The organism is Chthonomonas sp. (assembly GCA_016788115.1).
Classification (GTDB): Bacteria; Armatimonadota; Fimbriimonadia; order Fimbriimonadales; family Fimbriimonadaceae; genus UBA2391.
Genome location: JAEURR010000008.1, coordinates 230,686 through 280,655 on the forward strand (window position 1 = coordinate 230,686; position 49,970 = coordinate 280,655).

At 58.9% G+C, this 49,970-nt stretch carries 45 protein-coding genes and 1 tRNA gene (1 of these 46 running past the window's edge); 23 read left to right on the forward strand and 23 right to left on the reverse strand.

From position 1 onward, the window contains the following. Positions 1 to 1,094 carry the 3' portion of a hypothetical protein gene (locus JNM85_10505; protein MBL8088484.1) on the forward strand. 574 nt of this gene lie to the left of the window's left edge, so 1,094 of the gene's 1,668 nt are visible here — the last part of the coding sequence; its start codon lies beyond the left edge, outside the window; it ends in the stop codon at positions 1,092 to 1,094. On the opposite strand, the gene JNM85_10510 is transcribed toward JNM85_10505, so the two are convergent. From JNM85_10510 to JNM85_10530, 5 genes are all read right to left on the reverse strand, one after another. Further along, positions 1,091 to 2,203 carry a hypothetical protein gene (locus tag JNM85_10510; GenBank protein MBL8088485.1) on the reverse strand — a complete coding sequence of 371 codons (1,113 nt, stop codon included), beginning with the start codon at positions 2,201 to 2,203 and terminating at the stop codon, positions 1,091 to 1,093. The two genes, JNM85_10505 and JNM85_10510, sit on opposite strands and share 4 nt — an antisense overlap. Positions 2,204 to 2,243: 40 nt before the next feature. Then, complete coding sequence (locus tag JNM85_10515; protein ID MBL8088486.1) at positions 2,244 to 3,923, reverse strand: B12-binding domain-containing protein; 1,680 nt, start codon at positions 3,921 to 3,923, stop codon at positions 2,244 to 2,246. 135 nt (positions 3,924 to 4,058) lie between these two features. Continuing rightward, on the reverse strand, positions 4,059 to 4,952 hold the full coding sequence (locus JNM85_10520) for an FAD-binding protein (protein MBL8088487.1): 894 nt from the start codon (positions 4,950 to 4,952) through the stop codon (positions 4,059 to 4,061). Next, positions 4,952 to 5,692 carry an electron transfer flavoprotein subunit beta/FixA family protein gene (locus tag JNM85_10525; protein MBL8088488.1) on the reverse strand — a complete coding sequence of 247 codons (741 nt, stop codon included), beginning with the start codon at positions 5,690 to 5,692 and terminating at the stop codon, positions 4,952 to 4,954. The genes JNM85_10520 and JNM85_10525 overlap by 1 nt, the downstream gene beginning before the upstream one ends. Before the next feature lie 77 nt (positions 5,693 to 5,769). Beyond that, a complete protein-coding gene (locus JNM85_10530) occupies positions 5,770 to 8,283 on the reverse strand; it encodes a hypothetical protein (protein ID MBL8088489.1) in 2,514 nt (837 codons plus the stop codon). A 57-nt stretch (positions 8,284 to 8,340) separates the two neighbouring features. On the opposite strand from JNM85_10530, the gene JNM85_10535 reads away from it, so the two are divergent. After that, positions 8,341 to 9,645 carry an N-acetylmuramoyl-L-alanine amidase gene (locus tag JNM85_10535; protein ID MBL8088490.1) on the forward strand — a complete coding sequence of 435 codons (1,305 nt, stop codon included), beginning with the start codon at positions 8,341 to 8,343 and terminating at the stop codon, positions 9,643 to 9,645. A gap of 88 nt (positions 9,646 to 9,733) precedes the next feature. Continuing rightward, positions 9,734 to 11,245, forward strand: a complete 1,512-nt coding sequence (locus tag JNM85_10540) for a hypothetical protein (protein ID MBL8088491.1) — start codon at positions 9,734 to 9,736, stop codon at positions 11,243 to 11,245. Here JNM85_10540 and mqnC read toward each other — a convergent pair. Further along, on the reverse strand, positions 11,232 to 12,320 hold the full coding sequence (gene mqnC / locus JNM85_10545) for a dehypoxanthine futalosine cyclase (GenBank protein MBL8088492.1): 1,089 nt from the start codon (positions 12,318 to 12,320) through the stop codon (positions 11,232 to 11,234). The genes JNM85_10540 and mqnC overlap by 14 nt on opposite strands. An 89-nt stretch (positions 12,321 to 12,409) precedes the next feature. Here mqnC and JNM85_10550 point away from each other — a divergent pair, with 89 nt between their 5' ends. Next, the gene (locus tag JNM85_10550; GenBank protein ID MBL8088493.1) at positions 12,410 to 12,904 is read left to right on the forward strand and encodes a hypothetical protein; all 495 of its coding nucleotides are present in this window, start codon (positions 12,410 to 12,412) and stop codon (positions 12,902 to 12,904) included. Positions 12,905 to 12,960: 56 nt separating this feature from the next. Here the strand turns inward: JNM85_10550 and rpsD are convergent, their stop codons facing one another. Together rpsD and JNM85_10560 are read right to left on the reverse strand one after the other, a co-directional pair. Next, entirely contained in the window at positions 12,961 to 13,569 is a 609-nt protein-coding gene (rpsD, locus tag JNM85_10555; protein MBL8088494.1) for a 30S ribosomal protein S4, read from the reverse strand. A gap of 124 nt (positions 13,570 to 13,693) precedes the next feature. Continuing rightward, a complete protein-coding gene (locus tag JNM85_10560) occupies positions 13,694 to 14,173 on the reverse strand; it encodes a hypothetical protein (GenBank protein ID MBL8088495.1) in 480 nt (159 codons plus the stop codon). A gap of 234 nt (positions 14,174 to 14,407) precedes the next feature. On the opposite strand from JNM85_10560, the gene JNM85_10565 reads away from it, so the two are divergent. Beyond that, on the forward strand, positions 14,408 to 15,163 hold the full coding sequence (locus JNM85_10565) for a proline dehydrogenase family protein (GenBank protein ID MBL8088496.1): 756 nt from the start codon (positions 14,408 to 14,410) through the stop codon (positions 15,161 to 15,163). 93 nt (positions 15,164 to 15,256) lie between these two features. Then, positions 15,257 to 15,892: a PEP-CTERM sorting domain-containing protein gene (locus JNM85_10570; GenBank protein MBL8088497.1), complete on the forward strand. Its 636-nt coding sequence runs from the start codon at positions 15,257 to 15,259 to the stop codon at positions 15,890 to 15,892. Positions 15,893 to 15,949: 57 nt separating this feature from the next. On the opposite strand, the gene JNM85_10575 is transcribed toward JNM85_10570, so the two are convergent. Genes JNM85_10575 through JNM85_10585 form a run of 3 tightly spaced genes read right to left on the reverse strand, consistent with a single transcriptional unit; the run spans position 15,950 to position 18,778 of the window. Next, positions 15,950 to 17,455, reverse strand: coding sequence for an ATP-grasp domain-containing protein (locus tag JNM85_10575; GenBank protein ID MBL8088498.1), 1,506 nt, complete (start codon positions 17,453 to 17,455; stop codon positions 15,950 to 15,952). After that, positions 17,452 to 18,213 carry an enoyl-CoA hydratase/isomerase family protein gene (locus JNM85_10580; protein ID MBL8088499.1) on the reverse strand — a complete coding sequence of 254 codons (762 nt, stop codon included), beginning with the start codon at positions 18,211 to 18,213 and terminating at the stop codon, positions 17,452 to 17,454. The genes JNM85_10575 and JNM85_10580 overlap by 4 nt, the downstream gene beginning before the upstream one ends. 25 nt (positions 18,214 to 18,238) lie before the next feature. Continuing rightward, on the reverse strand, positions 18,239 to 18,778 hold the full coding sequence (locus JNM85_10585) for an HNH endonuclease (protein MBL8088500.1): 540 nt from the start codon (positions 18,776 to 18,778) through the stop codon (positions 18,239 to 18,241). 416 nt (positions 18,779 to 19,194) lie between these two features. On the opposite strand from JNM85_10585, the gene JNM85_10590 reads away from it, so the two are divergent. The 4 genes from JNM85_10590 to JNM85_10605 all read left to right on the forward strand — a co-directional run bounded on the left by JNM85_10590 (position 19,195) and on the right by JNM85_10605 (position 23,985). Next, positions 19,195 to 21,027 carry a M48 family metallopeptidase gene (locus JNM85_10590; GenBank protein MBL8088501.1) on the forward strand — a complete coding sequence of 611 codons (1,833 nt, stop codon included), beginning with the start codon at positions 19,195 to 19,197 and terminating at the stop codon, positions 21,025 to 21,027. A 150-nt stretch (positions 21,028 to 21,177) separates the two neighbouring features. After that, the gene (gene murA / locus JNM85_10595) at positions 21,178 to 22,449 is read left to right on the forward strand and encodes a UDP-N-acetylglucosamine 1-carboxyvinyltransferase (GenBank protein MBL8088502.1); all 1,272 of its coding nucleotides are present in this window, start codon (positions 21,178 to 21,180) and stop codon (positions 22,447 to 22,449) included. Positions 22,450 to 22,468: 19 nt separating this feature from the next. Continuing rightward, on the forward strand, positions 22,469 to 23,482 hold the full coding sequence (locus JNM85_10600) for a rod shape-determining protein (protein MBL8088503.1): 1,014 nt from the start codon (positions 22,469 to 22,471) through the stop codon (positions 23,480 to 23,482). Between the two features lie 8 nt (positions 23,483 to 23,490). Continuing rightward, complete coding sequence (locus JNM85_10605) at positions 23,491 to 23,985, forward strand: hypothetical protein (GenBank protein MBL8088504.1); 495 nt, start codon at positions 23,491 to 23,493, stop codon at positions 23,983 to 23,985. Here JNM85_10605 and JNM85_10610 read toward each other — a convergent pair. Both JNM85_10610 and JNM85_10615 read right to left on the reverse strand, forming a co-directional pair. Then, positions 23,982 to 25,313, reverse strand: a complete 1,332-nt coding sequence (locus JNM85_10610) for an FAD-dependent oxidoreductase (GenBank protein MBL8088505.1) — start codon at positions 25,311 to 25,313, stop codon at positions 23,982 to 23,984. The two genes, JNM85_10605 and JNM85_10610, sit on opposite strands and share 4 nt — an antisense overlap. Next, positions 25,313 to 25,588, reverse strand: a complete 276-nt coding sequence (locus tag JNM85_10615; protein MBL8088506.1) for a NifU family protein — start codon at positions 25,586 to 25,588, stop codon at positions 25,313 to 25,315. Before JNM85_10615 ends, JNM85_10610 begins: the two co-directional genes overlap by 1 nt. Before the next feature lie 119 nt (positions 25,589 to 25,707). Between JNM85_10615 and secE the strand changes: the two genes are divergently transcribed. Genes secE through recJ form a run of 3 tightly spaced genes read left to right on the forward strand, consistent with a single transcriptional unit; the run spans position 25,708 to position 28,248 of the window. Continuing rightward, positions 25,708 to 25,968 carry a preprotein translocase subunit SecE gene (gene secE, locus JNM85_10620; protein ID MBL8088507.1) on the forward strand — a complete coding sequence of 87 codons (261 nt, stop codon included), beginning with the start codon at positions 25,708 to 25,710 and terminating at the stop codon, positions 25,966 to 25,968. Between the two features lie 9 nt (positions 25,969 to 25,977). Next, positions 25,978 to 26,505, forward strand: a complete 528-nt coding sequence (nusG, locus tag JNM85_10625) for a transcription termination/antitermination factor NusG (protein ID MBL8088508.1) — start codon at positions 25,978 to 25,980, stop codon at positions 26,503 to 26,505. Between the two features lie 24 nt (positions 26,506 to 26,529). After that, entirely contained in the window at positions 26,530 to 28,248 is a 1,719-nt protein-coding gene (gene recJ / locus JNM85_10630; protein MBL8088509.1) for a single-stranded-DNA-specific exonuclease RecJ, read from the forward strand. On the opposite strand, the gene JNM85_10635 is transcribed toward recJ, so the two are convergent. From JNM85_10635 to JNM85_10665, 7 genes are all read right to left on the reverse strand, one after another. Further along, the gene (locus JNM85_10635) at positions 28,129 to 29,196 is read right to left on the reverse strand and encodes a PDZ domain-containing protein (protein ID MBL8088510.1); all 1,068 of its coding nucleotides are present in this window, start codon (positions 29,194 to 29,196) and stop codon (positions 28,129 to 28,131) included. The two genes, recJ and JNM85_10635, sit on opposite strands and share 120 nt — an antisense overlap. Then, complete coding sequence (locus tag JNM85_10640) at positions 29,177 to 29,851, reverse strand: hypothetical protein (GenBank protein ID MBL8088511.1); 675 nt, start codon at positions 29,849 to 29,851, stop codon at positions 29,177 to 29,179. Before JNM85_10640 ends, JNM85_10635 begins: the two co-directional genes overlap by 20 nt. Beyond that, positions 29,848 to 30,468, reverse strand: a complete 621-nt coding sequence (locus JNM85_10645) for a sigma-70 family RNA polymerase sigma factor (protein MBL8088512.1) — start codon at positions 30,466 to 30,468, stop codon at positions 29,848 to 29,850. Before JNM85_10645 ends, JNM85_10640 begins: the two co-directional genes overlap by 4 nt. A gap of 100 nt (positions 30,469 to 30,568) precedes the next feature. After that, positions 30,569 to 32,944, reverse strand: coding sequence for an alpha-L-arabinofuranosidase (locus JNM85_10650; protein ID MBL8088513.1), 2,376 nt, complete (start codon positions 32,942 to 32,944; stop codon positions 30,569 to 30,571). Between the two features lie 331 nt (positions 32,945 to 33,275). Further along, positions 33,276 to 35,147, reverse strand: a complete 1,872-nt coding sequence (locus tag JNM85_10655) for a phosphoenolpyruvate carboxykinase (GTP) (GenBank protein MBL8088514.1) — start codon at positions 35,145 to 35,147, stop codon at positions 33,276 to 33,278. 45 nt (positions 35,148 to 35,192) lie between these two features. After that, positions 35,193 to 36,032, reverse strand: coding sequence for a hypothetical protein (locus JNM85_10660; GenBank protein MBL8088515.1), 840 nt, complete (start codon positions 36,030 to 36,032; stop codon positions 35,193 to 35,195). After that, the gene (locus JNM85_10665) at positions 36,029 to 37,003 is read right to left on the reverse strand and encodes an LCP family protein (protein ID MBL8088516.1); all 975 of its coding nucleotides are present in this window, start codon (positions 37,001 to 37,003) and stop codon (positions 36,029 to 36,031) included. Before JNM85_10665 ends, JNM85_10660 begins: the two co-directional genes overlap by 4 nt. 115 nt (positions 37,004 to 37,118) lie before the next feature. On the opposite strand from JNM85_10665, the gene JNM85_10670 reads away from it, so the two are divergent. From JNM85_10670 to JNM85_10695, 6 genes are read left to right on the forward strand one after another with little or no spacing between them, the layout of a single operon-like run. Continuing rightward, positions 37,119 to 37,832 (forward strand): prepilin-type N-terminal cleavage/methylation domain-containing protein, encoded by a 714-nt coding sequence (locus JNM85_10670; protein MBL8088517.1) that lies wholly within the window; start codon positions 37,119 to 37,121, stop codon positions 37,830 to 37,832. Next, complete coding sequence (locus JNM85_10675; protein ID MBL8088518.1) at positions 37,829 to 38,965, forward strand: amidohydrolase family protein; 1,137 nt, start codon at positions 37,829 to 37,831, stop codon at positions 38,963 to 38,965. The genes JNM85_10670 and JNM85_10675 overlap by 4 nt, the downstream gene beginning before the upstream one ends. Next, positions 38,962 to 39,282: an MGMT family protein gene (locus JNM85_10680; GenBank protein ID MBL8088519.1), complete on the forward strand. Its 321-nt coding sequence runs from the start codon at positions 38,962 to 38,964 to the stop codon at positions 39,280 to 39,282. Before JNM85_10675 ends, JNM85_10680 begins: the two co-directional genes overlap by 4 nt. 11 nt (positions 39,283 to 39,293) lie before the next feature. Beyond that, on the forward strand, positions 39,294 to 40,388 hold the full coding sequence (gene aroC, locus JNM85_10685; GenBank protein MBL8088520.1) for a chorismate synthase: 1,095 nt from the start codon (positions 39,294 to 39,296) through the stop codon (positions 40,386 to 40,388). Between the two features lie 45 nt (positions 40,389 to 40,433). Beyond that, positions 40,434 to 41,219 carry a phosphate ABC transporter ATP-binding protein gene (locus tag JNM85_10690; protein MBL8088521.1) on the forward strand — a complete coding sequence of 262 codons (786 nt, stop codon included), beginning with the start codon at positions 40,434 to 40,436 and terminating at the stop codon, positions 41,217 to 41,219. Between the two features lie 31 nt (positions 41,220 to 41,250). Continuing rightward, positions 41,251 to 42,531, forward strand: a complete 1,281-nt coding sequence (locus JNM85_10695; protein MBL8088522.1) for a GAF domain-containing sensor histidine kinase — start codon at positions 41,251 to 41,253, stop codon at positions 42,529 to 42,531. On the opposite strand, the gene JNM85_10700 is transcribed toward JNM85_10695, so the two are convergent. Continuing rightward, positions 42,528 to 43,004 (reverse strand): nuclear transport factor 2 family protein, encoded by a 477-nt coding sequence (locus tag JNM85_10700; protein MBL8088523.1) that lies wholly within the window; start codon positions 43,002 to 43,004, stop codon positions 42,528 to 42,530. The genes JNM85_10695 and JNM85_10700 overlap by 4 nt on opposite strands. Between JNM85_10700 and JNM85_10705 the strand changes: the two genes are divergently transcribed. After that, complete coding sequence (locus tag JNM85_10705; GenBank protein MBL8088524.1) at positions 43,003 to 43,476, forward strand: EamA family transporter; 474 nt, start codon at positions 43,003 to 43,005, stop codon at positions 43,474 to 43,476. The two genes, JNM85_10700 and JNM85_10705, sit on opposite strands and share 2 nt — an antisense overlap. Here the strand turns inward: JNM85_10705 and carB are convergent. Both carB and JNM85_10715 read right to left on the reverse strand, forming a co-directional pair. Further along, on the reverse strand, positions 43,473 to 45,125 hold the full coding sequence (gene carB / locus JNM85_10710) for a carbamoyl-phosphate synthase large subunit (GenBank protein ID MBL8088525.1): 1,653 nt from the start codon (positions 45,123 to 45,125) through the stop codon (positions 43,473 to 43,475). The two genes, JNM85_10705 and carB, sit on opposite strands and share 4 nt — an antisense overlap. A gap of 89 nt (positions 45,126 to 45,214) precedes the next feature. Beyond that, positions 45,215 to 46,603 carry a hypothetical protein gene (locus tag JNM85_10715; GenBank protein MBL8088526.1) on the reverse strand — a complete coding sequence of 463 codons (1,389 nt, stop codon included), beginning with the start codon at positions 46,601 to 46,603 and terminating at the stop codon, positions 45,215 to 45,217. Positions 46,604 to 46,752: 149 nt separating this feature from the next. On the opposite strand from JNM85_10715, the gene JNM85_10720 reads away from it, so the two are divergent. From JNM85_10720 to JNM85_10730, 3 genes are all read left to right on the forward strand, one after another. Further along, complete coding sequence (locus JNM85_10720) at positions 46,753 to 49,338, forward strand: hypothetical protein (protein ID MBL8088527.1); 2,586 nt, start codon at positions 46,753 to 46,755, stop codon at positions 49,336 to 49,338. Then, positions 49,335 to 49,673, forward strand: coding sequence for a hypothetical protein (locus JNM85_10725; protein MBL8088528.1), 339 nt, complete (start codon positions 49,335 to 49,337; stop codon positions 49,671 to 49,673). The genes JNM85_10720 and JNM85_10725 overlap by 4 nt, the downstream gene beginning before the upstream one ends. Positions 49,674 to 49,835: 162 nt before the next feature. Continuing rightward, a tRNA-Met gene (locus tag JNM85_10730) sits at positions 49,836 to 49,912 on the forward strand. Positions 49,913 to 49,970 lie beyond the last annotated feature (58 nt).

Consider the following 49,970-nt stretch of genomic DNA (forward strand, 5'->3'; position numbering starts at 1 on the left):
CAATCGCGTACTTCGTCGGGTACCTGATCAACCTCCGGCAGATCCCTGTAGTCCCCTCGGACGCTCCCAAAGAGCAGCTGGAGCCGGACCAAAACAAACGAAACATCAAGCGAGTCCTGCTCATCGTCCTCTCTGGCATCGGGAGCTACTTTGCCGCGAACGCCCTGGTACGACTGATCGCCCACGGCATCTTCCAATTGAAGGGAGGCGACCCCCAAGGGCCGTGGAAAGGTTGGATGCTTCAGAATCCGGTCGTCGACGGAAATGTCATGCCGGTCCGCTGGGGACCAGTTTTCTCGCCGTTCAGCCCGGTGATGTCCGAGGTCGTACAGCTCGGCGTCTGTGCTGTCATCGCGGTGGTCGCGATCACGTGGGTGCGCAAGCTCCTTGTGAAGACCGAGATGGGCTTCGCGCTCAGTTCATTCTTCCAGCAGCCTGGCATCGCAGCGATCCTTGTGTTTGTCCTCTTCTACCGGTTCCCCGAGGCGATGGTCGGAAAGATGACGCCGCTCTTCTACAAGGACCCGATCACGGCTGGCGGACTCGCCCTGACCACCGAGAATGTCGGCGATATCAAAGGACTCTTCTCCGTGCTCGGCATCATTCTCGGTGGCATTATTGGGGGTTGGGTGGTGCACAAACTCGGATTGCGTAAAGCGTTCTGGATCGTTGCCCTCGCGATGCACACTCCGAACCTGCTGTACATGTACTTGAGCTACAACGTCGGCACCTACCAATCGCTTGGCAGTATGACCCTACCGCTCATCGGTGTCCAAGTCTCCGAGAAGCTCGCTTGGCTCGTGGGGATCGAGCTCATTGACCAAGCAGGGTACGGCATCGGCTACGCTGCATACTTCGTGTACCTGATGCAAGTGGCGCAACGAGGCAAGCACATCACTACCCACTATGCGATCGCCAGCGGCCTGGGTGCGCTGTGTATCGCGCTCGCAGGCATCCTGGGTGGCATCTTCCAGTCGAACTTCGGCTGGCACGGCTTCTTCTTCTCGGTGATTGTCTTGGGAGTACCTGCGCTCTGCACCCTCCTGATCATCCCGATGGACAAGACGACGGGCGCAGCTACAGCGAGCAGTTAGCGCTTCGGTGCAGGGCGTGTCACTTTCGGTTTGGAAGTGGTCGCGCTCCTCACCGGCTGAGCCACTGGCGGCAAGATCGGTGCCCTCAGCTCGCCTATGGCGGCGATCTCAGACGCATCCTTCACGAGACGAGCGGTCGTCAGCTTGCCCACGAGTTCATCCCACTTCTCGGCACCCGTCGGCTTTACACCCTCGCCCACGGTGAGTTCGACGCTCGTCTTGGGCCCCAACGACTTTGGCACGAAGCTCGGCTCTAGAGTCACGGTCCGTGGCTCGGTACTGGTTGAGACGACCTTGCCACCAATCCATCCACCTTCGGGCGATCCAACCGCCACGACTCCTGCACGCTGGGTCGCCCGATCAAAGAGCAGGGCCACACGTGCATCCGCGTTCTTGTCGGGCAGTTCTTTGGCAAGCAGGCAGACATCCTTCGAGAGCATGGTCGGGTCTGTGATTTTCATCGTCACCGGGAAGCTCTCTTGCCGGTCAGCTTCGAGCGCATCGCGCACCGATCCTAGACCCATCGTTGGAGTCAGGCCGCCGCTCGGATCCGCAGCCGGCGCGAAGTTCAGCTCCAGCACCAGGGCGTCTTTGAAATCGCCGTTAGGGTCGAGGTTCGTCTTGAGCAAAACGTGGCCGCTCGAACCGTCCTTGGTCACATCTGAGAACGACTTCTTGACCGGATCCTCACCCACCGAATTGACCCAATAGTCGCCGCTCAGCTCGAACTGAGCCCGCACATAGCGAACTCCGCGGTCGGCCATCCCCAAGAAGACGAAGCGTCGCCCCTCAACGTCACGTAGCGAGGCCAGTCGCATCAAACTATCCGGATCGAACCGCAGCAGCTGTTTCTGGGAATCAGACGACTGTAGCTCCGCTCCCCGCAAACTGCACCAGATGTCCTGGGTCAGCGTTTCCGGGCGTATGGTCAGAAGTACGGGCAATGTCCCCTTTTCTTGGTTGGCTGGGATCGTGCGGCTCGTTGCGGCAACCGGCTCCTTCCCCTGCAACGACCCACCCTGAAGTGGGCTCGAACTATTGGAGTTCCCTCCACAACCGGCAAGGACGGCGATGACGCTGGTGGCCAAAACGATAACGCGGTTTCGCATGGTGTCTATTCTCTAGGACGCACGGCAGCGGCGCCGGTCGTCATCGGATGTTGAAATACTTGGCTTCAGGGTGGTGCACCACAATGGCGCTGGTCGATTGTTCCGGAATGATCATGAACTCTTCTGAGAGCTCGAGCCCGATATCCGCCGGTTCGAGTAACTCAAACAACTTCGTCTGATCTTCCAGGTTTGGACATGCCGGGTAGCCAAATGAGTACCGCGCCCCGCGATACTTCGCACTGAAAAGGAGTCTGAGCTGATCCGGCTCCTGGTCATCGATGCCCATCTCTCGCCGGACCTGCCGGTGCCAATACTCTGCGAGGGCCTCGGCGGTCTCCACACCCATCCCGTGGGTGAACAGGTACTCCTGGTAATCGCCGCCGTGGAACAGCGAACGCTCGTACTCCGAGATTTCACTCCCGACGGTCACGATCTGGAATCCAACGACATCGGGTTCGCCTCCCAACGGCTTAAAGAAGTCGCTCAGACAGCTCCGTCGCCCTTCGAGCTGCCGCGGGAACCGGAAGCGCAAGCGCTCCGTCCTCGCGTCTTCGTGAAGAATGACAAGGTCATTCCCCTCCGAGCCGCACCAGAAGTAGCCCCATTTCACCTTGGGGTGCATACGCCGCGCCAGGCTGCGCTGCAAACGCTCGAAGATGGGCTGAGCGTTCTCTTCAAGCCAAGCGGTGAACGCAGGGTTGTCCATCGACTCCTGCCGTTTGAACTGCCACTGCCCGCGGAAGAGCGCGATGGTGTTGATGTACCGGTACAACTCGAAGATGTCGAACTTCTCGTGCTTCCGCCAACCGTAGAACGGCAACTTCGGCGGGGCAATGTCCTTCGTCACGTCCGAGATCACTCCGTCAAAGACGTAGTGCGCAGTGTCCGCACCGTCCACTCGATGGGAGCGCACTCTGCGCTCCAGCGGTTCATCGAGGTCCTGGACCTCGGGGGCCGGAGCCGTCTCGGTGCAAAGCTCACCCATGAGCCGAAGCCCCTCAAACGCGTCCTGCGCATAGTAGACTCTGCCTCGGTACAACTCCCGCAGATCCTGCTCGACGTAGGCCCGTGTGAGCGCCGCACCGCCAAGGATCACCGGAATCCGCTCAAGCTTGCGATCGTTCATCTCCAGCAGGTTGTCCCGCATGATCAGCGTGCTCTTGACCAGCAGCCCGCTCAGTCCGATCACCTGACACTTGTTCTGCTGGAACTGCTCAAGGATCGTATTGATCGGCTGTTTGATGCCAATGTTCACGACGCGATAGCCGTTGTTGCTGAGGATGATGTCGACGAGGTTCTTGCCGATGTCGTGCACATCGCCCGAGACCGTCGCCAACAGAATTGAGCCCTTCTCACTCCCTTCGACTCGCTCCATCATCGGCTCAAGGTAGCGAACCGCGCTCTTCATCACCTCGGCGCTCTGGAGGACGAATGGAAGCTGCATTTTCCCCACCCCAAACAGCTCACCGACCGTCTTCATCCCTTCTAGCAGGATGTCGTTGATGATCTGCAGCGGCGTGTACTGAGTGAGCGCATCGTCGATGTGCGACTCCAGCTGACGCTTGATCCCATCGACGATGTGCTTCTGGAGGACTTCTTCCTCCGAGAGCCCCTCGAACGGGTTCGCCGAGTTGTCCTGCGCCTTGACGTTTTCGAACCGCGCCATCAATTCGATGAGCGGATCATAGGAAACGGTGCGATCTTTGGGTGTCTCGGTCATAAAGTCATTACGCGCTACAAATAAATATCTAGTTGTCTTGAGGAAAAATCGCGTTTGAAGGTCTGCCGGTCACTCTTGCTCTCCCCTTGACAACTGGCTCAGACCTTCAGTTGGTTCATCCAACCTGCGAGAGCCTTATCTCAGTTTCGACTGTATTTCTGGCAGCGCCGTGTACAAGTCCTGCACAAGGCCGAAATCGGCCACCTCGAAAATCGGCGCATTCGCATCGGTGTTGATCGCAACGATGATTTTGCTGTCCTTGATTCCCGCCATGTGCTGCGTGCTTCCGGAGACTCCTGCGGCGATGTACAGATCCGGTGCGACAATCTTGCCCGTCTGGCCCACCTGCAGCTCATTCGCGGCAATGCCGCTGTCAACCGCGGCTCGGGTTGCCCCCGCTGCCCCGTGCAGCGCGTCAGCAAGCCCACCGATGACTTGTTCAAACGTCGCTGCGTCCCTCAGCGGACGACCACCGCTCACGATGATCTTGGCCTGCGAAAGGTCCGGACGACCACCTCGGCGCTGAGCTGCCTGAGTAATGACCGTCTTCCCCGATCCGCTGAACGCTACGGCTTCCGCCGGGGTCGTGCCCGATGGCTCATCAAGCTTGGAGAACCCGCTCGGTCGGAAAGTCATGAGCGTGAGCGGCGAATTGACTTCGACGGTCTCGATCAAGCTTCCCGCGACAATCGGGCGACGAAAACGGTGCGGGCCTTCGATTCCGATCACGTCCGTGACCATCGGTGCATCCACCAGACCAGCGAGTCGCGCAAAAGTGTCCTTTGCGGCCATGGACGAAACTGCCGCGACATGCGTGTAACCCGCCGTGTACCCGGCGATCGATGCGGCTGCCGCGTCGGGTGGCACTGAGCCCCCCTGTGCAAACGTCATAACCCGGCCCGCCGAAGTCACTGGGGCGCTCGAGCCGGACAGGAGCAGTGCGTCAAACTCGCACCCCATGGCCTGGATGAAACCGCCCGCGAGCGAGAGTTCATCCGCCGAAAATCCGATCAGCAGTAGCTTGGACATTAGTTCAGCACTCCTTTGTCGCGCAAAGCGGTTACCAGTGAATCGACTGAATCCACTCGCTGGCCGGCACCCCGCGGCGCAACCGCTGAGACAGCGACGGTCTTCACCCGGGCACTGTCAGAGTTACTGCTCGCCACCTTTGCCAACGGTTTGGAGCGGGCCTTGACGATGCCCGGCAAGGCGATGTACCTCGGCTCGTTCAATCGCAGGTCCGCGGTGATCAGGCAAGGCAGCGGCATTTGGACGGTCTCTTCGCCGAGGTCGGTCTCGCGCGTGACCGTTGCTGTCCCACCCTCGATCGAAATCTTGCTGGCAAACGAGGCGTGCGGCCAATCGAGCATCGCGGCGAGGGTCGGGCCAACTTGGCTGTTGTCCCCGTCCGTACTCTGCTTCCCCATCAGAATCAAGTTTGGCGACTCGGTCGCCACCACTGCCTTGAGCTCCCGCGCGATGATGCCGGGGTCGGTGTCTCCGGTCTTCTCGACGAGGATCGCTCGGTCCGCGCCGATCGCGAGCGCCTTGCGCAGCTGTTCTTCGACCTCACCGCCTCCGACACTCACCACGACGACTTCGGCCGAAGGGTCCTTCTCTTTCATTCGCACGGCCTCTTCGACCGCGATCTCATCGAAAGGGTTGATGTCGAACTTCACCCCGGTTGTCTCGATGGACTGTCCGTCACCCGATGGGCGGACTTTGGCGTAAGGGTCAATGACTCGCTTGATGGGTACAAGAATCTTCATAGGGCTTGGCGCTCTGGTGTCCCGAGGGGCACGCAATAATGCCCCTAAGGATACTTGAGCGCACCTCTGATTCGCTCTTAAGGGAGCGCCGAGATCCCACCAACACGGATGCCGTTGACCGTGTTCAAACCGCGCACCTTGACCGAGACGATCTTCTTGTCGCTCTGCAACGTGACCGCGCTGTAGCCCTGTTGCCTTGGCAAGCGCGCAGTCCCGGCAGGGTCTGAGCCCGCACGTACATCAAGCAAGTACTTCAGTCGCGTTGTCCTCGTTGAGCCGTCCGCGCAAGTGAAGATGATCTCGGCAGCGTCCTCCAGGCGGTTCAGGCGGTTTTCTGTCTGGATGGCGAGTCCTACTCGGCTGACGCCTTTGGCGGGCAGCTCAAAGACCAGCTCGCGTGGTCGCTTTGCACCTTGCTCGGTGAGTTCGTTCGTAGTCGAGACAGGCTCGATCAAGTCGAACATCCACGGGCCGATCTGCACGGGCTTGCCGCCCAGCGAATCGCCGAACTGCATCCCGGAGACCGATTTCGTTGGAGACGCCGGAGCGAAGTACCGCTCGTACAGCGCGGTCAGCGGATCGTATCCAAGCTGCTTCGGCCCTTCCGTCCTGCCCGTCCACGCGTAGTCTCCCGCGACGATGAACGCAGCGTACTGTTCGGGGTTCTCGACCAACGCGCGCTCCTCGCTGAAGTACCCACTCCATGTGGTCTGCAAGTACCCTCCACCGACCTTTGCCGCGGCCTGAGCGAACCCAATGATGTTGCCAAGACGGTTCCAGCCCGAGGCAATCGGAAACTGCCCATTCTTCTTGAAGATCTCCAGCGAAGTGTAAATGCGCGGGTCCGGGTTGTCGATGTAATGCCAGTCGGTCACCATCGCACCCTTGGGAATCACCTGACGCCGCGCCATGGCCTCTTCCTTGTTGTAACCCAGGGCTGCATCGGGCGCCTCACCCGGTGCTAAGCACTTGTCACCCCACAGCATCATCGGAACGTTATGTCGCTTGGCGATATCGCCCAGCATGGGGATTTGAATACGCCACAGCTCGGTTACCAACTTTTGGTCGCCAGGAAATCCGCGCATATCCACCTCATCGAGCCCAAAGTGCAGGGCACTCGGCTTCAGCAGCTCGACGACCTCGTCCCATAGCTTGTTCAGGATCGGTGCAACACCTGGTTTGCGCGGGTCCACCGAATAGGGGATTGAGCGGTTGAATGCGAGGTCCAGGTTCTGTCCATTGGCGAAGAACCACTCCATGTGGCCAAAACTCTGGATAAGCGGGATCGGATCGATCCCCTGGCTGCGGTACATGGCGAACAGCTTCTGGAGGTCTTCCAGATTCATCGAGTTGGCGTGGTAGATGCCCGGCAGCGATTTCCACCGCGCTTGCTCGGCCTGCAGCACCATCTTGTTGTAGCCCAGCGGTCCCAAGACCCGCTGGTGAAACTTCGTCTGAAAATCGAGAGCGTTTGGGCCGACGAAGAGGTGCGCCCCGCGCCACGAAAGTGTCGGCCAATCGGTGATGGTGGCTTGCACAAGCGTCACCGCCCCGTCGTTCACCCGGATGAGCTGGCCCAGCTGAGTCAACCCCATACGCAAGCCGATCGCATCTTTGCCCGTGACCTTGATGGGCCTACCTACCGCCACCGTATAACCATTCTCCGGCACGTTGAGTTTCGGATCGACCTTCGCAACAATTGCGCTCTCAGGGAACGTGGCGTCCGCGAACCGCTGCATCACCAGCTTCACCGCCTCGCTTGCATCCTTGCGCGGCTTCGGGTCAAGGGAAATCCGGAACATCGCTGGCGACATGATCGACTCCCGTGGAGCCGGGATGACTGCCGTGAGCCGGGTCGGCGATAGCACCGTGCCAGTGCGAGGCTTCAGCTTGATCGTCTCGGAGGCCGGGGCGCTCGCGGCCATTTTGCTGATCGTCATGGAGACCTTGATCGTCACAGAGCCCTGCGGAGGGATGGTCAATCGGTTGTGCCCGAGCCACAAGAGCTCCCGATCGCGCGCGAAATCTTGCTGGTAGTTGCGAGCATCGAAGAGCGTGAGCGGAGCGTCCGGGCTCGAAGCCGAGACTTCGGCAATCCGCCCCTTCATCGTGACGGACGACGAGTCGGGACCAAGTGAATTGTCCTTTGGATCGTTCGTTGGTCGTGGTGACTCTCCCAAAACCTTGGAGCTGCCATCGGAGAACCGGATCTCTCCGCCCTTGAAAGCCGTCGCCCACAGGCAGCCGACCGTGTTCTCGACGTTTGCAGGCTCAGTGCCGCGCCAGCCAAAGGTATAGGTCGCATCCACACCCGAAGCGGTACGCACGAAGCGCATCATGCCGTGCGCGAGCCGATCAGGTCCCGTGAACACGACGGTGAGGTCGCCATTCGCATCGCGCGTTACGGTCTGGGGGTTCCAGTTCGAGCTGTAGAGGCCCTTCTCCCAGTTTCCTTTGTAGTACTGAAAGAACCCGCCACGGACGATCTCAACGCCTCCCACCGTCACGAAAAGCCCACGTGTGCTCTCGTATCGCATGTCAATCGGGCTCGCATTCATGGCCAGGGTACAGAGGATCGGAATCAAATTCATAAACTCTCCTATCTTCGCATGTTACGAAGCCGGAATTCCCGTCTTATAATGATAACGATGCGGAATCTCCCACGAGTCCTTTTAGGTGCTGTCTTGGCTGGCACAGCATTGCCAAGTTTTGCGCAACCGGATTACAGTGGTGCCCTCTGGAACCAAGCGAACACGGGAAACTTCACGGTCAGCAACCGCACGACCACGTATCCGATCCTCTACGTTGTCTGCCACATTATGGAAGGCACCTACGCGGGGTCGATCAGTTGGTTCAAGAACGCCGCATCGAACGTCAGCGCCCACTACCTCATCCGCAGCAGTGACGGTCAAATCACCCAGATGGTCCGCGAGAAGGACATTGCCTACCACGCGGGCGTGTGGACTTACAATACGCAGTCAATCGGCATCGAGCACGAGGCGTTCAGCAACCAACCTCAGTGGTACACCTCGACCCTGTACCAGAGCTCCGCGCGTCTGACCCGGTACCTAACGAGCAAGTACGGCATCGCCCGCGATCGCACCAAGATTATCGGCCACAAGGAGACCGGTGCCGCTACCAGTTGTCCCGGCCCAAACTGGGACTGGAACATCTACATGCCGCTCGTGCAGAACAATGCGACGTTTGTGGATTCCACAGTTCCCGGGTACATCAGCGCAGGCCAGAACTTCGATGTGGTGATGCGATTTGTCAATGCTGGGACCGACGCGTGGACACAGTCTTCTTCGGACCCCGTTCAGTTGGGAACCGCGTCGGCGAGCCCCTACTTCGTCCCCGGCAACTGGCTCTCATCGACGCGTGCCGCCGGAGTCTTTGCCGATACACCTGCGGGCGGGACGGCGGAGTTTAAGTTCCAAATGAAAGCTCCCACTACTCTGGGCAGTTACAGTGAGGTGTTCCAGCTTTACCGCAGCAGCATCGAAGCGTTTGGACCCACGGTCACCCTCAACTTCAACGTGGGCACCGTCGACACGGTGCTGGACAACACGAGCCCAAACTTCACCGCAACCGGAAGCTGGGCGACCGGCACCACTGCTCCCGGTAAGTACGGAGCGAACTACCTCTTCAGCACAGTCACCAAGAAGACCAGCGCGGTCGCAAACTGGTTCTTGAACGTGCCTACGAGCGGGTCGTACGACGTTTACGGCTGGTGGCCCGAAGGAGCGAACAGAAGTCCGCTAGCGCTCTATCAGATGGACTCGGTCCGGGATGGGACGGTGAACGCCATCGTCAACCAAATGACCGACGGCGGTAAATGGAATCTGCTGGGTCGTGTCAGGTTGCGCCAGGGCACTGGCAACGTCAGGCTGCAGGCTTATTCGGGCAACGGTGTCGTCGTGGCGGACGCGATCAGAGTTGTCGGACCGTTCTAGGCTCGAAATCGGGCTGATCTGTGCATCGTTATGCATGGTGGGTCATGCGCAGTTACCGTCCACGGGGGCCTTCGCTGACCCTGTCTCGGTGCGTGCTGATCGAAAGCTTGTCCGAGAAGTGGTTGAGGAGCTCTGGCCCGCCGGTGGCCCGACATTGCGCATTGCCAAGGAGCTTTCAGAGCGGAAGCTGATCGCCTTGATCCGAGGGCGGCCCACAGGCGAAGCCCTGAACCGGATCGCCGAAACCCTGGGCCTGAGGTGGGTTCAACTTGACGACGCCTATGAACTGAGGGAGGACCCGCGACAGCGTGCTCTTGCATTCGCAGCGGTGCGTGCCGCTGAAACTGAACGCCGCACCGACTGGTCCGAGCAGTTGGCGATCCTACGCAAGCTCGCCGGGCGTCCCCACCAGGAGATTCTCGCCGAGGCCAAGCAACTTCGCGAACGCCTCGAGACGCTGAACCGTGACAAGCCACCTCACTGGACCGAGGAAGTTCCGGCCCTGGCGAGTCAACTCGCGCAGATAGAGCCCGCGCTCTCGCCAGAAGGAAACCTCTTCAGCCGCGCCCTCAGTGCGGCTTCGGACCGGCTCCGGAGTTCAGCCTCCTTCCAAATCCCACTAGACGACGATGGGGGCCAAGCGGTGTTCAGGTACATCCCGGAGCTTGACGAGGTGCAAGTGATGATCAGCGCCAGAGGGCTGCGGTTCAGCCGATCACTTTCCGGATCAGATGCTCTTCTTGGCGAAACCGAGTGGGACGTCGCGGCACGTGCTTGGGGCGGCGACCTTTGGACCAGTAAGCTCTCGATGGATCGGTGGCATCCATCCGGTCCAATCCGATCCGCGTTCGAATTCTGGGATCTAGTCCAGCAGGCGGCGGATCGGGATGTCATCATCGAAGCGTTTCAGACTCCCTTTTTCGACGACGGCGCGGGACGTCCCGAGCGCGCTGAGCAATGGCTCCGGCAGATCTGTGTTGCCGAGCGCCTTGACGACGGCTGGCTTCTGGCACGTCCCCGTCGCGCACCGCAGCTACGAGGCACGGACCCGCCTGAGTTAGCGCTTCGAACTTTGCTAGCGGATACCACGGCCAACTTGGACACCGCGGCGTGGTTTCTCAGCCAACTCAACCCCCGGCAGGTAGCAAGGCTTGAGGCCGGGACTGTCCACTTACCGTTCTCGACTGCCGAAGCAGCCGCATTTGCACCCATCGCCGCGGTTTGGACGAAGCTAACGCCCGAGCAGAAGCAAATCTTGCTCTCCAGGCAGCCACTCGCTGCCACCCGACTTTCGGACGGCGCACGTACTGCCTTATACCGGGCCTTAGAACAAGAGCTGTTCCGAAGCTATAGTCGGCTGGAAGCCTTCGAGCAAACGTTTCGACGGCAACCCGAGCTGCTCACGCTATTCCTAGACACCGACACCATGGCAGCGACAACGGTTCAGGATGGGCCTACGGACGTGACCTCCACCCCTGACCAAATCGCGAACCCCAATCAGGCCAGTGGTCGTACGGTGCGAAAGTACTCCTTGTACGTCGGTACCCAGGTCAAGGACTCCGCGTCCTTCACGCTGACGCTCGGCGCTAAGCCTCGATGAGTTCGTACCGGGTGTTGCGGCGGTGCGGCTTGTAGCCCGCATCGGCGATGACCCGGCAGAATTCCTCCTCATTCAGAATGAACTTGCTGCCCGCTGCGCTCACCACATTCTCTTCAATCATGATCGAGCCAAAATCGTTCGCCCCGTATCCCAGGGCCAACTGCGCGATCTTGGGCCCTTGAGTCAGGATCGATACCTGCAGGTTCGGGATGTTGTCCAAGAATATACGCGCGACGGCGACGGTTCGCAGGTAATCGAACCCGCTCGCCTTGTGCAAAATCGGCAGTTGTGTGTCCTCGGGCTGGAAGTTCCACGCGATGAAGGCGCGAAACGGATTGCATTCGTCTTGCAGGTCACGAATGCGCTGCAGGTGTTCTACTCGATCGTCAAGCGTCTCGACGTGCCCGAACATCATGCTCGCGGTGCTGCGTATTCCCAGTTCCGAAGCGGCGCGCATGCACGCAAGCCACTCATCGGTCGTGTCCTTGTACGGGGCAATGATGCCGCGGACTCGGTCCACCAGGATCTCACCGCCCGCACCCGGGATCGAATGCAAACCGGCAGCCTTGAGTCGCCCCAGCGTCTCGGAGAGCTTGAGTTTCGAAATGTGAGCAATGTAGATGATTTCTGCGGGGCTGAGTGCATGGAGGATAACTGAGGGGTACCTTTCCATGATCAAGCTGAAGATGTGCTCGTAGTAGTCAATCTTGAGCTTAGGGTTAAGGCCTCCCTGGAAGAGAATCTCAACACCGCCCTTGTCCACCGTGTCGCCCACCTTGCGCAGGATCTCGTCGTCGGTCAGAAGGTAGCCCTCGTCGTGTCCGGGAACCCGATAGAACGCACAGAATTTGCACCGGACCCAGCAGACGTTCGTGTAGTTCAAGATCCGGCCAATGACGTACGAAACCGTGTTTCCGGGCACGAGCTGCTGCCTGCGGTGGTTCGCCATCGTGGCGAGCTCGATGAGGTTCGGATGCTCGTAAAGGACCCGGGCATCCTGAGCGGTGATTCGCTCATTCGAGAAGACTTTTTCTGCGATGGCTTCGATAGCGGCAGGCGAAGCAGAGACGCTCATGCCTCCTATGATACCTACGAACTTTCACTCGCGGCTGAAATAATGAACCTAGTAGACTTTTTTCTACCTCTTCTCTTGACATGGCCCCGATGCCCGGATATTATTGCGCCATGGACATCAAAGAACTCATCATTTCTCAGTCCGTGAAGAATTCGAACGAACTCTTCCATGCCGCTCGTAAAGTGCCAGCGGACAAGCTCACGTGGAGACCCCTAGACGCAGGTCGCCACGTTCTGGATCTTTGCCAGGAGTGCGCGCTGTCGCCACTGTGGTCGGTTGAGATGCTCCACTCACGCAGATGCCCCGACTTCACGCCTGAGATGATGGCGGAGTTCGAGGCGATGAAGGAGAAGCTGACAGACCTCGATGCCTGCGAAGCCGCCTGCAAGAAGAATCTTGAAACCCTTGCCGAAGCGGTCCGTGCATTCCCCGATGCAGACTGGGGCAGCACGCTCACGCTTCCTTGGGGCGTCGAGAAGGAGTACAGCTTTGCCGCGATCGGCATGATCCACTACTGGAACGCTGTCTACCACACGGGTCAGGTCAACTACATTCAGACTCTGTACGGCGATCACAGCATGTAAAACAAATGCAGGGTCGATCCGATATGGATCGACCCTGCATGATCTTTCTCCCGCTCTTAGCGAGCGTAGAATTCGACCACTGCCTGCTCGTTAAAGAAGTTCGGGAAGTCTTCCCGCTCCGGAAGAGCAATGATCTTGCCGGCCATGCTGGCGACGTCTACTTCGATGTAGGCCGGTACCGGCGCACCTTCGTAGTGATTCATCTTGGCGATGCCGGTGCTGCTCTCTCGCGAGCGCACTCCGATGACGTCCCCCACCCGGCAGGTGTAGCTGGGGATGTTCACGATGCTGCCGTTGACGGTCACGTGTCGGTGCACCACCATCTGTCGAGCCTGGAAAATCGACTTGGCGTAGCCCAATCGGTAGACGACGGTCGCCAGTCGAAGCTCAAGGAGCCGCAAAAAGTTGAGGGAGCTGTTTCCGTGCATGCGCTGGGCGCGATCAAATGTGCGGCGAAACTGCTTTTCCATCACGTGATAGTGACGGCGAATGACCTGCTTGGCCAAAAGCTGCTCACCATACTCGCTGGTGCGGCGGTCGCGCATGTTCGGACCGTGCTGGCCAGCCGGGTAGGGCCGCTTAGCGCTCGGGCACTTTGCTTTGCCCCAGATGTTAAAGCCGACGCGTCGGCAAATGTCTGTTTTTCTTCCTCGATACGTTGCCATGATTTTTTTCTGAACTTCTGGTTCCCTTCGTTTCCTTCTGTGCACCGGGAAGTTCAGGACGGTGAGCGACCCAGCAGCCAACTTTCTCGCTCGTACCGATGCACGAATCTGAAGTATAGCACTCCTATTGCTGCCAATGCATCTCCATGTCGTCGGCTTGAGCTTGGAGCAGGTTCAGTTGGCCATCGTGATAGGCCATGTGGTTCGCGCACAGCGTCGCAGCAGTCACGCCATTGACCGTGTCACCATTCGGGAGCTCGATACCACCCCACAGCATTTCATCGGACTTGCCGCGGAGCGCATCGCAGACGCTCGCCGCAGACTCTCGAAGCTCCGCGAGCAGTGCCGACTTGGAGCGGGATTCATCCGGTGCGACGCACCACGACTCGAATGGCCAAGGACCGGGGTCTACACCAGCGAGTCTCGATGCCACCCGCCGATTGACTACCGCGACTTCGTGCGTGAAGTCGACGGGGGCTCGGCCGTGCGGCACCGAGCCAAGCAGAATTGACTCGTCCATCGCTTCAAGATCGTCCGCGTAGCGTGCTGCGTTCGCTTCTACTTGCGATGCCAGAAATTCGGAAAGACTTCCCATGATCGGCATTCTAGCAGAGCCCGCACCCCTGACCGCGAACGAGGATTGCAAGTACACTCCTAACCCGAAGCAATGGAGCTACTCGGAAGAACCTTGATTCTGCGTACCGCAGCGATGCCGTGGATCGAGCGGCTTGTGAGGCGCTCCCGCCTTTTCCGGCCCCTAGTCGGCCGCTTCGTTGCTGGAGATACTCTTGAGTCGGCCATGGGGCCAGCAGAAGCCCTCTGCGAGCGAGGGTTCAGAGTGAGCTTGGACCTGCTCGGAGAGAACACACATGATCGCGTCGAAGCGGTTAAGGCAAAGGACGCGTACATTGACATGCTCGAACGCGTCCATGCCAGCCCGCACGCGGCCAGCATGAACATCTCGATCAAGATGACTCAGTGCGGTCTGGACCTCGATGAATCCTTCGCCGAAGAACAGTTCCGTGAAGTCCTTAAGGTTGCCGCGAAGTACGACCAATTTGTCCGAGTGGATATGGAAGCGAGCGACTACACGGAGCGCACGATCTCGATGATCGAGCGGGTTTTTCCGGACCACAAGAGTACGGGCACGGTCCTCCAGAGCTATCTTTACCGCACTCCGGACGATGCGCAGCGAATGATCCGCCTGGGTGCCCGGGTGAGGATTGTCAAGGGTGCCTACCTCGAGCCCGAATCGGTGGCGTTCCCCAAGAAGAGCGATGTCGATGCAAAGTACATCGAGGTCGCAAAGGAGCTGATGATGCACGGCAACTATCCCGCCATCGCAACCCACGATGAGAGCATCATCCGCCACTTGAAAGCATGGGCGGACGAACAAGGTATCGCCAAGGAACGATTTGAGTGGCAAATGCTCTACGGAATCCGCCGGGACCTGCAGGACTCTCTTCGACAACAAGGCTACAACGTCCGGGTGTACATTCCATTCGGCGACCAGTGGTACCCATACTTCACGCGCCGACTCGCGGAACGCCCCGCGAACGCGCTGTTTATTTTCAAGAGCCTGTTTCGGGGCTAAGTTGCAGTTATTTCACCATAAGTACATTTATCGGTGTACACTATTCGCATCGCATACATTTGTACGCGATCTTAGGTTATTTGGAGAGGACATATGAATAGATTTTTTGTAACGGTCGGGCTTGCCGTCGCGGGTGTCTCGGCCCATGCTGCCATCGTCAATGCAAGCTTTGAGAACCCTGCCCAACTTTCAGGGAGCTTTACGCAAATTACTCCCCCGGGCTGGGTCTCGGATGGGATTGCAGGGGTATGGCGCTACAATACAGGCAGTCTGCACTTCGCTGTAACCCCTCCAGATGGCTCACAGGTGGGATATCTCAACGCAAGAGTTTTGGCCCAGACCACTACTACAGTGCTAGAACAAGGAATCACAACGCTTTTGTGGTTCTCTGGCCGACGATTTGACTCCTTGGAGGGCGTGAGCCAAGTTGAGCTGTGGGCTGGCGGTTCGCTCAGTTCAACTGGCGCGATGACAGGTGGCTCGCTGCTCAACTCAAGGGTCATTGCCGTGGCAGACGTTACCAAGGGAGCTTGGAAGGAGTTTAGCTTCAACTACACTGCGGGCGCAAACGATCCTAACTTGGGCAAGAACCTGACGATTCGATTCGTGAAGACGTCTGGCGGTCAGATCGACTTCGATCACGTCCGGCTCAACACCGTTCCCGAGCCCGCGACGTTCCTTGCGATCGGTCTGGGAGTGGTTGCACTTGCCGCTCGGCGACGAAGGTAACCATCTAGCTCGGTGAATGCTTGACTAGCCACTTCATCAGAGGTGGCTAGTCTGCTCTTAATCGGTCGAACGGAACCGGTCATTCAGCGCCCAACTCGACTGCGCCGCCGTGATTCCCGCCGTTTCATGCGATCCTCCACCGGTGCGCGCGTGCTCCACCAGATTGGCGAGTTCCGCGGGGTGCTCCCCCGAGTCCGTGAGTAGTCTTGGATGCCGGGACAGATACGCAGTGTCAAATCGTCCATCTTGAAAGTCCTTGTCTTTCAAGATGTTGAGGATCGACGGGATGTTCGTCCTGACCCCTAGAATATGGGTGTCTTCCAGCGCTCCGATCAAGCGCATGCGCGCCGCTTCTCGGGTTGAACCGTGCGCGATGACCTTGGCTACCAGGCTGTCGTAGAAGCGCGAAATCTCGCCTCCTTCCGCATAACCCGTGTCCACGCGAATTCCCGGTCCTACAGGCATCGCGAACCCGAGCAAGGGCCCGATGCTCGGCATGAATCCTTTCGAGGCGTCCTCGGCAACGATGCGTGCTTCGATGGCGTGTCCGTGAATTGCGCCTCGATCGCCAGCCAGGATCGATGGGTGGACGTGGTCGGCCAAAGACTCGCCGCGAGCCACAAGGATTTGCAGCGCAACCAGATCAACACCGGTGATGAGCTCGCTCACGGGGTGCTCTACTTGCAGCCGCGCGTTCACTTCGAGGAAGTAGTACTCGCCAGTGGAGGGGTCGAGCATGAACTCGACGGTCCCCGCACCAACGTACTTAGCCGCGAGCGCGAGCCGGGTTGCGCTCTGCCGCATACTCTCCCACATCGTGTCCGTCATCGCGACCGACGGTGCCTCTTCGATGAGCTTCTGATGGCGGCGCTGGATGCTGCACTCGCGTTCATAGAACACGGCAACGTTGCCGTGCCCATCGGCCACGAACTGAACCTCGATATGGCGCGGACTCTCTACCAGCTTTTCAACCATCATCGCGCCGTCGCCGAAAGCGGCCAGTGCCTCAGCGCTCGCCACCTCAAGCGACGGGATGAATGCCTCAACAGAAGACACCGCGCGCATACCGCGCCCGCCACCACCGGCGCTGGCTTTGAGCATCACCGGGAATCCGATTTCCTCGCTCGCCGCGAGCAATTCCTCTGACGTCGCTCCGGGGCGGAACAGACCCGGCGTCACCGGAACGTTGTTTGCTTCAGCAAGTCCCTTGGATCGGATCTTGTCACCCAGCGCGCGCATCGCATCGCCACTCGGGCCAACAAAAGTGATCCCTGCCGCAGTACAGGCATCGACGAAATCGGCCCGCTCGCTCAAGAAACCGTAGCCGGGATGAACTGCGTCAGCCCCGATCTCACGCGCTGCCTCGACGAGCGTATCCATTCGCAAATAGCTGGTGCTAGGCTCCGGCTCACCAATCATCACGAGCTCGTCCGCAAGATTCGCATGGACCGAACGTGCATCGGCGTCGCTGGCCACGGCGACGGTCCGGATACCCATATCGCGGGCGGTGCGGATCACGCGGCAGGCAATCTCGCCGCGGTTGGCAATCAGTAGCTTCTTCAACTCTTACACCCCAGCACAAACGATGCCTTGCGCTTCTCCAGAAATGCGGCGACTCCTTCCTTGGCCTCTTCCCCGCTCCGCGCCTCGGCTAGCCAGCGGGCGGACTCCTCCAAAGAGAGCGGCGCACACTGAGCAAGCTGCTTGGAGCGAGCCACTGCCTGCGGTCCGTTGGCCAGAACCAACTCAACTTGCCGTTTCAGTTCGATCCCAGCCGCCTCCATGGTGGGAACTTCGAAGTGCACGAGTCCGATCTGGCAGGCATGAGCCGCATCAAAAACGTCCGCGGTTGCGAACAGCCTGCGTGCGTGGCCATGGCCGATCTTGGGGATCACAAAGGGGCTGATCGTCGCGGGGATGAGCCCCAGCCTAACTTCGCTGAAGCAGAACTTAGTGCCGGTCACTGCGATGGCGACATCTGCTGCGGCGACCAGGCCACACCCACCGCCAAAGGCGGCTCCGTGCGCGAGCACGACCACGACGGCGGGATTCTCGCACATCGCTTGGAAGAGCTTTGCGAGCTTTAGCGCATCGGCCTCGTTCTCAGCCTGCGTGTAGCCGGATGCCTTCCGCATCCAGTTCAGGTCCCCACCCGCGCAGAACGTAGGCCCGTTCCCCCGCAAGATGATGAGTCGTGTGTCGCCCCGAGTCGTAAAGACCTTGGTAAGCGCCTCGATCAGATCGTCGTTGAATGCATTTCGAACGTCCGGCCGATCGAGCGTAACAATCTTTACGGTTTCAAAGGTGTCGACATTGACCATGCCTCGATTATGGCGGAGCCCAACCTCAGGCGTGACCCTCCTTCATGAACCCCTCGAAGATTGGCAGATAGAACAGCCACTCCTCGCGTGCGACGGCCTTCAGGTATGCGGGGAGCGAGATGTAGGGGATGAAGTGCGGCCTCCGTGGGTTCGTCTTCAGCTTCATCTTTGCCTGCGTTGGCGTCTTATCACCCTTCTTCAGGTTGCACTTGCGGCAGCAAGCCACCAAATTGTCCCAGGATTGCGGCCCACCCATCCACCTCGGGATCACGTGGTCGATGGTCAAGTCCTTGCCCCTGATCCCGCAGTACTGGCAAGTATAGGCATCCCGCGCGAGGACGCTGTGCCTCGAAAGTCTCAGTTGTGGCAACGGTCTCCGAACGTGGTAGCGCATCTTCACGATCGAAGGTGCGTTCATCGCTCCGCGTGCTGTGCCGATGTTGCGTGTTGATGCCTCAAGCACTTCGGCTTTCCCAAGCAGGATGAGCGCCATGGCTCGGCGAATATTGCACACGTTCAGTGGCTCGTAGTCAGAGTTTAGAAGCAGTACCTCATGAGCAGACACGGTGATGTCCTCCAAGGGTTCCGACGCCGCGAATGAGACGCGCCGGGCGATCGGGGGTCATGGGTTGCGAGTCCGGCGACACATGATTTCGCGCCCTGGCAACCTTGCGGTGAGTGAGCAGAGAGGCACTAAAAAGGCCCGCAGACGAACATCTCCGAGCACTGACACACGAGTACGCGACTACACTTATCATGGTGTCGGTCCACGTCTGCTCCCAACGTATCCGGAAGCCTGTTGAATGGCGTGCATCAAGCATGTGCTTCTATCGTACTAACGATAGTCTCCAACAAAAAGCCGCAATCCGAGCGAGAATTGATCGAAGTTGCAGCGTTGTTTCGGGCAAGTGATCGAATTTTGCGAACAAAATTGTAGCGATGGACGGAGTGATCCGTCGAAACTGCCGAGGGAAACACTACATGCACTCTAACTCGAAACTCTTTAGGGCCGTTCTTGTGGCCGCGCTCGCCGTCGCCGCTTCCTGCACCGCCTTCGCCAACTTTGCGCGCGAGTTTGGCGTGGCCGATCTCCAAAAGATGGTGAAGGAGCTCGAACCGTTCTGCCCCCGGAATCCCGATTACTTGTATCCGATCCTTTGCGAAGTGGAGCAGAACCCCGAGCCGAACGCCTACGCCACCATCAGGGAGCAAGAGGGCAAGAAGCCCCAAGCCGTGATGGTTGTCCAGACTGGGATTCTTGACTTTGTGAATAACGACCTGGGGATGCTCCGCGCAGTCGTAGCTCACGAGATGTCGCACCTCAGCAAGGGCCATGCATTGGACAAAACGCGCTATGCGAGCGACGATCTGTACGTGCTGTACACCCGCCAGCAGGAGTACGAAGCGGACGTCATGGGCGCCTCAATGCTTCAGCGCGCTGGATTTGGCAAGCAATCCATGCTGGATCTCTTCGACCTTTTCGAGAAACAGGGTCGCAAAGAGATTCCGCGCATCATCGGAATGACGAACGATCACGCCGACCCCAAAGCTCGCGCGGCGGAAATCACCCAGAACCCGATCGTTCTTAAGTCGCTTCTGGAATACGACGCGGGCCTGGCGATGATCGAGACCCGTAAGTTCGAGCAGGCCGTCGGCGCGTTCGAGCGAGCGCTGGCCAAAGAGCCGAATCTGAAGGACGCACTCGTGATGGCGGGCCAAGCGGCGCTGATGGACTATTACGACCGGCTCCCCGGCAACCTGACCGTGAACTACTTCCGACCCGACTTTGGCCCGGTCATCCAGAACCCCACGGTTTCTGCCAAGGCCGCGAGTCAAGCGACAGATGCCGACCGAATGCGGTACGACCGCGCGGTGAGCACCATCGCGAAAGCTGCCGCCGCACTCCCCGCGAACATTCGCGTTCGGGAGCTCTCCGCACTCGCGCTTGTCCTGGACCCCGATCAGACCGCCAGCAAGCTCGCCGCCGGTGTCAAAGAGATGGAAACGCTGCTCAAATCTGCCCTAACGGTCGCAGACAAGGTTCGATACACGAACAATATCGCGCTTGGCCTTCAGCGTCAAAACAAGCTTAAGGAGGCATCGACGCGTCTGTGGACACTGATGAGCTCGCTTGACTCCCCGGACGCATACAATCCCGCCGCCGCCGAGAACTTGGGCGCGTGGCCGCTCCCAAGCGTCGATAAGAAGTCCGCTCCCGTGCTCGCCGAGACCCTTGCCATCTGGCTGGAAACCAGCCACCCGGGGAACCTGAACTACGCCAAGGTGCTTAAGCAGTACCAAGAGTTCTGCACCAAGAACGGGCTGACCGCCGAACCTGACATCGAAGGCAACTTCGGCCTTACACGCGTTGTTTCTGTGCACGTCGACGGCAACGATCTCGTCATGCTCATGCCCGTCACTGACATCGTCAAGATGCTCGGCAAAGCGGAGGTTTTTGGCACATACAACCCCAGCTACAAAGAGTTCGGCGAGATGCGATGGTCCAGCGGTGAGATCCTCATCATGGTGGATCGAGGCCAACCGTTCCGCATCACAAGCTACAAACTCGGTTCGTACGTGGACATCACCCCTGCGGATACGTTCTCACAGGACGCCCTGAGGATCACTGTGGGACAAGCCGTGGCAGATTTGAAATGGCTTCCACTAGACGAGCTTCCGGATATCAATCTGGTCCGCTCTGCAACTGTGGAGACATGGAAGTACCTGCCAGGACTCGGCCTCGCGGTGTGCGTCGAGAAAGACAAGATCAAAGGCGTCAGCGTCGTTCCGTTCGGCGACTACGACCAGCAGTAATTCCCGAAACAGGGGGCCCATGCACCGCGCGTGCATGGGCCCCCGTTGGTCCAATAAGAGTCAAAGTTGCCTATTCCTTGCGAAGTCATGTATAGTCCATTCTTAAGGTGTATTCACACCTGATCGAATCCAAGGATGGACGGTTATTCTATGCAAGTCTTTAAGGTCACCGGCGGCACCCCTCTTCGGGGAGACATCAAAATTCCGGGCAGCAAGAACGCTGCACTTGCGATCCTCTCGGCAGTCCTACTCGCGGACGGAGTCTCCGTGCTCAGGAACGTGCCCGATGTCAGCGACATCCGCATCAAATTGGAGTTGCTGGAGCGCTTTGGCGCAAAGGTGCACCGAGACGGCGATGTTCTCACCATCGACACGCGCAACCTGCACACCGCGATCGTCGAAGAAGAGATCGTCCGACCAATCCGAACAAGCTTCTACATCCTAGGTTCCCTACTCGCTCGCCTGAACAAGGTCGAGCTCCCCGCCCCAGGCGGCTGCAAAATTGGGGCGCGGCCCGTCGATTTTCACGTTAAAGGTCTCCAACTGCTCGGAGCTACCATCGAACTGGAGCACGGCATCTACTACGCCGAAGCCGAGAAGCTGGTAGGAAACGAGATCTACCTCGACTATCCTTCTGCCGGTGCCACCCAGCACATCATGGCCACTGCGTGTTTGGCTCACGGCTTCACCGTGATTCAAAACGCGGCGATCGAGCCTGAAATCACGACCCTGGCTGAGTTTTTGGTGCGCATGGGCGCACGGATCGAGGGTGCAGGTACCAGCACGATCACCATCGAGGGAGTTGCGTCACTGAAGGGGTGTGACTTCATTGTCCCGCCGGACCGCCTGCAGGCCGGAACATACCTACTCGCTGCTGCCATTACGCAGGGTGATGTGACGGTGCGCGGGATCCTTCCCGAGCACCAGACCGCACTCCTCAACAAGCTCCGCGAAGCAGAGATCGAAAGCGAAGAGGGTAACGATTGGGTGCGCGTATTCTCGAATAGCCGACCAAAGGGGATCCGCATCAAGACGATGCCCTACCCTGGCTTCCCAACCGACATCCAGCAACCCATGGCCGCGCTCCTGTGTATGGCTGAGGGGACCTCGGTAATCGAAGAGACCATTTATGAGAGCCGCATTGGCCACGTGAGCGAGCTCAGCCGTATGGGAGCGCATATCACAGCGCAGGGCGGCCGAATCACGACGATCGAAGGCGTCAGCGAACTCACGGGTGCCACCGTCGAAGCAAGCGATCTCCGCGCGGGAGCCGCCCTGGTGCTCGCCGGACTTGTTGCCGAAGGCGTAACGATTATCAAGAATATTCACTTCATTGATCGTGGTTACGAGGACCTCGAAGGGATCCTGGGGCAACTTGGCGGCAAAGTCGAGCGAGTCAGCTTGGCAGAAGCTGTCTCATAGGCACCATAATCGAGTTACTTTGAAGCTCCGATCCGAAATCGGTATCGACCTTGGTACCGCGAACATTCTTGTGTACATGCGTGGCAAGGGCATTCAGCTGAACGAGCCCACCGTTGTCGCGATCAACAACAAGAACGGCAAGATGCTCGCCGTTGGGAACGAGGCTCGCGAAATGCTCGGCCGAACCCCGGGAAATATCACTGCGATCCGCCCTTTGAAGGACGGAGTCATCGCCGACTATTCAGTCACACTGCAACTCCTCACTCATCTCATTGAGCGGACGTGCGGAAAGCACCGCTTGATGAAGCCCATCGTCATGGTGTGCGTTCCGAGCGGCGTCACGAATGTCGAGCGCCGCGCTGTCATCCTTGCAACCCGCGAGGCCGGTGCGGGCGAAGCCCTCGTCATCGAAGAGCCGATGGCCGCAGCAATCGGGGCCGGACTACCCATTTCTTCCCCAGGCGGCAACATGGTCGTCGATATCGGCGGCGGTACCACTGACATCGCTGTGATCTCGCTCGGCGGCATCGTGACTTCGGCATCGATCCGCGTGGCCGGAGACAAACTCGACGAGGCGATCGTCCGTCATGTCCGCAACACGTACAACTTGATGATTGGCGACCCGACCGCTGAGGACATCAAGATGAAGATCGGATCGGCCTACCCGCTGGCGCAGGAACTCAAGATGGCCGTCCGCGGGCGGGACATGGTCGCTGGACTACCCAAGACGGTGGAGATCACGAGCGAAGAGATTCGCGAGGCCCTCAGCGAGCCCGTCCGCCAGATCGCCGAAAAACTCTGCACGGTTCTGGAGGAGACTCCGCCCGAACTCAGCAGCGACATCATTGAGCGTGGAATCACCCTCACCGGCGGAGGCGCACTGCTGCGTGGTCTGGATCGACTGCTCTACAGCATTACCGAAATTCCGGTTAACGTAGCCGACAACGCGCTGCACTGCGTGGCCATCGGCACCGGACGTGCCCTTGAAGAGATCGACGCGATCCGCGCGAGCGGTGCTGTCAGCGAGATATGAGGCACGCTGTGATCTCGCTCGCCTTCCTGCTTGCTCAGATGGTCTACGCGCAGACCGACCAGCCCGTGACGTTCGGCGAACTCACTGCTGTCCGGACTCGGCTCGTGGAGCTGACCTTCTCGTCCATTCTCGAAAAGCCGAACAATCTCCGACTCGCTGCCTACGCGAACCCCGATCAGCCCGCCACGCGCGATGCCGTTGTCGAACTGTTCGGATTCGTGGCCGACTTAGCCAAGCCGAAGTTCACGTTCTCGCCTGCCAAGAAGTTCAAGGTAGACACCAAGATCATGCGGCCACTGAGCAATCCCGAGTCGCAAGAGAAGTTGGTGTGGCTCATCGAGTGGGGCTTTGTGGTGCCGTACGGTCAGGTGGCATCCGGCTCGAGCAGTACGTTCACCCCGAACCAGCTTGGCGACGTACTCGGGCTGTTCATGTCCAAGCTCGCGGACTACACCCACGTGCCTAGCGAAGAGTACAGCCCCAATATCCGGCCTGAACCTTAACTACTTGCGCCGACCTGCTCGGGGATGCTCAGATCCAGATGCGCTCGCAAGTCCGCGTACGGTAGCGCCTGAGCCGCCAAACCCTTTGCCGCACACAAAGCGGCGGCGGCGCCAGCCGCCTCGCCCATGGACCGACATACAGGCTGGATTCGAACCGCGCTTTGGGCTACGAAGTCTGCGCTCAAGCAACGTCCTGCGACCCACAGGTTGTTGAATCCCTTGACAACCAAGCTCCGATATGGGATCTCGTGGTACTCCCCGGGCGGAAATTTGCGGTAGTCAATGCCGGTTTTCAGGTGAATGTCGATCGGATAGCGGTTGCGTGCGACCGCGTCCTCAAACTTTCTCAGACCCAAGTGGTCTTCGGCGGTGAGCACGTACTCCCCAACGACTCGGCGGCTCTCGCGAATCCCCATGAGTGGGGCGATCCCACTCACGAACGCCTGTTCGAATCCCACAAAGTACCGGCGCAGAAATGCAGCGATCCGGTAAATCTTCTCCCGACCGACTTGGTAGGCGCGGCTTAGCTCCCACGGATCAAGGGGATCTAGGTCGCTGATGCGCGGGGCATTGAACGCGATCTCGCCCGGGCATCCGTTCATCATGAACATCTGGAAGTAGCCCAAGTCGTCCTCCGCGAGGATCCCGAGCTTGATCGCCTCATGGACGTACGGACCCAAAATTGGATCTTCCTTCAGTTCACCGATCCCGTACTCAAGGTGCTTTGGCGCACTGAGTCGCCAGAACGTGTATGCGTTCCGCATCCGCTCGATATCAACGTTGCCCATCTTGAAGCGGAGCGTCATCGGCTGGTGGACTCCGTCTTCGTTGCCACCCATCAGTTCTGCTCCCGCGAGAGCCGAAAGCTCTCCATCCCCGGTCGTGTCGATGAACGCCTTGCCCGAAATCCAGAATCGTCCCGAGCGAGTAACGACTTCAATTGCCTCGATGGCTGGGCCGTTACGCTTGACGTCCGTGAGCGTGGAATTGAAAAGCGGAATGACGCCCGCTTGCGTGGCCACTCGATCCATCACCATCGCCATCATCGTCGGGTCGTACCAAACGTCGCCGTGGTCAACGTCTGGCCCCGATGGCTGGAGCGCGTTTTGGGCAGCGATCAGATCGAGATTGATCCCGCGATCAAGCTTGAACTGTCCGAGGTAGTTCGGCATCATGGGGGTAACCCAGCCGTTACTCTGCGTACCGCCTAACGAGCCAAGCTGCTCCACTACAAGGGTCTTCGCTCCCGCCTTGGCAGCCGAGATGCAGGCCGCAGTGCCAGCGGTCCCACCACCGACGACAATGACATCAAATGCTTTGGTTTCCATCAATCGATCCGAATTCGCTCGAAGTGAGTCAATTCTGACTTCAATCTCCGCTCGATTCCCACTCGTAAAGTGACGGTACTAAGCGGACAAAAGGCACACGCTCCCTTCAGTTTTACGCGTATTTCACGTTCGCTGGGAATGGCGGTGAGCACGATGTCTCCACCGTGCGACCGAGCGTAGGTGCGAACATCCGCCATGACCTCTTCGACAAGCGTGACCGTTTCGGGAGGGACATCCTCCCCGATAATCACCTTCCGTTTCTTTAGCGCGAACACGTTCCTATATTTTCTACGATGGGGGGACATTGATCGCGCCCTCTTCGGTATAATTCACTCGTTCCCCTGGAGTTAGGCCCTAGTGAAGGTTGTCTATCCCCAGCCGGAAACCTAGGACTATGAAGACGATGGACGACAAACACCAGGATCAAAGCACTGGGAAAGCAGCCTCCAGCCTTCCGCTTCCGACAAGCAAGCGAGGGTTCAAGGGGTTCTGGCAAGAAACCATGGCCGAATTCAAAAAGGTCCACTGGCCGAAGCGCTCGGAGACGAATCGTCTCACGGGCGTCGTCATCGTCATCTGCTTGGGCAGCGTCTTGTTGCTTTACGGACTCTCGACCGCGTTCGGCGAGATCATGCACATTCTGTTGAAGGGATAAAGAAAGTCGATGGCAAAAGCTTGGTACGCCGTTCATACGATTTCGGGCCACGAGAACAAGGTCCGTGAGGTTCTTACTCGCCGCGCTCAGGTGGAGGGTTACTGGGAGCAGGACCTGTTCCAGATCCTCATTCCGACGGAGCAAGAGCTGACGACGCGCGGAGGCAAGCGCGTGCTCGTCGATCGCAAGGTCTTTCCTGGCTACATCTGGATTCAGATGATCTTGACCGACGACACCTACAAGCTCGTCAAGTCCACCACTGGCATCACCGGATTCGTGCAGAGCGGCAATCGCCCCGTGCCCATGGAGGACCACGAGGTCCGACGCATCCTGAACAACCTCGAAACGAGCAAGGAACAGCCGAAAGTTTCGTTCCACAAGGCGGACATCATCCGCGTTGTCGAGGGCCCGTTCAGCGACTACAGCGGCAAGATCGAGGAAGTCAACACCGAGCGCGAGAAGCTCAAGGTACTCATCAACATCTTTGGTCGCGAGACTCCGGTCGAGCTCGACTTCACCCAGGTTGAAAAGGCCTAACCTGCCCGAGCGGGGGACCACCTGATGGTCAGCACCCTCTCGGAACGCTGGCTCGTCGGCGCAAGAGACACCCAAGCAGAGCAGACTCTGCGTGAGCAGCTGGGTGTCTCGACGCTAACGGCCTTGCTGCTCGCTCAGCGTGGCTACACAGACTTAGCGACTGCGCAGGAGTTCCTGAACCCGTCGCTCGCCAACCTGCACAATCCAGAGCTCCTGCCGGATTTCGAAGCGGCCGCAGCAGAGATTCTCGGTGCGATCGGGCGTAAGGAGCTGATCTACGTCCACGGCGACTACGACGTCGATGGAGTCACCAGTGCCGCGATCATCACCCGGTTCCTGCGAGCCGTGGGAGGCAATGTTGTCGTCCATGTTCCCCATCGCTTGCGCGAAGGATACGGCATCCACCCATCCGCCGTCGATTCTGCTCATGAGCAGGGAGCAAAGCTCTTCCTAACTTGCGACTGCGGCATCGTCGCCCACGACCAGATCCAGCGGGCGTTGGACTACGGCATGCGCGTGGTCGTCACCGATCACCACGAGCCGAACGAGACGCTGCCTCCCGCCCACGCCGTCGTCAATCCCCACCGGGCAGACTCGGAGTATCCGTTCACGGAACTAAGCGGCGCAGGTGTCGCCTTTAAGCTGTGCGCTGGTTTGACCGTTAAGATGGGATTGCCCCTTGAGGGGTACTACCGGGCCTATGCCGATCTGGCAACTCTTGGCACCGTCGCGGACGTCATGCCCCTGCTGGGGGAGAACCGCATCCTCGTAAGTTACGGCCTGACCCAATTGCGCTGCACTAAGAAGGTCGGTCTCGTTGCCCTCATGAACGGCGCGCTCAAGAATGGCGCGGGTCCAGTCCGCTCTTCGGACATCTCGTTCCGTTTGGCCCCCCGCCTGAACGCCGCGGGCCGTCTGGATGACGCGGCGATCTCGCTCGACTTGCTTTTGGAAACGGACTCCCGGAAGGCAGAGCAACTCGCGCTGCGGCTGGAGGAGCTAAACCAAGAACGGCAGAGCGAACAGCGACTACTCATTGAATCCGCGGTGGCACATGTCGTCGAGAGCGGATTGCACGAGAACCCGGTCATCCTCGTCACCGGTGAGAACTGGCACCACGGAATCATTGGGCTGGTCGCTGGAAAGCTCACCGAACGCTTTGGCAGGCCCACGCTAGTGGTCACCCTTGAGCCCGAGACCGGCGTCGGTAAAGGCTCGGCTCGATCCATTCCTGGCTTCCACTTGGCCGAGGCTTTTCATCGACTTGCCCCCCTCGTCAAAGGTGGCGGGCACGAGCTCGCTGCTGGCTTTAGTATCCAGATGCAGGATCTCGATGCCTTCCACGCTGCACTGCTTGATTACGCCGCCAACCTCGAAGGATTTGAACCGGGACTTAGGCCAGTCGAACTCACTGCAGAGATCAGCGCCGCCGAGGGCGACCTTACCGCCGTCGAAGAGATGTCGATCATGGAACCGTTCGGCGCGGCCAACCCGGAACCGGTCTTCTGCACGCGTAATCTTCGCGTAGAGTCGGTCCAAGAGCTCAGTCGAGGCGAACACCGCAAGTTTCAGTTCCGAAGCGAAGAGGGTCTCTTGCGCACTGCACTGCTCTGGGGATGCGGATCAGACTTGGACCACATCGTGGCCGGATCGCAAGTCCATGCGGCTTACACCATTGGGATGGATACGTTTCAGGGTTCGAAGACGCTGCGCTGGACCATTAGAGACCTTTGCCCCGCTTGAAGCGTCGCCGAAGTTGCCTACTTTTACTTCAATCTGCGCGGACTGACCATCCGCTCGAAGCACGCCGAGGCGAGCCGTCGATCCCACCTCAAGTTTGAAGAGTTCCGCGGCCAACTCTAACGAGTTCCGCACCGTCTTCTTGTTGACGGATAGGACTGTATCGCCCGTCTTCAATCCAGCATTGTCTCCTGGACCACCCTCTGTCACCCTGACTATGGTCGCCCCAAGCTTCTCCGCCGATGTGAAGAAGATACCGAGCGTTGGGTGCTTTGGAATGTGATCTGCGCTGCGGAAGCCAGTGATCACCCGCTGCAGGATCTCAGGGCCCAGGGTGTAGCCGACGGTCAGTCCTGCAGGTCCATAGTTCTGGGACGAATCCTGGCCTGACTTTCGAGCGGACGGATCCTGCACCGGTTCAAGAGCCCCGCTTAGCACTCCTGCGATGCGCCCCGTTGGCGTAAAAACGAGCGCTCCACCCACCCGGGTGAAACGACTCTCAAATCTAATCTCACCCACGGGAACGTACCGATTGGTCGGCTGCATCAGCGCGACGCGCTGTCCTGGCTGATAGTCTCCAGGGAAGCTCTTGCCATTTGAGAGCGCGAACAGCTTCTTCCCTTCGACATCCTTGAGTCCGGCAGTTGAGGTGGGTTTCATACCCAAAACATCAGTGATCTTGGTCGCCTGGAGCAGCGCGAGCTGCGAGGGCTGATCCACCAAGAGGACGCGCAGTTGGATGGACTCGCCCGAGGGACCGTTCGCGGTGAAAACTTGCTCGTTGACCAACGCAGCGTGCGCCATGAAAAGCCCCACAGAGTCGATCAAGACCGCGTAACCAGACGAACCAGGCAGCGTCACGACGCTCTGACGGACCGAGTCAAAGGCAAGATCGGCTGCGGCTGTTTGCGTTGCGCAAAGCAGCGCGAGGTTAACCGCCCACAACGACATAGTCCACAGATTCTACTTCGCGGGCGACGGCCACACCGTCGCTAGCGGGTGCTTGATCGATGATGACGGCGGCTTCGCTGGGCGGAGGTGCCGTGGGAGTCGAGTGAGTCAGAGCCATCGGCTGCGCACCCTCGGACGGCTTCGAACCTGTCCCATTACCCATCGAGTGATTCACCGTCCGTGCGGCGAGAGTTTGGCTAGGCGAGGAGGTGCGTCGATGTCTCCCCACCGAACCACCTGTCGGCATGGGCGTATGGTTCTTGCCACTGACCGACTGAGCGCTCATGGGACTCTCTTCAATGGAAGTAGGCGGCAACTCTGCATCGAACTGAGCAACTGGCGCAGACGCGGCGACTGGCGGTGTTAACGGCGCATTCGCGACGTCAAGTCGAGTAAGGATAACGATTCCGAGCGCGCACGCGACCATCGGAGCCAATGCGAGTGACCAGCGCAGGGAAAGATTACGGCCCTTTGCCGGAGCGGCCTCGATCGCGGCCCGAAGCCTCTCTGCGGAAAGACTGGGCGCGGGGACTTGATCCCGCAAGGCGCGAAGATCGCTGCGCAGGGTCGCGAGTTCCTCCGCTTGCTTGGACGTGGGCGAATCATGCCCGTCCATCACCCTCATCATCAATTCATCAAGTTCTTTCCGGTTCATGGGTTGTCGTCCCCCAGGAGCGGGGCCATTCGATCGCGCAATGCGCGTCTTGCCCGTAATACTCGGAGCTTTGCACCCCCGACTGTACATCCCAGGATGCCAGCGATTTCGGTGTATTCCCTCTCTTCAATGTCTCTCAAAATCAAAATCGAGCGATGGTGCTCGGGCAATGCCTGAAGCACCTTCCGCAGGAGCACCAGCCGTCGCTCGGACTCAAGTGAGTCTACGGGGTCTTCGTTGGTCGGCGTGGTCATCCACGTGAGCGCGCCTGCTGCCTCGCGCTGCTCCAAGGCAGTGCGCCGCTGATTCATGCGGGCTCGGTCTGTGGCGAGGTTCGTAGCAATTCTCAGAAGCCACGTGGTGAACTTTGCCTCGTCGCGGTAGCGAGCCAAATGCTGGTGTGCCCGGACGAAGACCTCTTGCACCATATCCTCCGCTTCGTCACGATACGGCACCATCTGGTACACGTACCGATACACGAGCATACGATGCCTCTCGAATAGGAGTTCGAACGCATGGTAGTCGCCGTTACGGGCACGCTCGACGAGCAGGTCGTCTTCGACGCTCGATGAGCGCGCTTCGAACCCGCGCGAGTTCAACGGCACACTTAGATTCATCCCCATAGGTTCATCTTCCCGTTCTTCCTTTGTTTCGACGCGCGGTTCCACTCGGTGTTACGACAGTTTAACACCGAGTGGAGTTCGGAACGAGGGATAACTACGATCCGACGCGGTTGTAGGCCTCGCTCAGGATGAGGTAGTCGAACATGTCGATCGCACTATCCTGGTTCAGATCGGCCTCGGCAGCGAACGCCAGGTCGGTCGAGACCGTATCGTAGTGCGCGCTGAAGAACAGATAGTCGAACAGGTCGACCGAGTTGTCGTTGGTGATGTCGCCGTTCGCAAAGTCGAAGTCGACGTGGCCTAGCGAACCGTGCCGGACCGAAATCGGGGCCGAGTCACTCAAGAACCGATCTGGCTTGTGCTGCAGCCGAAAATCTCCGGGATTCAGCGGGAAGCCGAAGGAGTATGTACCCACCGCACTTACATTCGCCGTTGCGGTCCCCATCTTCTGGCCAGAGTCCAAGTCCAGGATGTCAAACTGGATGCTGGACGGCCACCGGGACTTGGGCAGACCGTTGAAATTCAAACTCCCTGATATCGTTAAGCTTGGCGTGAATTCGTATACTGAAATCGAATAAGGCGGTAGCGAAAGCGTAAGTCCGTCGCCCGCCCCGCTGAGCAGTTCAACTGAGACTTCGCGATCCCCAGAGCCGGTTTGCGCGGCGATGTCGTTTGGAATTCCGTAGCGACTCAACTTGTAATTGCTCGCAACAGCTTGATCCGTAAAGTAGAGAGTTAGTGACTGCTGAGTAGTTGGCAGTTTGTTCACGATCATCAGGGTTATCTGTCCGTCAACGCGTGTTGCGCCGTAGGCAGCAACGTACGGGTTTCCTGTCGATGCCTGAACCATCGTATCGCCACCTGTAGCCCAGCTACTAACCGCTTTTGCCGCATAGTAAGTCGGATAAGGATCGCTTGCATTGCTGCACATTCCATAGTCGCCATACTGTCTCCAACCATAGAGACTGGCAGCATTATTAAAGTCGTAACGCGGCTCTGAGTGTCTCCAGTTCCACCATGTAGAACCGATGACCTCGGTCTTCGCCGCCTCACCCATGGAAATTGCGTAGTACAGAGCGTTTACCAGGCTCGTCGTCTGCTTACCAGGGTTCGCATACACCGAGTTGTTCTCGTTCGCATAAATCTTAACGCTGGAAGCAGCAGAGCCCAAGTAGTCATTTAAGATCTTGCGGAGTTTTCCAATCTCATTGGACCAGTTGGTCGCGCGGCCAATCAAGAATGCATCGTCCTCGGCCCCCGGGGCCTGCTCGTAGCGATGAATCGTGACGTAGTCTGGAGTGACCCCCAGGCTCCGAAGCGTCGAGAGTACGACGGGCGTCCACCCATAGTAACTCTGTCCTGTGACCGGATTCGTGACCATGTTCTCTGGATAGACCGCGTAGCTGCTTTCCTCTGAAACGAGCGGGATGCCAACCTTGATCGTGGGGTCCGCAGCTTTCATCTGATTCCAGAACTGAACGAACTCCTGGGCATAGCCTTTGGGATCACGCGGCTTTGGACGGTTGTCTGGGTGCGAAGGGTGGTACGGCTCGTTCCCGACTTCCCAGTAGTGGATGTTCATGCCGCGGATGTTGTTCGCGTAGTTCACCCAACGGGCGGCTTCCGCGGCCGTTCCAGTGCCAAAGTTCGTGCTGATGTTCGCCGTGGCCCCCGTCTGCTGGAGCACATTGATGAAGTCATCAAACTTGACGAGCCACGGACTTGATTCGCCGTCCGAATAGTTCGTCTCCCAATGGTATCCGTCTGACTGACCCGGGAACCGAAGGACTCCTGGTTTGATTCCCTTCAGCCGGTTTATGGATGGAGCGGATGCAAGCAGTTGGTCGAATACGCCCGTATTCACACCGAACATGACCTCGGGTAGGACACGGATAGGTTGATTGACGTTGATGTCTACGCGCGCATTCTGTGGCAAAGGCTTTTGCACGAGTCGGACGTTGTCGAGATAGCACTCTTTGAGTGCCACGCCACCCGCCTCCTGTAGCATAAATCCGCGAAACTGGGTCGTGTCGGCAACCCCTAGTTCTTCAAGCGTGTACTCAAAGGTCTTCCATGCATTTGCTTGCAAAGCTGGTAAGCGCTTAGCAACGGACCAAACCCCATTGCGGTCCGCCTTGAGTTGCAGGATCTGACCACCCGTGGGTCCGCCGTGCAAACTGAATCGAAGTTTTGCATACGGGGCCGTGTCGAGTAGTTGCCACTTTCCTACTCGATATATCGAATAAGGATTACCCGTGAGGCGACAAGAGATGCTGCCTGTCGCGACAGGATTCGTTGCAAAGTAGAACGTCGAGACATTGCTCCAGTCCTGCCAGGTGCTGTTGAGTCCTTCGTCGACAACGACCAGGTCGGTTTGTGCCCGGCACAGGCTGGCGAACCCGATGAGGAGCGAAAGGAAGAGTGATTTTGGTGTGCATCGAACGTTGGGGTTGCGTTTTGACACATTCATAAGCTTTAAGGGCAAATCAGCACGGTCTCTCATGCGGCGGCCAGACCGTAATGAGCGCATAGTATCCCTATCGGAGGAAATGGGTCAATCCTAGCGCGTTGCGATTCAGCGAGCTCCTTGACTCTTGAACCAGAGTGATGGTTCCGCGGCTCTCCGGAGGTGCCTTATCCGCAAGAGTACGAGAACTTGCAGTTTCCTGCAAATATTGCGGTCATGAGGTCAATTACATTTGCAGGCGCAAAGAAGAAAGGCCCCGATGTTCTATCAGGGCCAGTACTTTTACCAGTTTCTCTGCAAGATTGCCGGGAGCAGTGAACTTTTTCGCGAGAGTTTAGGTGTTGAACGATTCCGCACCCTTCGTCTTTGGGGATCGCCAGACCGCGGAAAGGGTCAGCTCGCGCATCATTCCGAACTCCTTTGGGAGCTTGTCGTACATCATCTCGAACAGCTCTTCGTGCCCAAGAATTTCCTTTCGCCAGAGCGTCGAGTCCACTCGCATGAGCTCTTCGAACTGCGCACGCGTCATGTCCATGCCCTTCCAGTTGATTGCGTCGTAGGAAGGTTGCCAACCCAAGTCAGTCTCCTTGGCCGCAGCCCGACCTCGCGATCGCTCTACGATCCATTGCAGAACCCGCATGTTCTCGCTGTAGCCCGGCCACATGAAGTTGCCCTCTGCATCCTTACGGAACCAATTCACGCAGAAGATGCGCGGAGGATCGGGCAGCTGCCGTCCCATCTGAAGCCAGTGGTTGAAGTAGTCCGCCATATGGTAGCCACAGAACGGAAGCATGGCGAACGGGTCGCGCCTGACAACCCCGACCTGTCCAGCGGCCGCCGCGGTCGTCTCTGAACCGATCGTCGCCGCAAGATACACCCCAAATGACCAGTTGAACGCCTGATACACAAGCGGTACGGTGCTCTGGCGGCGACCACCGAAGATGAATGCGCTAATGGGTACACCCTTCGCGTTCTCCCATTCAGGGTCGATGCTCGGGCAGTTTGCGGCCGGAGCGGTGAAGCGAGCATTGGGGTGCGCCGCATTGCGTCCGCAACCTGGCACCCAGTCCTGGCCCTGCCAGTCCATCAGCTTTGCGGGAGGCTCCGGCGTCATGCCCTCCCACCAGACGTCACCCTCGGGCGTCAATCCTACGTTCGTAAAAATCGAATCGCTGGCGCACGCGGCCATCGCATTCGGATTCGTCTTGACGCTCGTTCCTGGCGCGACACCGAAGAAACCTGCTTCCGGGTTGATCGCGTACAGTCGACCATCGGGCCCCGGCTTGATCCACGCGATATCGTCACCGACGGTTGAGACCTTCCAGCCCTCATAACCAGCTGGCGGAATGATCATCGCAAAGTTAGTCTTACCGCATGCACTGGGGAACGCGGCGGCTACGTACGACTTTTCGCCTTGCGGGTTCTCCACGCCCAAGATCAGCATGTGCTCGGCGAGCCAGCCGTCGTCACGTGCCATGGTCGAAGCGATTCGCAAAGCGAAGCACTTCTTGCCCAGGAGTGCATTCCCTCCATAGCCGCTGCCGTACGACCAGATCAGCCGCTCTTCTGGAAAGTGCGTGATGTACTTCTCAGAATTGCAGGGCCACATGACATCTGGTTGCCCCGGAGCGAGCGGTGCTCCGACGCTGTGCAGACATCGTACGAACTTTCCCTTGGGGCCCAAGACGTCCAGGACCTTCTTGCCCATTCGGGTCATGATCCGCATGTTGACCACCACATAGGGCGAGTCGGTGAGTTCGACGCCGATGTGAGCGATATCAGAGCCGAGCGGTCCCATGCTGAAGGGCACTACGTACATCCTTCGTCCGCGCATGCAACCGCGGTAATGCTTCAGCATGAGCTTCTTCATCTCGACCGGGTCCATCCAGTTGTTGGTTGGGCCCGCGTCTTTTTTGCTCACGCAGCAGATGTAGGTGCGATCCTCGACACGAGCAACGTCGCTGGGATCAGAGCGGCAGTAATAGCTGTTGGGCCGAAGCTTTTCGTTCAGCTTAACGAAAGTGCCCGCATCCACCATTTCCTGGCAAAGCCTGTCGTACTCTGCCTGCGAGCCATCGCACAAGACAATAGAATCAGGTTCACAGTGCTCGGCGACTGATACGATCCAATCCGCCAATCTGCGGTTGCTGAGATCGCTGGGGAGCATGGCCGCATAGTCGCGTACACCGGAGTCAATCGTAGCCATAATTCGTGGGTTCCTCCTCGTTGAGATACCCTAAGTGTACCGAACTCAGCGTCCTGAGACTCTGTCCAAGTAGCCCCACAAGCCGCCTATCCGGCCCTGCTGATCCCGCACAATTTGCATGTCGCCCGGGGTCATCTTGTGGGCAGTGCCATTGACGAGAACGGCACTCGTAAACTTACGGTGGCGAGTACGGGCCTTGGTCCAATCGCCAGTCTTCACCGCCGTTCCTGCGCCCGGGAATGCCAAGCGCGTGACATACTTGGCCGACTCGACGGTCTCAAGTTCTGTATCGTCGCCCGTGTCGAAGCCGATCAGGAACCCATCCCTGCCAGCGAGAAACGGCCGCGGATCGTATGTATCCAGCCTTCCACCGGTCACAGTCTCCGCAAGCATCACCGGCGGTGTATTGAGCGCGGATAACTCTTCGACTGATCGTAGTTCGGTCGGCAGGTAGAGACCGTAGGTGAGCGCCATCTGGTGCTCCTTGCCGTCAGGGTGGGCGGTGATGATCGCCTCTTGTGGCTCGGCCGTCGGGCACCGGTTCGATTGGCGCGGCTTCATGTACGGCCGGATAATGGATGCCCAAGTGTATGGGTCGCCGTTCTCCATGTAAATTGAGCCATCCGCCTGCCGCACGTAGGCCGGACAGAACCGGCTGTCATTCTCGTTGGCATAGAGCAGCATCGCCTGCGCCATGTCCTTCATGTTCCGACCGCACTGGCTCGCAAACGACTCTTCACGAAGGTAGGTGTAGATTGGCCAAGACAGTGCGGCGAAGATCACGCCCGCAATTCCAATAACCTTTAGGTCCTTGCGCGAGAAATACTGGCTACTGCCTGAGACCTGATCAAGATCGATCTCGTGGGCTTCAGGCTCAAGGCTCATTGAGCGACGCGATACGCGGTCTCGCGCCCTTCACGGAAATTGTACGTGCGCAGCGTCTCATCGAGCTTATCACGATCAATCGCCAGGTCGTAGTGCTGTAGCTCAATGACCGGCACCTGCCCCAGCTTGATGTTGTCATTCCCGATCGCCTGGGCAAACAGGCCAAGAGCGGCGACTTCCTCGGCCGAGAGCTCGTTTCCGAGGACTTCACGCACCTTCTCGACGACCGTGGGGAGTTTGCCCGGCTGATGGAAGAGTTGCTCCTTGAAAGCAAACAGCAGTTGCTTCTGGCGATCCTGGCGTTTGAAGTCGCTGTCACCCTTGCGATAACGGACGAAGCACATCGCGTCGTACCCCGCCAGGTGCTGCCGGCCCGCATCGATGTCGATGAATAGACCTCCGCGCTTGTCGGTGTACTTAAGCGGCTTGTCGACAAAGACCTCGACCCCGCCAACTAGATCGATCATCTCCTGAAACTTCTCGTAGTTGACTTCCATGACGCGGTCAACATCGACGCCAAGGACGTACTCGACGGCACGCTTGGCCAGTTGCCGGCCTTCTTCGGGCGTTGAGCCCATCGCGTGAAACGCGTTGATACGGGAGCGTCGAAATCCGGGCATTTCGACCACCACGTCACGCGGAATCGAAACGCCGGTGATCTTGCGGTTCACGAAATCAAGACGGGCGAGCAGAATCATGTCACTGCGCGCTGCCGTTTTCAAAACTTGCTTGCCGCCGTAGTAGCGGTCTTCGTCACAGCCCAGAATGAGCATGTTGACGGTGTTCTCGTTGTTGAATGCAACCTGCGGAGGGGTGTTGAAAACTTTTTGCCGCATGAACTGGGTGAGCGTTTCGCTCTGGTTGAAGGCGTACCAAATCGTGCCGCAGCTCACCATGGCCAAGCACAGTGCGCCGTAAGTGAGCCCCGCCAGTATTCTCAACCAAATCGGCTTTTTCTTCTTTGCAGCCATGCTACGAGCTTTCTATGCTACCCTCCACGCCTACAGTAGCTAACGACGACAGAGCCCAATCTGATCCCGTTCTTAAACCGAGGAATCGTTTCCGCGGCGATTGCTGTAAGTTATGATGAGAATGCAGATCATGCGACTTCGGCATGCCTTTACTTTGATTGAGCTTCTGGTCGTGATCGCCATCATCGCGATCCTGGCGGCGTTGCTGTTCCCGGTGTTCGCACGGGCCAAGATGGAAGCCAAGAAGACCCAGTGCATCAGCAATCTGCGCCAAATCGGGGCGGGCATCGGACTGTACATGACCGATGCGGACGACTTCTTCCCTTCGGCCATCGATGCAAGCGACCGGTACACGCCCCAGATCTGGGACAACTACCCGCAGTTCCAGGCCAAGATCCCGACGATGCCGCTGATGATCGACATCTTGCAGCCGTATGTGAAGAACCGCGGCATCTTCGTGTGTCCGTCGGATCAAGGCATGCAGGTTCTGGACTTCTCGCCCTGGCAAGAGTTCAAAGTCTCGCCCGCGCTCGCCAAGGTCCCCGAGTACGCGTCCAGCTACTTCTTCCGCACCGAGATCGCTTTCAAGTCGATGACCAGCACGTCGTTCGAGCTCCCTGCGAATATCAACGTGATGTTCGACGGTGCGGGCCACTGGCACACTCCGGCCCGTGCGCTCAAAGCCAACGAGCCGTTCGACAACATGCAAAGTCTTCTCCGCCAATACCGGTACAACGTGCTCTTCGGCGATTTGCACGTGAAGAACCTCACCCACGCCCAACTTCAAGCCGCCTGGGACACCCCGCTCTTCGCGGGGGACGCTCCGTGATTCTCCGACCAGAGTGGGTTTGGATTGATGGCCGATGCGAGCGCGGACTGGAAGTTCGGATAGAGGATGGCGTCGTCCGCGAGGTATCAGCCACGAGCCGTCCGGCCCGCCCGTTCTTTCTATCACCGAAGTTCGTGAACGCCCATTCGCACCTGGAATACCGGGGCTTCCAGGGCAAAGTGCACGGCGACTACTTCCCTTGGATTCGCGCGCTCACCGAACTCAAAGCAACCCAAAACAACGAAGAAGTGGCGGCAGATGCCTTGGTCGCTTCGCTTGAGAACGTGACCGCCGGAGTCGGGCACATCGTGGAGCACTCAGATCGGCCGGTGGCCAGCGCATTGGTCGCCGCCCGGCTCTCAGCCACACTTTTCCAGGAAGTCATAACACTCCTCGAATACCGCGATCCAGTGGCGAAGCTGGCAGGGGTGAGTGCCAAAGCCGATGCTCAATCGGATGTGCTCGGCCAGCGGGTCTATCTCACCCCCCACGCCCCGTACACAGTAGATGCCGTAACGTTACGAAAGTTCGGCTCACGCGAAGATCCCATTTCGATTCACGTTGCCGAGACGGATGCCGAAAATGTGTGGACCCGAAGCGGTGACGGACCCATCGGCGAGCTTTACACGAGGCTCGGCATTGACTGGCCCCCGCCCGGAACAAGTGTCGTGCGCTGGCTGGGCGAGCTCGGGCTCGCTCGCCCAGGAGCTCAGTTCGTCCACTGTTGCGCTGTCAACGAAGACGACCTTGATCTCATGGCGAACGCAGGGGTTTCGGTCGCGCACTGCCCGCGCAGTAATGCCAATCTAGGCTGCCCAGCGGCTCCAGTGCAGGCGATGATCGATCGGGGAATCCCCGTGGGCCTCGGGCTTGATTCTGCCGCCAGCAGTGGACCGGTCAACATGCTTGCCGAACTCCGGGCTGTGTCGCGGGACATCTCGCCCGAGCAGCGTTGGGCCATGGCCACGACAACCGGGGCGCGCTCCGTGGGTCTGCAGAATTGGAACATAGCGGTCGGCGGCTCATGCCCCTTAATGGCCATCGGGCTCCCTGAAGGAAGAGACCTTGCGAATCTGCTCGACCTCGGGACGGTCGAAACCATTCTCTCTTTGCAAGAGGTGGCCGAAGCGTGAACCCCAATATCCAAGAGATGCTAGACCTCGTGGCGCAGATTCCGGTGGGCAAGGTGGCCAGCTACGGAATGGTTGGCGCGCGGCTGAGCCGACCGACCACAGGGCGCATCGTGGGTCGTTGGCTGTACCTCCACGGCCATGACACGACGTGGTGGCGCGTGGTCTCCTCGACCGGGCACATCTCTCTCGCCAAGCTTGATGCGGCCGCTGCTCAGGACCAAATGCTGCGCCTCCGAGCAGAAGGGGTGAACATCGACGATCTCCGAGTGGATCGCGCTGCGTTCGTGGACCCCGACTGGGATCCTGAGGCTAGGTAATCTGGCGATCTATGGCGAGCACTTTCGGCACCCTCTTCCGCATCACAACTTGGGGCGAGTCCCACGGCGGTGGCGTCGGAGTGGTGATTGACGGCTGCCCCGCGCGCTTGCCGGTCTCGCTGGCCGAGATACAACTAGAACTGGACCGTCGCCGCCCCGGCCAGAGTGCCATCGTCACTCAGCGCAAAGAGTCGGACGCGGCAGAGATTCTCAGCGGAATCCAAGACGGGCTCACGCTTGGCACTCCGATTTCAATCATGGTGCGAAACTCCGATGCGCGCAGCCGCGACTACGACGAGATGCGGGAGAAGTACCGCCCTAGTCACGCCGACTTTGCATATGATCAGAAGTACGGCATCCGAGCATGGTCTGGCGGTGGACGGGCAAGCGCACGAGAGACCATCGGTCGTGTAGCGGCAGGAGCCGTCGCAAAGAAGCTCCTTTCGCTTTGCTTTGGCGTCGAAGTGCTTGCGTGGGTGGAGCGAGTGCAGGACATCACCTGCCCGGAGATTGACGAACTGGCGGTGACGATGGACGAGATAGAAGCCACTGCAATCCGCTGCCCGCACCCCGAGATTGCTGCCCAAATGATCGAGCGGATCGAAGCCGTTCGAAAGGACGGAAACAGCGTCGGCGGATCCATCCGCGGAATTGCGCGCGGAGTCCCTACTGGGTGGGGGGAACCGGTCTTCGACAAACTCGAGGCGGACCTTGCCAAAGCCCTGATGAGTTTGCCCGCCTGCAAGGCGTTCGAAGTCGGGGCCGGATTCGATGGGACTTACATGACCGGACTGAGCCATCACGACGCCTATGTCGCCGATGCGGAGCGAAGGGTCACGACGCGAACCAACTACTCAGGCGGCATCCAAGGCGGGATAAGCGTCGGTATGCCGATCACCTTCCGCGCCGGGTTCAAGCCGACCGCCACCATCATGCACGAACTCGATACGGTCACCGTGGGGCACGAAAATACGACACTTAAGGGCCGAGGCCGCCACGACCCTTGCGTCCTCCCGAGAGCAGTCCCCATGGTCGAGTCGATGGCCGCACTTGTCCTCGCCGACCACGCGCTAAGACAATCTGCCCAGTCTTTAACGATCCCTTAACGTTGCGTAGCCTACACTCAAGTTAGCAACATGGCCTTAGCAGACATGCCACCAGTCGATATCCCGCAAATCGATACTCGAACGAAGATTCTTGCGGAAGGCGTGGACTTTTACTATGGTGCATTTCATGCGCTGAGAGACATTTCTATTCGGGTGCCGGAAAAACACATCACCGCCCTAATCGGCCCCTCCGGTTGCGGCAAGAGCACCTTTCTACGCTGCCTTAACCGGATGAACGACCTGATCGACGGAACCCGAATCACGGGAACAATCGAGGTGGACGGCCGGAACATCTACTCTCGCGATGTCGATGCGGTCTCGCTGCGCAAACAAATAGGGATGGTCTTCCAGAAGCCGAATCCGTTCCCGATGTCGATCTTCGACAACATCGGCTACGGTCCGCGCATCCACGGAGTCCGAAAGAAGTCCGACTTAGAAAATGTGGTGGAGCGATGTCTCCGACAAGCATTCCTGTGGGAGGAGGTCAAGGACAAACTCAACGACAGCGCGTTCGCTCTCTCCGGGGGTCAGCAGCAGCGGCTGTGCATTGCGCGGACCATGGCAGTCGATCCCGAGATCATCCTCATGGATGAGCCGTGCTCGGCTCTGGACCCGATAGCAACGCGCAAGATCGAAGATCTCATGCTTGAGCTCCGAAAGGAGTTCACGATTGTGGTTGTCACGCATAATATGCAGCAAGCGCAGCGTGCGTCAGATTTCACTGGGTTCTTCATGCTCGGTCAGTTGATGGAGTTCGGCGAGACGATCCAGATCTTCCAAGATCCGAAGATTCAGCAGACCGAAGACTACATCACCGGTCGATTCGGCTAAGCGGTCAAAAACCGGTAGACTCCGCAGGTTGATGATCGACCAGTCGCCGTTGCTCCACGCCATCCATCTTGCTGCTCGCAAGCTTTCGACGCTCGGTCGGTTTGACCAGGTCTTGCGCGACGTGCTTTCGATCTGCGTAACGGCTGCCGACGCGTCGGGCGGCACTATCTACCTTCACGATTCCGCAAAGCACACGCTCCAATTTCGACATGTCCTGCCCGAAGAGGTAGCGCTGACGCTTGAGCTCAAAGACATTCCCGAGGATTTCGGGGTAGCCGGCCAGGTCTTCCAAACCCGTAAGTCGATCATCAGCAACTTCGACCCCGGCGATGAAGAGCGCAAAGCGGTCTCCTCTAAGGTCGGCGTCACCAGCGCGATCTCGACGATGATCACGGTCCCGCTCATGATGGAAGGCGAAGATCCCATCGGGGTCGTCCAGCTCGTGAACAAGAACGGTGGCCCGTTCACCGCCCAAGATGCGCTCGTTCTCGACACTGTCAGCGCGATCTGCACCATGGCGTACCTGAATACGCGCCTGCTGGATGAGCAGACCAGGGCAAGCCAGCTCTTGGGAATGGGCAAGATCGGCCACGACATCAAGAATCTAGCATTTGCCCTCGAAGCAAACGTCTCGTTCTCGGACGACACGATCCGCGGCCTGCGCGAAGGACTGGACACCGTCGAGGGCGCAGAGGGGTGCATCACCTACGTGGACGACATCGAGCAGTTGCTGACCGACCTGAGCACCTCGATCGACCGCATTAAGCGCTATTCGAATCTCATGAGCGACCTATCGGCCGGCAAGCGACTTGCGCCGACGATGAGCCTAGGCCCCCTGGCCGATACGATTCAGCTCGCCGCCGCGTTCATGGAGTCAGAGGCGCGCAAACGATGCATCCAACTCCGGTACGACATCGCTACCGACGCGCCCGTCTACTGGCACGACGAGATGTTCATCTTCCGCGTCGTGCAAAACCTCGTAAGCAACGCCATCAAGGCCGTCGCCGAGACCACTGGTGGACTCGATGAAGACCGACCCGATACCTGGAAGAGCGTGACGGTGCGCTACCACTTCCAGAACGATCACCACATCATTGAAATTCAAGACGAGGGCCCGGGCATGAACGAAGAGACCGCTGCGCGGATTCTGAGCGGAACTGCGGTCAGTGTTTGGGGCAAGAGCAGCGGCAGCGGCCTGGGTACACGCATCGTGCTCGAACTCGCTGCCACACACGATGGAATCGTCACGATCGAAAGCCAATTGGGCAGCGGATCAACTTTCCGCGTCGCCCTACCCCACCGTACGAGTTAGTAAACTTTCACCGAATCCGGGATGACGGCTGGGAGCCTGCCAATCTCGGGTTCTGGAGCGAGGAACTTGACGCGTGCGATCTTCCAGACCCCGTCGATCTTCGCCCAATCATGGCGCTGAGTGGTCTCGCTCGTCACACGCGATGTGCCGACCCATCGGGTGATCTGCGCTCGGACCTGCACGCTCGCCATGTCTGTGTCAGTCTCCCATTGCGAGAACTGGAACTTAACTTGGAGTCGATGCGACCGGTTCCAGCCAGCCTGGGTCGAGGCCAGAATCGTGCCGATCTGCAGTTCATTCCCGTCCTGATCGATGAACGTCGCGTCCGGCAAAAACTCGTTCCCGAGCATGCGCGCGTCCTGTTTGGTGTAGGCGGTGGCGATCCTATCGTAGGCCGCTTGCAGAGGCCGAGCCTGCCGGGCGTTGACCACCGTGCCCAGCGCGAAAACCAAAAGCACAAGCGCAGTTCGCATGTCCGTACAGACGACGGGCAACACCAAATCGAAGCGGTGCTATGATCCGGCTATGGACTATCGTGGCTGGGCCCTGCTATCGGCGCTCTTCGCCGGATTCACCGCGCTCCTCTCTAAGAAGGGACTAGAATCAGTGCCCTCGAACCTCGCCTTGGCGGTTCGGGTGGTCTTCATCCTCGTGATCTCGGTCGCGATTGCCGCCGCAACGCACCAGACGCAGGTCGCGAAGCTCACACTCAAGCAGTGGGCGCTGCTCGGGGGTTCCGCTCTCGCGACGGGTGCCTCCTGGCTCTGCTACTTCCGGGCCCTGAAGGACGGGCCCGTGACAGCGGTGGCCCCAATCGACAAGCTCAGCTTTGTGGTTGCGGTCGTGCTAGGCGTGGTCTTACTCCGCGAAAAGCTAACGTGGAACCTGGGCCTTGGATGCGTCCTGATCGTATGCGGAGTGCTCGTGACGCTCTACAAGCCCTAAATCTCGATCATCTGCGCCACGTCGTGGTCAGCGTCCATGGACGTGTAGTAGTACGGCGTACGCGACTCGAACTCGCCGGCGCACGTGTCCACCATTTTGAATACCGGTTGGTTGCCAGCTTCCGCAAGCGTCTCTTCGATCAAGGCACCGAACGAGGCACCGCACAAGCTCAGGATCGTCCCACGGGGGAATCCCAGTTGAGCCGCCTCGCTGATCACCGTTCTCGGGTCGGAGGTATCTGCGATGGCCAGTAAGCGGGTCTCCATCTTGACCAGCGTCTCGATCTTGCGCAAGAACCACTTGTCCACGCGGCTGAGCTGGTTCACCTGGGCAATGCTCCAACCGCGCCGCAGCGCTTCGATCAGTGCCCAGAGCCTCTCGTCGGTCGGCTTACGGACTGCCTGCGTGAGCTCCGCATCGTCCATCCCCTGCATCTTCTCATGCCGCAAGTCCCGCTGGCGAATCTCCAAGCCGCGGATCGCCTTCATCAATGCGCCCTCGAACGTGCGATCAATCGCCATCACTTCCCCGGTCGCCTTCATCTGGGTGAAGAGCGTACGGTCGCCAGAAGTGAACTTATCAAAAGGCCACCGTGGAATCTTCACTACGCAGTAGTCGAGTGCGGGCTCGAAGCAAGCCTTGGTGCTGCCCGTCACCTGGTTTTCGATCTCGTCCAGGGTCCTGCCGATGGCGATCTTCGCCGAGACGCGCGCAATCGGATACCCGGTCGCCTTGCTTGCAAGGGCGGATGAGCGAGAAACGCGCGGATTGACCTCGATCACGTAATAGTCGAAGCTGTCTGGGTTCACCGCCAGTTGTACGTTGCAGCCGCCCTCAATCCCAAGCGCGCGGATGATCTTCAGCGAGGCGGTCCGGAGCATGTGATACTCGATGTCGCTAAGGGTTTGGCTGGGAGCGACCACGATGGAGTCGCCCGTGTGGACCCCCATGGGGTCGAGATTCTCCATGTTGCAGATCGTGATGCAGTTCCCGGCTTGGTCGCGCATCACTTCGTACTCCACTTCCTTCCAGCCGAGCAAGCTGCGCTCGACCATGATCTGGCTGCGCATGGACAGTTTCAGTCCGTTCGAACCTATCTCCAGGAGATCTTCGGGCGTGTTGGCAATCCCGCCCCCCGTTCCACCCAAAGTGTACGCGGGTCGAACGATGCAAGGGTAGGGCACGACACCGATCACTGCATCCAACTGTTCAGCAGATTCGATGATCCAGCTCTCAGGGACAGGCTCGGAAATCTCGCGCATGAGCGCGCGAAACTCCTCCCGGTCTTCTGCGCGTTGGATCGCGTCCAGCGGCGTTCCCAGCAACCGTACACCGTACTTCTCAAGGATGCCTCGCTGCGCAAGTTGTGTCGCCAAGTTCAGACCAGTCTGGCCACCCAGAGTAGGCAGCAGCCCATCGGGTCGTTCGCGAGCGATGACTCGCTCACAAAACTCAGGTGTTAATGGTTCAATGTAGACGGCATCGGCCGTCTCCTCATCAGTCATGATCGTTGCGGGGTTGGAGTTGATGAGCACCACCCGGTACCCCTCCTCTCGAAGACTCTTGCAAGCCTGGGAGCCCGCATAGTCAAATTCCGCCGCCTGACCGATGACAATGGGCCCGGAACCGATGACGAGAATCTTCTCCATCAAAGGTCCATTGTGACGCATTCCCAACGCCAGCAGGGCACCGAAGTCGAAACTTCGGTGCCCTGCAATCAACTGAGTTGGCTAGGCGATTAGTTGTCGCCTTCGACCTCGTACGAGTCGGACAGGATCAGGTAATCGAAGAAGTCGATCACCGTGTCTCCGTTCAAGTCCGCATCCGGATTTGCATCGTAAAGGGGCTGGCCCTTCTCCGATTCGTAGGCGTCGCTGACAAGCAAGTAGTCGAAGAAGTCGACAATGTTGTCCTTGTTGGCGTCGCCGTTGGTCAAGTTGAAGTCCTTGCCCGAGGCGTTACCAAGCGAAGCATCGACGGCAATGCGCTTGGGCAGCCAGTGACTGTAATCCACGCGGATGCTGCGCGTCGACGGCAGCACGTTGATCAGATAGTTACCGCCCGCGTCCAGTGGCGAAGTCAACGTCTCGATCAAGTTTCCAGCGACCGCATCGTCGTAGCACTGAATGCTGACGGCGGTCGGCGGAGTACCAAGCCAGCCCAGAGGATTGACTTTACCGGTGATCTTCGGCGCGTTCGTACCCGTGATCTTCAGGTTGTCGAACATGGAGAACAGTGGCTGGTCGGTCGGACGTGGCGACGCAGCCGGATCGAACATGCCGAGCATCACGTAGCCGTTGGTGTAATCCGTGTCCGAGAACTCGAGCATCTTGGTATAGGCGAGCGTCGGGTTCTCCGTAACATTGTTGTTTCGGATTTCCCAACTGATCTGCGTACCTGCCCGCTTCAAGCGCACCGAGTACCAGTCGATGGCGAGGATGCCACCGGTGTTGACAAACAACGGCAGCGCGCCTGGATTTGGATTCGGGAATGCGGCAACGTAGTAAGCGTTGCTGCTGTTCTGGAACGGAGCCGCTGACGGACCCCAGCCTGCAAGCGCCGTGTTCTCAACGTTCTTCTTGTAGATTCGGTAGTCGCGGGAGGACGATCCGTCTGCGACGAGACCAAACACGTATCCCGTGCCCGAGATTCCCTGGCTGAAACCGACGTCGTTGCCCATTTCCAGACCGAACGTGGTCAGCTGGGTGGACGTTCCGCTTGACGTAACTTCGACCCACATGTCGAACTCGACGGTGTAGTCGCCCAAGAACCGAGTGTTCGGGATGATGCTGGTCGCATCGACCGAAGTCGTTTCGCCGACCTTCTCGTTGACGCGCGTGTACAGCGCCTTCGTCGTGCTGGAACCGGGCGATGGCGGAATCGCGCTGCCGGTGTGCGAGTTCAGCGCGGCAGTCCCTGAATAGGGCGTAAAGTCGTCCCAAGGCCATGCTCCGCCATGGTCAAAGCTGAACACGGTCTTGCCGTCAATTGGAGCCGTCGCGGGAACCGAAACAATGTACGAGCGATAGTTCGCGCTTGTGTCGGTGTCAAAGTTGTCTGTAAAGTCGGCGATCGCGCCTGCGCTCATCAAAGCGGTGGCACCTGCCAATAACCCAATCCTCTTCATCGTTGAATCCTCCTCAGAACACGGTACGCACATGCACTCGCAAGCGCAATGCCACCTTCGTTCATCTTACACAGGTTTTCAGAATAGGCTAACCGTATTATTACGAGGACCGCGTCCCCCGAGTCCGCAATGGTAAGATTCAACTCCCCATGGAGCCATTTGGCGACGATCGTCCGGAAATCACTGGCAGCTTGATCTCGATGGAGTTTGGCCCCGGAGGTCGCATTGTGCAAATGTGGGCGACCGACCCGGCCTTGCCCGACGAGGGCGAAGAATTTCAGTTCATCCTCCCCCCGTTGTCCTTTGGCGAAGAGAACGCGGAAGACCTCTACCCAGGCACCATCCTGCTGAGCGCGCGCACCGACCCAAGCGAACCATGGATCAGCAGCCGAAACAGTGACGGCAGCAAGCCGATCTTCGATGATCTCACGGACTTCGATGCCAGCAGCGTATCCTTCGAGTACGACTTCCCTTTGCTGCCGGAAATCACCGGAGCAGGCCGCTTCTTCGAGCTGGCTGGTCCGATTCCCCAGATCGTGTGGGAACTCACGCTGCGCAACGCTGGACGCAAAACCATCGAAATCGGTGAGCTTGGATTCCCGCTCGCGCTCAACAATTTTTACGACGGCTTTGGCTGGACCGACGCCCAACTGAAACGCCTGTGGACGAGCCGCCTTTACGTCCACCAGTTCATTGGTGGTGCGGCGAGTTGGGTTTTTGCCCAGCGGATGACCGCCGAGCCGCCCGGACTCCTGATGTTTCCCGGCGACGGCACCGGCTGGGAGTTCTTCAACCATGTACCCAGTTCGCTCAACACCCCCCACCAGTGGGAAGGGATCCCAGTGGTCTACGTCTACAGCCGCGCGACCGTCGAGCGCGAGGGCTGGAACGGGTGGTGGAACCAGCACACCTCGCTGATCCTCGAGCCAGGCGATTCGCGGACCTTTCAGATGCGGTTCGTCCCCGCGGACCGTGACAAGCACGACGGAATCTTCCAAACGCTGAGCATGTGTGGCCGCCCTGCGATTCGGCTACTTCCAAGCGCGGTCGCTCCGTATGACGTCGGTGTTGCGCTCGAAATCCAGGGGACCCAGCCGACACGCTTCTTTGTTACTAAAGACGCCGACATTGAAACCGACTCAGACGACGACGGTGGCTTCTGCTTCGTCCGCCCGAAGGAGTCAGGCCCCGTCCGCGTGAGCTTCGAAGACAAACAGGGTCGCATGAGCCATGCGCACCTGATGTTCACCGAGCCGATCCACCGCCTGATCACCCAACGGGCGGCGTGGATCGCCGACCACCAAGTCGTCCGCGATCCTGAGAGCCCTCTCCACCACGGCATCCTGATGGCCAACTACGAGACGGGCGAGGTCGTCACTGACGTCGAGGAGTTCTCGGGTGCGAGCGGCATCGAGTGCTCGCTTGCCGATACCCTGTACCTGGCCGAGACGAACTCGATCTATCCCAACCGACGCGAGATCAAGATCCTGGACGAAGCCATCACCGATTTTCTGATGGACGACATCCAGAACCCGGGGACGATGGCGGTCGGAAGCGTCATGGACCTACCGGGTGGAGTGGGCTCGTACAGCGGTCGTCCGCTGACCTACCCCGCTGTTTTCAATATTTATCACGCGATGTACCGTGTCGCCGCCATTTATGGCGAGACCAAACACCGGCCGAAGACCTACCTCAAGTGGTCCGCCGAAACGTGCATCGCGATGTTCACCTACGGTTGGAGACACTATGTGCGCACCGTTGGCGTGCTTGGCTATTCGCGCGTCCACGAAGTCTTGCGCGACTTGGAGCGCGAAGGCATGACTGAAGAGCTCGGGCGGCTTAAGCCGCTGGTGATGAGCAAAGCCACCGAATTGGTCAAGCAAGAATATCCCTACGCCGGAGAGTCCGTATTGGACACGAGCGGCTTCGAGGAGGTGTTCACGTCGGCGCTACTGCTCGACAACGATGAACACCTAGAAAGAACAATGCGCTGCGGATTTGCGGCGCGCTCTCTTGCCCCCAGTTGGTGGTGGTACGGAAGCGACAAACGGAGCTGGGATGGAGCCGACTCCACCCCACTGCGGGCACTGATCGATCGGGGCGAAGCATGCCAAGCCCACACGACGATTCCCACCTCTACCATGTTTTTTGCGCAGCTCGACCGGGACTACCTCGGTATCCCCGACGCGTACATGCGACTCGCCTTTGGCGGGATGATGGGGCCATGGGCGCTGGTCCGTAATGACGGTGCCTCCAGCATGTGCTACTGCCCGGACCTGAGCAGCAAGCACCACGGTTACAACCCTTACACCGGTGCGAGTGGTCTCGGCTACTTCCACTACTTGCGATTTGCAGGAGCTTACGTGCTGCCGAATCGTACGCTCGGTACGTTCACCTTTGGCTGCCATTTTGAGCTCGACGGAGACACCTACAAAGTCCGCCCCTGGGACGGAATTGGCAAGCGGGTGATCTTGCGGCAAATCGGCGCGGAGTTCATCCTCAACTTTGGTCGCATCCTTGAGCTGAGACTCGACCAGCGCAAGCGGTGGGTCGAACTCCAGATCGAGAATCCGTGCGACAAGGCGGTCAAGATCACCCTCACCGCGAGCGGCCTGTGGGGGACGGTCGTCCAAGTCCAGGGCAAGAACATCACGAACACGAACGGGAAGGTTGTCGCTGCCATTGATCTTCCCGCGTCCAAGGTGACCACAATACAGATGAAGGTGATCCGATGAACGTTCCTCAATGGTGGCTCGTACTGAGCGGGGTTTTCTTTGGCGCGTTCATATTGCTTCTGGTCGCTCTGGTGGTGATGTGCGTGATGCTCATGACCACACTGCGTGAAACGACCCAGCAGGTGCGGCGGCTGGCCGATCGCGCAGACGAGATCGGCCAGAGGGTCGAGTCCCTCGCAAGTGGTGTGCAGACGACCCAGCGCGCGCTCAGCGGTCACGCGCAGAACGTCGCGGGCAGCGTTGAAGCCATCGCGCGAGGCATCGCCCAAAAAGCGGACATCATCGCGACCGGTTTTATGATTTTCCAAACGATCCAACGACTTCGGAAACGCTAACCCCGGATTGGCACAAGTTTCGCCTAACGAAGCTGTATGAGCTGGTCTCTTCGTGAGCGGTGTATGTTCCTGCTGGGCCTCGTAGTCGCCCTAATGTGTGCCTACGGAGCCCGTCCAGCCCCTTGACGGCACCTGAGCCGATGCGCAATAATAGACGAGTACCGCGGGGTGGAGCAGCCTGGTAGCTCGTCGGGCTCATAACCCGGAGGTCGTAGGTTCAAATCCTACCCCCGCACCCAAGTCTTCAGTTTAAGCAAACTGAGGACTTTCTTTTTTCTGGGCACAAAGAGAAGCGGG

What these genes read in the sequence shown, in the direction of transcription:
- aroC (MBL8088520.1), top strand. Translation starts at nt 39,294, where the DNA reads ATGGCGAGCACTTTCGGCACCCTCTTCCGCATCACAACTTGGGGCGAG.
- JNM85_10695 (MBL8088522.1), top strand. Translation starts at nt 41,251, where the DNA reads ATGATCGACCAGTCGCCGTTGCTCCACGCCATCCATCTTGCTGCTCGC.
- JNM85_10720 (MBL8088527.1), top strand. Translation starts at nt 46,753, where the DNA reads ATGGAGCCATTTGGCGACGATCGTCCGGAAATCACTGGCAGCTTGATC.
- JNM85_10725 (MBL8088528.1), top strand. Translation starts at nt 49,335, where the DNA reads ATGAACGTTCCTCAATGGTGGCTCGTACTGAGCGGGGTTTTCTTTGGC.
- recJ (MBL8088509.1), top strand. Translation starts at nt 26,530, where the DNA reads ATGGTCAGCACCCTCTCGGAACGCTGGCTCGTCGGCGCAAGAGACACC.
- JNM85_10690 (MBL8088521.1), top strand. Translation starts at nt 40,434, where the DNA reads ATGCCACCAGTCGATATCCCGCAAATCGATACTCGAACGAAGATTCTT.
- JNM85_10660 (MBL8088515.1), bottom strand. Translation starts at nt 36,032, where the DNA reads ATGAGCCTTGAGCCTGAAGCCCACGAGATCGATCTTGATCAGGTCTCA.
- JNM85_10670 (MBL8088517.1), top strand. Translation starts at nt 37,119, where the DNA reads ATGAGAATGCAGATCATGCGACTTCGGCATGCCTTTACTTTGATTGAG.
- JNM85_10570 (MBL8088497.1), top strand. Translation starts at nt 15,257, where the DNA reads ATGAATAGATTTTTTGTAACGGTCGGGCTTGCCGTCGCGGGTGTCTCG.
- JNM85_10715 (MBL8088526.1), bottom strand. Translation starts at nt 46,603, where the DNA reads ATGAAGAGGATTGGGTTATTGGCAGGTGCCACCGCTTTGATGAGCGCA.
- JNM85_10550 (MBL8088493.1), top strand. Translation starts at nt 12,410, where the DNA reads ATGCCCGGATATTATTGCGCCATGGACATCAAAGAACTCATCATTTCT.
- JNM85_10645 (MBL8088512.1), bottom strand. Translation starts at nt 30,468, where the DNA reads ATGAATCTAAGTGTGCCGTTGAACTCGCGCGGGTTCGAAGCGCGCTCA.
- JNM85_10705 (MBL8088524.1), top strand. Translation starts at nt 43,003, where the DNA reads ATGTCCGTACAGACGACGGGCAACACCAAATCGAAGCGGTGCTATGAT.
- JNM85_10510 (MBL8088485.1), bottom strand. Translation starts at nt 2,203, where the DNA reads ATGCGAAACCGCGTTATCGTTTTGGCCACCAGCGTCATCGCCGTCCTT.
- JNM85_10650 (MBL8088513.1), bottom strand. Translation starts at nt 32,944, where the DNA reads ATGAATGTGTCAAAACGCAACCCCAACGTTCGATGCACACCAAAATCA.
- JNM85_10610 (MBL8088505.1), bottom strand. Translation starts at nt 25,313, where the DNA reads ATGGAAACCAAAGCATTTGATGTCATTGTCGTCGGTGGTGGGACCGCT.
- JNM85_10525 (MBL8088488.1), bottom strand. Translation starts at nt 5,692, where the DNA reads ATGAAGATTCTTGTACCCATCAAGCGAGTCATTGACCCTTACGCCAAA.
- JNM85_10655 (MBL8088514.1), bottom strand. Translation starts at nt 35,147, where the DNA reads ATGGCTACGATTGACTCCGGTGTACGCGACTATGCGGCCATGCTCCCC.
- nusG (MBL8088508.1), top strand. Translation starts at nt 25,978, where the DNA reads ATGGCAAAAGCTTGGTACGCCGTTCATACGATTTCGGGCCACGAGAAC.
- JNM85_10580 (MBL8088499.1), bottom strand. Translation starts at nt 18,213, where the DNA reads ATGGTCAATGTCGACACCTTTGAAACCGTAAAGATTGTTACGCTCGAT.
- JNM85_10520 (MBL8088487.1), bottom strand. Translation starts at nt 4,952, where the DNA reads ATGTCCAAGCTACTGCTGATCGGATTTTCGGCGGATGAACTCTCGCTC.
- JNM85_10700 (MBL8088523.1), bottom strand. Translation starts at nt 43,004, where the DNA reads ATGCGAACTGCGCTTGTGCTTTTGGTTTTCGCGCTGGGCACGGTGGTC.
- JNM85_10535 (MBL8088490.1), top strand. Translation starts at nt 8,341, where the DNA reads ATGCGGAATCTCCCACGAGTCCTTTTAGGTGCTGTCTTGGCTGGCACA.
- JNM85_10530 (MBL8088489.1), bottom strand. Translation starts at nt 8,283, where the DNA reads ATGAATTTGATTCCGATCCTCTGTACCCTGGCCATGAATGCGAGCCCG.
- JNM85_10590 (MBL8088501.1), top strand. Translation starts at nt 19,195, where the DNA reads ATGCACTCTAACTCGAAACTCTTTAGGGCCGTTCTTGTGGCCGCGCTC.
- JNM85_10515 (MBL8088486.1), bottom strand. Translation starts at nt 3,923, where the DNA reads ATGACCGAGACACCCAAAGATCGCACCGTTTCCTATGATCCGCTCATC.
- carB (MBL8088525.1), bottom strand. Translation starts at nt 45,125, where the DNA reads ATGGAGAAGATTCTCGTCATCGGTTCCGGGCCCATTGTCATCGGTCAG.
- JNM85_10665 (MBL8088516.1), bottom strand. Translation starts at nt 37,003, where the DNA reads ATGGCTGCAAAGAAGAAAAAGCCGATTTGGTTGAGAATACTGGCGGGG.
- JNM85_10640 (MBL8088511.1), bottom strand. Translation starts at nt 29,851, where the DNA reads ATGAACCGGAAAGAACTTGATGAATTGATGATGAGGGTGATGGACGGG.
- JNM85_10635 (MBL8088510.1), bottom strand. Translation starts at nt 29,196, where the DNA reads ATGTCGTTGTGGGCGGTTAACCTCGCGCTGCTTTGCGCAACGCAAACA.
- rpsD (MBL8088494.1), bottom strand. Translation starts at nt 13,569, where the DNA reads ATGGCAACGTATCGAGGAAGAAAAACAGACATTTGCCGACGCGTCGGC.
- murA (MBL8088502.1), top strand. Translation starts at nt 21,178, where the DNA reads ATGCAAGTCTTTAAGGTCACCGGCGGCACCCCTCTTCGGGGAGACATC.
- secE (MBL8088507.1), top strand. Translation starts at nt 25,708, where the DNA reads ATGAAGACGATGGACGACAAACACCAGGATCAAAGCACTGGGAAAGCA.
- mqnC (MBL8088492.1), bottom strand. Translation starts at nt 12,320, where the DNA reads ATGAGCGTCTCTGCTTCGCCTGCCGCTATCGAAGCCATCGCAGAAAAA.
- JNM85_10560 (MBL8088495.1), bottom strand. Translation starts at nt 14,173, where the DNA reads ATGCCGATCATGGGAAGTCTTTCCGAATTTCTGGCATCGCAAGTAGAA.